The sequence below is a fragment of the Comamonas flocculans genome (genome assembly GCF_007954405.1).
Classification (GTDB): Bacteria; Pseudomonadota; Gammaproteobacteria; order Burkholderiales; family Burkholderiaceae_C; genus Comamonas_C; species Comamonas_C flocculans.
In genome coordinates this window covers 2786340-2844010 of record NZ_CP042344.1, presented here as the reverse complement: position 1 = coordinate 2844010, position 57671 = coordinate 2786340, and the positions used below count along the sequence as shown (strand labels likewise).

41 protein-coding genes and 1 pseudogene (1 of these 42 only partly in view) are annotated in these 57671 nt (G+C 65.8%); 17 read left to right on the top strand and 25 right to left on the bottom strand.

All coding sequences use genetic code 11. The features are described 5' to 3' along the window. From FOZ74_RS13575 to FOZ74_RS13525, 11 genes are all read left to right on the top strand, one after another. On the top strand, positions 1–1292 hold the 3' portion of the coding sequence (locus FOZ74_RS13575) for a flavin-containing monooxygenase (RefSeq protein WP_146913551.1). The gene continues 25 nt to the left of window position 1, outside the view; 1292 of the gene's 1317 nt are visible here — the last part of the coding sequence; its start codon lies beyond the left edge, outside the window; it ends in the stop codon at positions 1290–1292. A 20-nt stretch (positions 1293–1312) separates the two neighbouring features. Then, positions 1313–2239: a bile acid:sodium symporter family protein gene (locus FOZ74_RS13570; RefSeq protein ID WP_146913550.1), complete on the top strand. Its 927-nt coding sequence runs from the start codon at positions 1313–1315 to the stop codon at positions 2237–2239. Beyond that, positions 2236–3240 (top strand): SDR family oxidoreductase, encoded by a 1005-nt coding sequence (locus FOZ74_RS13565; RefSeq protein ID WP_146913549.1) that lies wholly within the window; start codon positions 2236–2238, stop codon positions 3238–3240. Before FOZ74_RS13570 ends, FOZ74_RS13565 begins: the two co-directional genes overlap by 4 nt. Beyond that, the gene (locus FOZ74_RS13560; protein ID WP_146913548.1) at positions 3237–4175 is read left to right on the top strand and encodes an EamA family transporter; all 939 of its coding nucleotides are present in this window, start codon (positions 3237–3239) and stop codon (positions 4173–4175) included. The genes FOZ74_RS13565 and FOZ74_RS13560 overlap by 4 nt, the downstream gene beginning before the upstream one ends. A 249-nt stretch (positions 4176–4424) precedes the next feature. Continuing rightward, positions 4425–5663 (top strand): efflux RND transporter periplasmic adaptor subunit, encoded by a 1239-nt coding sequence (locus FOZ74_RS13555; RefSeq protein WP_146913547.1) that lies wholly within the window; start codon positions 4425–4427, stop codon positions 5661–5663. Between the two features lie 14 nt (positions 5664–5677). Next, positions 5678–8839: an efflux RND transporter permease subunit gene (locus FOZ74_RS13550; protein ID WP_146913546.1), complete on the top strand. Its 3162-nt coding sequence runs from the start codon at positions 5678–5680 to the stop codon at positions 8837–8839. An 81-nt stretch (positions 8840–8920) separates the two neighbouring features. Further along, on the top strand, positions 8921–10180 hold the full coding sequence (locus FOZ74_RS13545) for a BaiN/RdsA family NAD(P)/FAD-dependent oxidoreductase (protein ID WP_146913545.1): 1260 nt from the start codon (positions 8921–8923) through the stop codon (positions 10178–10180). Positions 10181–10331: 151 nt separating this feature from the next. Next, positions 10332–10544, top strand: coding sequence for a 30S ribosomal protein S21 (rpsU, locus tag FOZ74_RS13540; protein ID WP_012346814.1), 213 nt, complete (start codon positions 10332–10334; stop codon positions 10542–10544). 94 nt (positions 10545–10638) lie between these two features. Then, on the top strand, positions 10639–11085 hold the full coding sequence (locus FOZ74_RS13535; RefSeq protein WP_146913544.1) for a GatB/YqeY domain-containing protein: 447 nt from the start codon (positions 10639–10641) through the stop codon (positions 11083–11085). Positions 11086–11130: 45 nt separating this feature from the next. Beyond that, positions 11131–12222, top strand: coding sequence for a tartrate dehydrogenase (locus FOZ74_RS13530; RefSeq protein WP_186764599.1), 1092 nt, complete (start codon positions 11131–11133; stop codon positions 12220–12222). Positions 12223–12509: 287 nt separating this feature from the next. After that, positions 12510–12707, top strand: coding sequence for a YMGG-like glycine zipper-containing protein (locus FOZ74_RS13525; protein WP_255437629.1), 198 nt, complete (start codon positions 12510–12512; stop codon positions 12705–12707). A 9-nt stretch (positions 12708–12716) separates the two neighbouring features. On the opposite strand, the gene pmbA is transcribed toward FOZ74_RS13525, so the two are convergent. Further along, positions 12717–14126, bottom strand: coding sequence for a metalloprotease PmbA (gene pmbA, locus FOZ74_RS13520; RefSeq protein ID WP_146913542.1), 1410 nt, complete (start codon positions 14124–14126; stop codon positions 12717–12719). 66 nt (positions 14127–14192) lie between these two features. Between pmbA and yjgA the strand changes: the two genes are divergently transcribed. Further along, positions 14193–14849, top strand: coding sequence for a ribosome biogenesis factor YjgA (gene yjgA, locus FOZ74_RS13515; RefSeq protein WP_146913541.1), 657 nt, complete (start codon positions 14193–14195; stop codon positions 14847–14849). Beyond that, on the top strand, positions 14842–15450 hold the full coding sequence (gene mog / locus FOZ74_RS13510) for a molybdopterin adenylyltransferase (RefSeq protein ID WP_146913540.1): 609 nt from the start codon (positions 14842–14844) through the stop codon (positions 15448–15450). Before yjgA ends, mog begins: the two co-directional genes overlap by 8 nt. 27 nt (positions 15451–15477) lie before the next feature. Here the strand turns inward: mog and FOZ74_RS13505 are convergent, their stop codons facing one another. The 17 genes from FOZ74_RS13505 to FOZ74_RS13425 all read right to left on the bottom strand — a co-directional run bounded on the left by FOZ74_RS13505 (position 15478) and on the right by FOZ74_RS13425 (position 44211). Then, positions 15478–17751 carry a RelA/SpoT family protein gene (locus tag FOZ74_RS13505; protein WP_255437628.1) on the bottom strand — a complete coding sequence of 758 codons (2274 nt, stop codon included), beginning with the start codon at positions 17749–17751 and terminating at the stop codon, positions 15478–15480. Positions 17752–17849: 98 nt separating this feature from the next. Next, the gene (rpoZ, locus tag FOZ74_RS13500; protein ID WP_024539647.1) at positions 17850–18053 is read right to left on the bottom strand and encodes a DNA-directed RNA polymerase subunit omega; all 204 of its coding nucleotides are present in this window, start codon (positions 18051–18053) and stop codon (positions 17850–17852) included. A 17-nt stretch (positions 18054–18070) separates the two neighbouring features. Further along, positions 18071–18700 (bottom strand): guanylate kinase, encoded by a 630-nt coding sequence (gmk, locus tag FOZ74_RS13495; RefSeq protein WP_146913539.1) that lies wholly within the window; start codon positions 18698–18700, stop codon positions 18071–18073. A 254-nt stretch (positions 18701–18954) separates the two neighbouring features. Then, entirely contained in the window at positions 18955–21168 is a 2214-nt protein-coding gene (locus tag FOZ74_RS13490; protein ID WP_146913538.1) for a hypothetical protein, read from the bottom strand. Continuing rightward, on the bottom strand, positions 21165–22430 hold the full coding sequence (locus FOZ74_RS13485; protein ID WP_146913537.1) for a hypothetical protein: 1266 nt from the start codon (positions 22428–22430) through the stop codon (positions 21165–21167). The genes FOZ74_RS13490 and FOZ74_RS13485 overlap by 4 nt, the downstream gene beginning before the upstream one ends. A gap of 2 nt (positions 22431–22432) precedes the next feature. Further along, the gene (locus tag FOZ74_RS13480; protein ID WP_146913536.1) at positions 22433–26137 is read right to left on the bottom strand and encodes an SbcC/MukB-like Walker B domain-containing protein; all 3705 of its coding nucleotides are present in this window, start codon (positions 26135–26137) and stop codon (positions 22433–22435) included. Then, the gene (locus tag FOZ74_RS13475) at positions 26134–26823 is read right to left on the bottom strand and encodes a DUF4194 domain-containing protein (RefSeq protein ID WP_146913535.1); all 690 of its coding nucleotides are present in this window, start codon (positions 26821–26823) and stop codon (positions 26134–26136) included. Before FOZ74_RS13475 ends, FOZ74_RS13480 begins: the two co-directional genes overlap by 4 nt. A gap of 7 nt (positions 26824–26830) precedes the next feature. Beyond that, entirely contained in the window at positions 26831–28291 is a 1461-nt protein-coding gene (locus FOZ74_RS13470) for a Wadjet anti-phage system protein JetA family protein (RefSeq protein ID WP_146913534.1), read from the bottom strand. Between the two features lie 111 nt (positions 28292–28402). Then, on the bottom strand, positions 28403–30517 hold the full coding sequence (locus tag FOZ74_RS13465) for a UvrD-helicase domain-containing protein (protein WP_146913533.1): 2115 nt from the start codon (positions 30515–30517) through the stop codon (positions 28403–28405). A gap of 1 nt (position 30518) precedes the next feature. Further along, positions 30519–36881 (bottom strand): DEAD/DEAH box helicase, encoded by a 6363-nt coding sequence (locus FOZ74_RS13460; protein ID WP_146913532.1) that lies wholly within the window; start codon positions 36879–36881, stop codon positions 30519–30521. Positions 36882–37088: 207 nt separating this feature from the next. Continuing rightward, positions 37089–38483 carry a DNA-processing protein DprA gene (locus FOZ74_RS13455; protein WP_146913531.1) on the bottom strand — a complete coding sequence of 465 codons (1395 nt, stop codon included), beginning with the start codon at positions 38481–38483 and terminating at the stop codon, positions 37089–37091. 1 nt (position 38484) lies between these two features. Beyond that, complete coding sequence (locus tag FOZ74_RS13450; RefSeq protein WP_146913530.1) at positions 38485–40587, bottom strand: RecQ family ATP-dependent DNA helicase; 2103 nt, start codon at positions 40585–40587, stop codon at positions 38485–38487. A gap of 70 nt (positions 40588–40657) precedes the next feature. Continuing rightward, positions 40658–40858 (bottom strand): hypothetical protein, encoded by a 201-nt coding sequence (locus FOZ74_RS13445; RefSeq protein ID WP_146913529.1) that lies wholly within the window; start codon positions 40856–40858, stop codon positions 40658–40660. Continuing rightward, positions 40846–41223 carry a hypothetical protein gene (locus FOZ74_RS13440; RefSeq protein WP_146913528.1) on the bottom strand — a complete coding sequence of 126 codons (378 nt, stop codon included), beginning with the start codon at positions 41221–41223 and terminating at the stop codon, positions 40846–40848. Before FOZ74_RS13440 ends, FOZ74_RS13445 begins: the two co-directional genes overlap by 13 nt. Continuing rightward, positions 41223–42341, bottom strand: coding sequence for a helix-turn-helix domain-containing protein (locus FOZ74_RS13435; RefSeq protein WP_146913527.1), 1119 nt, complete (start codon positions 42339–42341; stop codon positions 41223–41225). The genes FOZ74_RS13440 and FOZ74_RS13435 overlap by 1 nt, the downstream gene beginning before the upstream one ends. Then, on the bottom strand, positions 42334–42663 hold the full coding sequence (locus FOZ74_RS13430) for a type II toxin-antitoxin system RelE/ParE family toxin (protein ID WP_146913526.1): 330 nt from the start codon (positions 42661–42663) through the stop codon (positions 42334–42336). Before FOZ74_RS13430 ends, FOZ74_RS13435 begins: the two co-directional genes overlap by 8 nt. A 132-nt stretch (positions 42664–42795) precedes the next feature. Further along, positions 42796–44211, bottom strand: coding sequence for a hypothetical protein (locus tag FOZ74_RS13425; RefSeq protein ID WP_146913525.1), 1416 nt, complete (start codon positions 44209–44211; stop codon positions 42796–42798). Between the two features lie 37 nt (positions 44212–44248). Between FOZ74_RS13425 and FOZ74_RS13420 the strand changes: the two genes are divergently transcribed. Continuing rightward, positions 44249–45232: an IS5 family transposase gene (locus FOZ74_RS13420; protein WP_146911817.1), complete on the top strand. Its 984-nt coding sequence runs from the start codon at positions 44249–44251 to the stop codon at positions 45230–45232. 108 nt (positions 45233–45340) lie between these two features. On the opposite strand, the gene FOZ74_RS13415 is transcribed toward FOZ74_RS13420, so the two are convergent. The 3 genes and pseudogenes from FOZ74_RS13415 to FOZ74_RS16405 form a co-directional block, all read right to left on the bottom strand. Continuing rightward, positions 45341–49039: an Eco57I restriction-modification methylase domain-containing protein gene (locus FOZ74_RS13415; protein WP_222434171.1), complete on the bottom strand. Its 3699-nt coding sequence runs from the start codon at positions 49037–49039 to the stop codon at positions 45341–45343. Then, positions 49036–51954, bottom strand: a complete 2919-nt coding sequence (locus tag FOZ74_RS13410) for a DEAD/DEAH box helicase (RefSeq protein ID WP_146913524.1) — start codon at positions 51952–51954, stop codon at positions 49036–49038. Before FOZ74_RS13410 ends, FOZ74_RS13415 begins: the two co-directional genes overlap by 4 nt. A gap of 35 nt (positions 51955–51989) precedes the next feature. Next, a pseudogene (locus tag FOZ74_RS16405) lies at positions 51990–52112 on the bottom strand (DUF4172 domain-containing protein); the annotation flags it as partial. An 11-nt stretch (positions 52113–52123) separates the two neighbouring features. Here FOZ74_RS16405 and FOZ74_RS16085 point away from each other — a divergent pair. Continuing rightward, positions 52124–52528 carry a hypothetical protein gene (locus FOZ74_RS16085; RefSeq protein WP_186764598.1) on the top strand — a complete coding sequence of 135 codons (405 nt, stop codon included), beginning with the start codon at positions 52124–52126 and terminating at the stop codon, positions 52526–52528. A gap of 47 nt (positions 52529–52575) precedes the next feature. On the opposite strand, the gene FOZ74_RS13400 is transcribed toward FOZ74_RS16085, so the two are convergent. The 4 genes from FOZ74_RS13400 to FOZ74_RS13385 all read right to left on the bottom strand — a co-directional run bounded on the left by FOZ74_RS13400 (position 52576) and on the right by FOZ74_RS13385 (position 55613). Continuing rightward, positions 52576–53877 (bottom strand): type II toxin-antitoxin system HipA family toxin, encoded by a 1302-nt coding sequence (locus FOZ74_RS13400; RefSeq protein WP_146913523.1) that lies wholly within the window; start codon positions 53875–53877, stop codon positions 52576–52578. Positions 53878–53956: 79 nt separating this feature from the next. Next, on the bottom strand, positions 53957–54268 hold the full coding sequence (locus FOZ74_RS13395; RefSeq protein WP_146913522.1) for a helix-turn-helix domain-containing protein: 312 nt from the start codon (positions 54266–54268) through the stop codon (positions 53957–53959). An 11-nt stretch (positions 54269–54279) separates the two neighbouring features. Further along, a complete protein-coding gene (locus FOZ74_RS13390) occupies positions 54280–54516 on the bottom strand; it encodes a hypothetical protein (protein WP_146913521.1) in 237 nt (78 codons plus the stop codon). 209 nt (positions 54517–54725) lie between these two features. Beyond that, the gene (locus FOZ74_RS13385; protein ID WP_146914213.1) at positions 54726–55613 is read right to left on the bottom strand and encodes a YicC/YloC family endoribonuclease; all 888 of its coding nucleotides are present in this window, start codon (positions 55611–55613) and stop codon (positions 54726–54728) included. 105 nt (positions 55614–55718) lie between these two features. On the opposite strand from FOZ74_RS13385, the gene FOZ74_RS13380 reads away from it, so the two are divergent. Together FOZ74_RS13380 and FOZ74_RS13375 are read left to right on the top strand one after the other, a co-directional pair. Further along, positions 55719–56750, top strand: a complete 1032-nt coding sequence (locus FOZ74_RS13380; protein WP_146913520.1) for a serine/threonine protein kinase — start codon at positions 55719–55721, stop codon at positions 56748–56750. Beyond that, positions 56747–57652 (top strand): PP2C family protein-serine/threonine phosphatase, encoded by a 906-nt coding sequence (locus FOZ74_RS13375; RefSeq protein WP_146913519.1) that lies wholly within the window; start codon positions 56747–56749, stop codon positions 57650–57652. Before FOZ74_RS13380 ends, FOZ74_RS13375 begins: the two co-directional genes overlap by 4 nt. Positions 57653–57671 lie beyond the last annotated feature (19 nt).

Sequence of the window (57671 nt, the reverse complement as noted above, 5' to 3'; positions counted from 1 at the left end):
AGATCGCGCTGATCGGCGCCGGCCCCTCTGGCCTGGCGGGCGCCCGCGCACTGCAAAAGGCCGGCGTCGCCTTCCAGGGCTTCGAGGCCTGGAACGACGTCGGCGGGCTGTGGAACATCGAAAACCCGCGCTCCACGGTGTACGAATCGGCCCACCTGATCTCCAGCAAGAAGACCACGGAATTCACCGAATTCCCCATGCCCGAGGGCACGCCGGACTACCCCGGCCACGCGGAGCTGCTGCGCTACTTTCGCGCCTACGCCGAGCATTTCGACCTGAAGAAGCATTTCCGCTTCGGCACGCGCGTCTTGCGGGTCGAACCGGTCGGCGACGCGCCCGGCACGCCATGGCGCGTGACGGTGCAAGGCCAAGACGGCGCAGAGGAAACGGCCGAGTACAAGGGTGTGGTCATCGCCAACGGCACGCTGGCCGAACCCAAGCTGCCGAAGTTCGAAGGGCACTTCGACGGCGAGCTGCTGCACACCAGCGCCTACAAGTCGCCGGCGCAGCTTCACGGCAAGCGCGTGCTCATCGTCGGCGCGGGCAATTCGGGCTGCGACATCGCGGTGGACGCGGTGCACTACGCCCGCAGCATCGACATGTCGGTGCGCCGCGGCTACTACTTCGTGCCCAAGTATGTCTTCGGCATTCCGGCCGATACCGTCGGCGGCAAGCTGCGCCTGCCGCCCTGGCTCAAGCAGAAAATCGACGGCACCATCCTGAAGTGGTTCACGGGCGACCCGGTGCGCTTCGGCTTTCCCAGGCCCGACTACAAGATGTATGAGTCACACCCGGTGGTCAATTCGCTCATCCTCTACCACCTGGGCCATGGCGACGCGCGCATCCGCGCCGACGTGGCGCGCCTGCAGGGCCATACGGTGCACTTCAAGGACGGCAGCAGCGGCGAATACGACATGCTGCTGTGCGCCACCGGCTACAGGCTGCACTACCCCTTCATCGACGATGCGCTCTTGAACTGGCAGGGCATGGCGCCGCAGCTGTACCTGAACATCTTCTCGCCGCGCTTCGAGCGCCTGGCGGTGCTGGGCATGGTGGAAGCCAGCGGCCTGGGCTGGCAGGGCCGCTACGAACAGGCCGAGCTGGTGGCGCGCTACTTCAGGGCGCTGCAGGACGGCAGCGCCGCGGGCCGCGAGCTCACGCGGGCCAAGGCCGGGCCGGCACCCGACCTCTCGGGCGGCTACCGCTACCTCAAGCTCGAACGCATGGCCTACTACGTCAACAAGGACGTGTACCGCGACGCGGTGCGCAAGGCCGCGCAGGCGCTGGCCTGAACCCCCAGGGAAGAGCCGCCATGCTGCCCATCGACGAGATCCGGCTGAACTTCAACCCGGCCTCCATCGCGCTGCTCAACGTGGTGCTGGCCTTCCTGATGTTCGGCATCGCGCTGGACACGCGGGTGCAGGACTTTCGCCGCGTGCTCAAGATGCCGCTGGCCTTCGGCGTGGGCATTGCGGCGCAGTTCGTGCTGCTGCCGGCCATCACCTTCGTGCTCTCGCTGCTGCTGAAGGTGGGTCCGAGCATCGCGCTGGGCATGATCCTGGTGGCCTGCTGCCCGCCGGGCAACGTGAGCAACATCCTCACCCACCAGGCGCGCGGCAACGTGGCGCTGAGCGTGTCCATGACGGCGGTGTCCAACGCGCTGTCCATCGTGCTCATGCCGGTGAACTTCGCCTTCTGGGGCGGGCTGCACCCCAGCGGCTCCGCGCTGCTCAGGAGCATTGCGCTGGACCCGCTGTCGATGACGCTGCACATCATCGCCATCATCGGCATCCCCTTCGTGCTGGGCATCTTCATCGCCCACCGCTGGCCGCGGGTGACCGCGCGCGTCAAGCGGCCCGTGGGCATCGTGAGCTTTCTCGCGCTGATCGGCTTCATCGTCGGCGCGATCGCGGGCAACTGGCGCTTCTTCCTGGACTACACCGGCGTGGTGCTGCTGGCCGTGGCGCTGCACGACGCGCTGGCGCTGGCCACGGGCTACGGCTCGGCGCGGCTGTTTCGCGTGCCCGACTACGACCGGCGCGCGATCACCTTCGAGGTCGGCATCCGAAACGCGGGCCTGGGGCTGGTGCTGGTCTTCAGCTTCTTCGGCGGCCTGGGTGGCATGGCGGTGGTGGCCGGCGTCTGGGGCTTCTGGGACATCATCGCGGGCCTCGCTCTCGCCAGCCTCTGGGCGCGCCGGCCGGCGCAGCCCGGGCAGAGCGCCGGGGGCGGCGCATGAACACCACCAGCGCAGCAGCGCGCCGCGTGCTCGTCACCGGCGCAGACGGCTTCGTCGGCCGCGGCCTGGTCGGCGCGCTCGGCCGGCAGATGGAGCGCGCACGCCTGGACGCCGTGATCGCCTGCGACGTGCGCGCGGTGCCACCCGAGCGCCAGCGCCCCGGCGTGCACTACGCCATGATGGACGTGCGCGCCGCCGACCTGGCCGCGCAGTGGCAGCACCTGCGCCCCGACACCGTGGTGCACCTGGCCTCCATCGTCACGCCGGGCAAGGGCATGACGCGCGCGTTCGAGTATTCGGTCGACGTCGAGGGCACGCGCAACGTGCTCGCCGCCTGCCTGGCCAGCGGCGTGCGCCACATCGTGGTGTCTTCCAGCGGCGCGGCCTACGGCTACCACGCGGACAACCCGCCCTGGCTGAGCGAGGACATGCCCCTGCGCGGCAACGCGGTGTTTGCCTATGCCCACCACAAGCGGCTGGTGGAAGAGATGCTGGCCGAACACCGGCGCAGCCACCCGCAGCTTGCGCAGACCGTGCTGCGCATAGGCACCATTCTGGGCAAGCGGGTGGACAACCAGATCACCGCGCTGTTCGAAAAGCCGCGGCTGATCGCCATCCGCGGCAGCCGCAGCCCCTTCGTCTTCATCTGGGACGAGGACGTGCGCGGCGCCCTGCTGCATGCGCTGTCGGGCCGCGCGCCGCCCGGCTGCTACAACCTGGCGGGCGACGGCGCGCTCACCATCCAGGAGATCGCCGCGCGCCTGGGCAAGCGCACCACGGACTTTCCCGCCGGGCTGCTCAAGGCGCTGCTGGCCGTCGGCTCCGCGCTGGGCATCAGCCGCTACGGACCCGAGCAACTGGACTTCCTGCGCTACCGCCCGGTGCTGCTGAACACCGCGCTGAAAGAGCGCTTCGGCTACCTGCCCGCCAAGACCAGCGCCCAGGCCTTCGAGGCCTTCATCGCCGCGCGCGCCGCCCAGGGCCGGCCGATCACCGCATGAGCGACGCCCGCCACTTCACGCGCGGCGACTGGGCCCGCGCACTGGCCGTCGTCCTCATCTGGGGGCTGAACTTCGTGGTGATGAAGCTCGGCCTGCGCGAGCTGAGCCCCATGCTGCTAGGCGCCCTGCGCTTTTCGGCGGCATCGCTGCCGCTGCTCCTGTTCGTGCGCCCGCCGCGCGGGCTGCGCTGGCGCTTCGTGCTCGGCTACGGGCTGGCGCAGGGCGTGGGCCAGTTCGGCCTGCTCTTCCTCGGCCTGCGCCTCGGGATGACGGCGAGCATGGCCTCGGTGGTCATGCAGATGCAGGTCTTCTTCACCCTGCTGGCTGCGCCCTGGCTGCACGAACGCGTGCGCCCCGCGCAGTGGCTGGGGCTGGCGGTGGCCATGGCGGGGCTGCTGGCGATTGCCGCCGCGCACGGCAAGGGGCCGGGGCAGATGACGCTGATCGGCTTCATCCTGACCACCGGCGCCTCGGCCATGTGGGCAGCTTCCAACGTGATAGCGCGCCGCGCAAGCCAGGTCTGCGCCTACGAGCCTTTTCCCTTCATCGTCTGGAGCGGCGCCGTGGCCGTCCTGCCCTTCTTCGCGCTGGCCGTCTGGCTGGATGGCGCGCCCAGCGTGCTCGCCCAGTTGCGCGCGCTGACGCTGGCCAGCGCCGGCGTGGTGCTCTACCTTGCGCTGCTGGCCACGCTGCTGGCCTACAGCCTGTGGACGCGCCTGCTGCAGCGCCACCCCGCGGGCGAGGTGGCGCCGTTCGCGCTGATGGTGCCGGTGGTCGGCCTGTGGGCCGGCGTGGTGCTGCTGGGCGAAGCGCCCAGCGGCATGCAGTGGCTGGGAACGGTGGTGGTGCTGGCGGGGCTGATCGTCAACCAGCAGCCGGGCCTCGCCTGGGCGCGGCGCAGGCAGCGGCGGGCGGCGCCGCCAGAGTCCCGGTAATTTCAGCATCAAAAACGGCTCTGGCCCTTGCTGGAAAAGCGCTGACAGCTATCGATTTGAAGAATTTTCACGCTGGCGCATGTCCCGCCTGCAAGGCCTGCGCCGCCACGGGCGGGCGCCCTTGTGTCGCCTCTGTAAAGAAGCGTGAAGGCGGGCCGGCCGGCGCACCCGCGCATGGCGAATGTGCGACAGTTGCACATTTCGTTGCGACAATGCGCGCGCCCTTGTGCCGAGCCCACCCTTGCATCCATGAACCACGCGCCACGCCGCCACCCCGCCCGCTCCGATTTCCGCTCTCCCACGCCCTCACGCCGCCTGACCAAGGCGCCCGCGCTGTGCCTTGCGCTGGCGCTCGGGCTGGCGCTGTCGGGCTGTCAGGAGAACAAGGCGGCGTCCGGCCCGGCGGCGACGGGGCCGGCGCAAGTCGGCGTGGTCACGCTGCGGGCCGAGTCGCACACCTTCACCACCGAACTGCCGGGGCGCACCAGCGCCTTTCTGGTGGCCGAGGTGCGCCCGCAGGTGGGCGGCATCGTGCAAAAGCGCCTGTTCACCGAAGGCGCGCAGGTCAAGGCCGGGCAGCCGCTCTATCAGATCGACCCGGCCACCTTCGAGGTGGCCGTGGCCACGGCGCGGGCGCAGCTGTCCAAGGCCCAGGCCAATGAACGCGCCGCGCAGGTGAACGCCGCGCGCACGGCCGAGCTGATCAAGGCCCGCGCCATCAGCCAGCAGCAGTACGACGACAGCCAGACGCAGCTGGCGCAATCCGGGGCCGACCTGGCCGCAGCCCGCGCGGCGCTGCGCGCGGCCGAGCTGAACCTGGGCTACACGCAGATCAAGGCGCCGATAGCCGGGCGCACCAGCGCCTCCAGCGTCACGCCGGGCGCGCTGCTCACCGCCAACCAGGCGCAGCTGCTGACCACCATCACGCAGAGCGACCCGCTGTACGTGGACATCACCCAGTCCACCACCGAGCTGCTGCGCCTCAAGCGCCAGCTGGCCGAGGGGCAGCTCACGCAGGACGAAAAGGGCGCGGCGCGCATCACCCTGGTGCTGGACGACGGCAGCACCTATGCGCACGAGGGCACGCTGCAGTTCAGCGGCGTGCAGGTCAACCCCGCCAGCGGCGCGATCACGCTGCGCGCCACCGTGCCCAACCCCGAAGGCCTCTTGATGCCCGGCATGTACGTGCGCGCGCGGCTGCAGCAAGGCGTGAGCGAGCACGCGCTGCTCGCGCCCCAGCAGGCGGTCACGCGCGACCCGACGGGGGCGGCGCGCGTGCTGGTGGTCAAGGAGGACGACACGCTGGAGAGCCGGCGCATCGTCACCGGCAATGCGGTGGACAATCGCTGGGAGGTGCTCTCGGGCCTGGCGCCCGGCGAGCGCATCCTGGTCGATGGCTCGCAGCGCGTGAAGGCGGGCGACAAGGTCAGGCCGATCGCGCTGCAGCAGCATGCCGACGCGCCCCCCGCGGCCGACGGACAGCGCTGAGCGGGCGCGGCACCATGGCGCAGTTCTTCATCAACCGCCCGGTCTTTGCCTGGGTGATCGCCATCATGATCATGCTGGCGGGGGCGTTCTCCATCGTCACGCTGCCGCTGGAGATGTACCCCGAGATCGCGCCGCCGCGCGTGACCATCAACACCACCTACACCGGCGCCTCGGCCGAGACGGTGGAAAACTCGGTCACCCAGATCATCGAGCAGCAGCTCAAGGGACTGGACAACCTGCTGTACATGAGCTCGACGAGCGATTCGGCCGGGCGCTCGCGCACCACGCTCACCTTCGCGCCCGGCGCCAACATCGACGTGGCGCAGGTGCAGGCGCAAAACAAGATGCAGGGCGCGATGAACCGCCTGCCCGAATCGGTCAAGAGCCGCGGGCTGTTCATCAACAAGGGCGGGCAGGATTTTCTCGTCACCTACGTCTTCACCTCGCCCGACCCCAAGGTTTCGCAGGTCACCATAGGCGACTACCTCAACAGCAACGTGGTGGACGTGATCGCGCGCATCGACGGCGTGGGCGACGTCTTCGTCTTCGGCACGCCCTACGCCATGCGCATCTGGATGGACCCGGCGAAGATGGAGAAGTACGCGCTGATGCCGTCGGACCTGGTGAACGCGCTCAACGCCCAGAACGCCCAGGTCTCGGCCGGTCAGCTCGGGGCGCTGCCCGCCGTCAAGGGGCAGATGCTCAACGCCACGATCACCGCGCGCACCAAGCTGCAAACGGTGGAGGAGTTCAAGGCCATCGTGCTCAAGGCGCTGCCCGACGGCTCGGTGGTGACCATGAACGACATCGGCCGCGTGGCGCTGGAGGCGGACAACCTGACGGTGCGCTCCGAGCTGGACGGCAAACCCGGCGCGGGCCTGGGCATCATCCTGGCCGACGGCGCCAACGCCACCAAGGTGGCCGACGACGTGGCGCACAAGATCGCCGAGCTCGCGCCCTATTTCCCGGACGGCATCACCGGCTTCGTCAGCTCGGACTCCACCCCCTTCGTGCGCGCCTCGATCGACGAGGTCATCAAGACGCTGGTGGAAGCCATGCTGCTGGTGACGTTGGTAATGTTCATCTTCCTGCAGAACTGGCGCGCCACCTTCATCCCCATGATCTCGGTGCCGGTGGTGCTGCTGGGCACGCTGGGCGTGCTCAACGCCATGGGCTATTCGATCAACATGCTGACCATGTTCGCGCTGGTACTGGCCATCGGCCTGCTGGTGGACGACGCCATCGTGGTGATCGAGAACGTCGAGCGCGTGATGACCGAGCAGGGCCTGGCGCCCAGGGAGGCCACGCGCCACTCCATGGCCGAGATCACCCCGGCGCTGATCGGCATCGGCCTGACGCTGGCGGCGGTGTTCATCCCCATGGCCTTCTTCCCCGGCTCGGTGGGCGTGATCTACCGGCAGTTCTCGGTCACCATCGTGGCGGCCATGGCGCTGTCGGTGTTCGTCGCGCTCACGCTCACGCCGGCGCTGTGCGCCAGCCTGCTCAAGCCCACGGCGCACAACCAGCCGGGGCGCGCTCCGCGGCGCGGGCCGCTGGGCTGGCTGGACCGGTTCTTCCAGTGGTTCAACCGCCACTTCGACTCCGCCGCCAACCGCTACCAGGGGACGGTGGCGCGCCTGCTCAGGCGCACGCTGCGCATGGCGGTGCTGTTTGCCGTGGTGCTGGTGGCCATGGCCTGGATGTTCCACCGCCTGCCCACCTCCTTCCTGCCCAATGAGGACCAGGGCTTCGTGCGCGTGAACGTGACCCTGCCCTCGGGCGCCACCGACGAGCGCCTGCAACAGGTGATGGAGCAGATCCGCCTGTACTTCAAGGACCAGCCCGAGATCTTCAGCACCAACGCGATCTACGGCTTCAACGGCAACCAGAGCTCGGGCAGCGTCTTCGTGCGCCTGACCAGCTGGGCCGAGCGCCCGCTGCCCAGTCAGTCGGCCGAGGCGATCGCGCGCAAGGCCAACCGCGATCTGCGCACGATCCGCGACGCACGCATCTTCGTGGCCATGCCGCCGGTGGTGCGCGGGCTCGGTTCGAGCGCCGGCATCAATTTCGTGCTCAAGGACCTCAACGGCCTGGGCCACGCGGCGCTGATGCAGGCCAGGGACGACATGATCGCCGCCGCGCGCGACGAGCCCGCACTGGCCAACATGCGCACCACCGGCTTTGACGACACCTCCGAACTCGAGGTGGTGGTGGACGACCGCAAGGCCGCGGCGCTCGGCCTGTCGATCGCCGACATCAACAGCGTGCTGGCCAGCAGCCTGGGCGGCAGCTACGTGAACGACTTCGTGCACCAGGGCCGGGTCAAGCGTGTCTACATCCAGGGCGAAGCCGCCGCGCGCATGCTGCCGCAGGACATCGCCAAATGGTCGGTGCGCAATCGCGAAGGCGAGATGGTGCGCTTTGCCAGCTTCTCCAGCACGCGCTGGAGCAGCGGCTCGCCCCAGCTCATGCGCTACAACGGCAGCCCGGCCCTGGAGATGGAGGCCAACACCGCCGAGGGCGCCAGCTCCGGCGACGCCATGGCCGCGGTGGAGCGCATCATGCAGACCCTGCCGCCGGGCATGGGCATCGAGTGGACCGGCGCCTCGCTGCAGGAGCGCCAGTCCGGCTCGCAGGCGCCGCTCCTGTATGCCGTCTCCATCCTCTTCGTCTTCCTGTGCCTGGCCGCGCTGTACGAAAGCTGGAGCGTGCCCGCCTCGGTCATGCTGGCGGTGCCGCTGGGCGTGATCGGCGCGCTGATCGCCACCTGGGGGCGCGGGCTGGCCAACGACGTGTACTTCCAGGTGGGGCTGCTCACCACCGTGGGGCTGGCGTCCAAGAACGCCATCCTGATCGTGGAGTTCGCCATGCAGCTGCAGGAGCGCGGCGAGAAGCTGATGGAGGCCACGGTGCAGGCGGTGCGCCTGCGCCTGCGGCCCATCCTCATGACCTCGCTGGCCTTCGGCTTCGGCGTGCTGCCGCTGGCCGTCGGTACCGGCGCGGGCGCCGCGGGGCGCAACGCCATAGGCACGGCGGTACTGGGCGGCATGGTGTTCGCCACCATCCTGGGCATCTTCTTCGTGCCGGTGTTCTTTCTCGTGGTGCGCAAGCTCTTCGTGCGCGGACACGGGCGCGAGGCCGATGCCGGCCCGGCCGACGCCGCCAGCGCGGTGTGATGCCAACTATTCATTTGGTAGCTGCCAGCGATTGCCTGGCAAGCGTTTCAGCCACTTTCCATTGAAATTCTGGCAACGGCGATGGCGACACCCCACTTTGATGCGGCCATCGTCGGCGCGGGCGCGGCCGGCCTGCTGTGCGCGGCGCTGGCCGGGCAGCGCGGGCGCAGGGTGCTGTTGATCGACCACGCGCCCAAGGTGGCGGAAAAAATCCGCATCTCCGGCGGCGGGCGCTGCAACTTCACCAACCGCGACATCGACCCGCGCGCGCCAGAGCGCCACTACGTGGGCCACAACCCGCGCTTTGCCCGCTCCGCCCTGTCGCGCTACACGCCGCAGGATTTCATCCGCCTGGTGCAGCGCCACGGCATCGGCTTTCATGAAAAGCACAAGGGCCAGCTCTTTTGCGATGAAGGTAGCGAGCGGATCATCACCATGCTGCTGGACGAATGCGCCGATGGGCGGGTGGAGCGCTGGCAACCCTGCGCCGTGGATTCGGTGGCGTTTTCCGGCCCAAACGTCCAGCCAGCAAGCGCCAGCAGCCATCAAGACCATGGCTATCTGCTGCAAACCACGCGCGGCGCGGTCACGGCCAGCCGGCTCGTCATCGCCACCGGGGGCCTCTCCATTCCCAAGATCGGCGCGAGCGACTTCGGCTATCGGCTGGCGCGCCAGTTCGGTCTGCCGCTCGTCGCCCAGCGCCCCGGCCTGGTGCCGCTGACTTTTCAGGGCGAAGACTGGGCGCCCTGGGCGCCGCTGGCCGGCGTGGCCCTGCCGGTGCGCGTGCAAGTGGCTGGCCCCGGTGGCAGCGCCAAGGGCCGCATGGCGTTTGACGAAGACCTGCTGTTCACCCACCGCGGGCTGTCCGGCCCCGCCATCCTGCAGATTTCCAGCTACTGGCACGGTGGCGAGCCTTTGATCATCCATCTGGCGCCCGGCGTGGACTTGCGGGCCGGGCTAGTTGCCGCCAAGCGACAGTCGAGGAAACACATCGCCAACATCCTCGCCCAGTGGCTGCCCACGCGCCTGGCCGATGCCTGGGCCAGCCGGCGCGCCGACTGGCAGCGCCCGGTGAACGAAGCCGGCGACAAGGCCCTGGGCCAGCTGGCCGAGCAGCTCGCGCGCTGGCAGATCACGCCCAGCGGCAGCGAAGGCTACAAGAAGGCCGAGGTCACGCTGGGCGGCGTGGACACGCGCGCGCTGTCGCAGCAGAGCATGGAGGCCACCGGCCAGAGCGGCCTGCATTTCATCGGCGAGGTGGTGGACGTCACCGGCTGGTTGGGCGGCTACAACTTCCAGTGGGCCTGGGCCAGCGCCGCAGCCTGCGCGCTGGCCTTGTAGCGGCGCCGGATAGCTATAATGGCGGGCTTCATGGCATCAGCCCCGTCGGCCATACTAGTTACACAGACGGGGAATCCGCCGCACACGGCCAACCGGGCCCGATCTTCCCGGCACACCCTCTGGTGGCAAACATCTTGGAAAAAACTGGCTGATGACGACCATCCGTGTAAAAGAAAACGAACCCTTTGACGTGGCCCTGCGCCGCTTCAAGCGCACCATCGAAAAGCTCGGCTTGCTGACCGAACTGCGCGCCCGCGAGTTCTACGAAAAGCCCACCGCCGAGCGCAAGCGCAAGAAAGCCGCCGCGGTCAAGCGCCACTACAAGCGCGTGCGCAGCATGCAGCTGCCCAAGAAGCTGTACTGAAGCAGCTTGCGCGGCCGGCCGCAGCCGGCAGCACACGCCATCCAACCCGCGCCCGGGACGCCTGGCGCGGGTTTTTTGATTTCCGGAGCGAAAAATGACCCTGAAGGAACAGATCACCGAAGACATGAAGGCCGCCATGCGCGCCCACGAGGCCGAGCGCCTGGGCACCATCCGCATGCTGCTGGCCGCCTGCAAGCAAAAGGAAGTGGACGAGCGCGTGGTGCTCGATGACGCGGCCGTCGTCGCCATCGTGGACAAGCTCATCAAGCAGCGCAAGGACAGCGTCAGCGCCTACGAGGGCGCGGGCCGCCAGGACCTGGCGGACAAGGAAAAGGCCGAGATCGTGGTGCTTGAAGCCTACCTGCCCGCGCGCCTGTCCGAAGCCGAGGTGAAGGCCACCGTCACCGCCCTGGTGGCCGAGCTGGGCGCCAGCAGCCCCGGCGACATGGGCAAGGTCATGGGCGCGGCCAAGAAGCAGCTGGCCGGCAAGGCGGACATGGGCATGGTCTCGGCCGCGGTCAAGGCTGCACTCAAGCAGTAAAGATAGCTGTCAGCGCCCGCCCCATCTGCGTTGGAGGCATATTTCATGTTGAAGAATCCGTTCCACATCGCCGTGCTTGCCGGTGACGGCATAGGCCGCGAAGTCATGCCCGAAGGCCTGCGCGCCGTGCGGGCCGCGGCCGAGCGCTTCGGCATCGCGCTTGAGTTCCATACCTTCGACTGGGCGCACTGCGACTACTACGCCGCGCACGGGCAGATGATGCCGGACGACTGGAAGCAGCAACTGACCGGCATGGACGCGATCTATTTCGGCGCCGTCGGCTGGCCCGCCACGGTGGCGGACCACGTCTCGCTCTGGGGCAGCCTGCTCAAGTTCCGCCGCGAGTTCGACCAGTACATCAACCTGCGCCCGGTGCGCCTGTTCGAGGGCGTGCCCTGCCCGCTCGCGGGCAAGCAGCCCGGCGACATCGACTACCTGGTGGTGCGCGAGAACACCGAGGGCGAATACACCGCGCTGGGCGGCGTGATGTTCGAAGGCACCGAGCGCGAGATCGTCATCCAGGAGTCGGTCCATTCGCGCCACGGCGCCGAGCGGCTGCTGAAATACGCCTTCGAGCTGGCGCGAAGCCGGCCCAGGAAGCATTTGTCGCTGGCCACCAAGAGCAACGGCATCGCCATCAGCATGCCCTGGTGGGACCGGCAGGCCGAGGCCATGGCGGCGCGTCATCCGGATGTGGCCTGGGACAAGCACCACATCGACATCCTCACGGCGCGCTTCGTGCTGCAGCCCGAGCGCTTCGACGTGGTGGCGGCGACCAACCTGTTCGGCGACATCCTCTCGGACCTGGGCCCGGCGACGACCGGCACCATAGGCTTGGCACCGTCTGCCAACCTCAACCCCGAACGGCGCTTTCCCAGCCTGTTCGAGCCGGTGCACGGCTCTGCGCCGGACATCTGCGGCCAGGGCATCGCCAACCCCATCGCCATGGTGTGGTCCGGCGCGCTGATGCTGGACTTCCTCACCCGCGGCCAAGGCGCGGGCCGCGCGGCGCACGACGCCATCCTCGCCGCCATCGAGACGGTATTGCGCGAAGGTCCGCGCACCGCCGACCTTGGCGGCGCGGCCAGCACCACTGAAATTGGCCAGGCGATCGCGCGGCGCATTGCCCAGGCCTGAGGCCAAACCGCCGCCTGCCGAGCCCGGCCCATGTAAGCAGGGTTACAAATCGTGGCTGCGGCGCAACACTGCGCGCGCGCCGCCAGCAAAGCCCCGCCGCCCTAGGGAAAACCATGAGTTCGGGCATCGAACCGCCCGTCTGTCAGAGCAAAGCACGGTGCTGCGTTTGGACACACCGGCCCGGCCCGGTGCGGTCATGATGAAGTCTCCCGTATCTTTGGAGAACTCGAATGTTGACAACACCGAACAAACATCCCACCCGATTGGCGCGCCATCTGGCACTGAGCATGGCCCTCGCGGGCGCTCTGGCGGCCATGGGTTGCTCCAGCCCTCCGACCAACGCCCAGGTGGGCACGGGGGTGGGCGCGGTCGTGGGCGGCGCCGCCGGCAACGTGATTTTTGGCGGCCCGGTGGGCACCATCGGTGGCGCGGCCGCCGGCGCCCTGATCGGCCACGAAGTGGGCAAGAACCAGCCGCGCCGTTAAGCGGCGTCCTCAGTTGCCGGCCACGGTCATGCGCTCGATCAGCACCGAGCCGACCGTCTTGGCGCCATAGGCGTAGGCGTCCGCCCCGACGGCCGCGATGCCGCGAAACATCTGCTTGAGGTTGCCGGCGATGGTGATCTCGTGCACGGGAAAGGCGATCTCGCCGCCCTCCACCCAGAATCCGCTCGCGCCCCGCGAGTAGTCCCCGGTCACCGGGTTCACCCCCTGCCCCATGAGCTCGATGACGAAGAGGCCGGTGCCCAGCTTGCGCAGCATCTGCGCCAGGTCGTCGTCGGCGCGCGTGCGCCGCGACCGCAGCGTGAGGTTGTGCGAGCCCCCGGCGTTGCCCGTGGTGCGCATGCCGAGCTTGCGCGCCGAATAGCTCGACAAGAAGTACCCCGCCACGCGGCCCGCCTCCACCACCTTGCGCGGAGCCACCTGCACTCCCTCGTCGTCAAAGGGTGAGCTGCCCTTGCCGCCGATGACGAAGGGGTCTTCGATGATGTCCACATGGGTCGCAAACACCTTCTTGCCCAGCGAGTCGGGCAAAAAGCTGGCGCGCCGATACAGCGCGCCACCACTGACCGCATGCACGAAACTGCCCAGCAACCCGGCGGCCAAGGGTGCCTCGAACAGCACCGGACATTCGGTGGTGCGCAGCTTGCGCGCGCCCAGGCGCGAGAGCGCGCGCTCGGCCGCGTAGCGGCCCACCGCCTCGGGCGTGGCCAGGCGCGCCGCATCACGCTCCGAGCTGTACCAGGCATCGCGCTGCATCTGGCCGCCACGCCCGGGCAGCGCGGCAATGGGCGCCACCGACAGGCTGTGGCGTGAACTGGCATAGCCTCCGCGAAAGCCGTGCGTGTGGGCGCTGAAGAAATGGCTCTGCTGCGCCGAAACGCCCGCGCCTTCGCTGTTGCTCACGCGCCTGTCGGTGTCCAGCGCCGCCTGCTCGCAGCGCAGCGCGATCTCGGCGGCCTGTTCGCTGCTTATCTGCCACGGGTGAAACAAGTCCAGGTCACGCTGGCTGGCCGGCGCCGCGACGTCGGCTTCGTCAGGCAGGCCGGCTACCGGGTCTTCGGCAGTGAAGCGCGCGATGTCGTAGGCCGCCTGCACCGTCTGGCGCAGTGCCTGCGGTGAAAAGTCCGAGGTGCTGGCATTGCCGCGCCGGCGCCCCAGATAGACCGTCACGCCCAGGGACTTGTCGCGGTTGCGCTCCACGCTCTCCAGTTGCCCGCGGCGCACGCCCACCGACAGGCCGCAGCCCTCCGAAGCCTCGGCGCCCGCATCGCTTGCGCCGAGCTTCTTGGCATGCGCGAGCGCCTGGTCGACCAGATCTTCGAAGGCGCCGCGGGTGTAGCTGAAGCCCGCTTCGGGCACGGAATCGGCGCGCTGACGCCCTGCTGCATGGGGTGTTTTCATGTCGGCGGCTATGATACTTTGCAGCCGCGCGCCAGCCCTCCCCCTACCGGAATTTCCTGCAGATCCATGCCACGCAAACCCACCAAAGGCTATTACGTCAAGGGGCAATTCATTGCCGAAGGCAGCGAGCTGGACGAACACTACAAGGCCGAGCTGCGCGGCACCACCGGCCAGAGCAAGACCGAGCGCAAGCGCGAAAGCACCGAGCTGCAGGCGCTGGGCGAAGCCTTGCTCAAGCTGGGCGCCCAGCGCCTGGCCAACCTGCAGCTGCCCGACAGGCTGCTGGAAGCGCTGGCCGAGGCGCGGCGCATCACCGCGTTTGAAGGGCGTCGGCGCCAGATGCAACTGGTGGGCAAGCTGATGCGCAAGCTCGACGAAGAGCTGCTCGCCAGCGTGCGCGCCGCGCTGGACGCCGACGGCTCGGCGCAGCGCCAGGACACCCTGGTGCTGCACCAGGCGGAACAATGGCGCGATCGCCTTCTGGCGGACGACGAAGCGCTGGCCGAATGGCTGCAGCAGCACCCGGACAGCGACATCCAGCACCTGCGCGCGCTGATACGCCAGGCGCGCAAGGACAACCCCGAGGAGAGTGCCACCGAGACCTCGCAGGGCCAGGCGCCGCGCAAGAGCCGTGCCCACCGCGAGCTGTTTCAGGGGCTGCGCGCACAGTTGCTGGCGCAGGCCGCGCCAGTCAGCGAAAGCGAGGAGGAAGCCAATGACTGAAGCCGCTGCCCTGCCCGCACCCGAGCCGGTGCGCATCGGCATCGTCTCCATCAGCGACCGCGCCAGCCGCGGCGCCTATGAAGACCGGGGCCTGCCGGCGCTCAGGGACTGGCTCACGCGCGCGCTGCTCAACCCCCTGGACTTCCAGGCCCGGCTGATTGCCGACGAGCAGGAGCAGATCAGCACCACCCTGACCGAGCTGGCCGACGCGGGCTGCTCCCTCATCCTGACCACCGGCGGCACCGGCCCCGCGCCGCGCGACGTGACGCCCGAGGCAACGCTGGCCGTGGCCGACAAGGTGATGCCCGGTTTCGGCGAGCAGATGCGCCGCATTGGCCAGCACTTCGTGCCCACCGCCATCCTCTCGCGTCAGGTCGCCGTGGTGCGCGGCAAGAGCCTGATCATCAACCTGCCGGGCCAGCCCAAGGCCATCGCTGAAACGCTGGAAGGCCTGAGGGCCGACGACGGCGGCACCCTGGTGCCCGGCATCTTTGCCGCCGTGCCCTATTGCATCGACCTGATCGGCGGGCCCTACCTGGAAACCGTGGACGCCGTGTGCAAGGCCTTTCGCCCCAGGAACGCCATCCGCCACACGCGCTGACGGCGGCAAGCGGCGGGCCGGCACCGCTCAGCGCGGGCGAAATACCCGCTCGGCCTTGACCATCATGCTCAGGCGGCGCAGGTTGCGCAAAATGGCCTCGACGTGCGCGAGGTTGCGCACCGACACGATGAAGCGCAGCTCGGTCGTGCCGCCGACCGCGTCGTCCATGTCCATGTGCACGATGTCGGCCTCGCAGTTGGCCAGCTCGGCCGCGACGCGCGCGAGCACGCCCTTGTGGTTGTTCACCGTGACCGCAATCGCGACCTCGAAGTTGCGCGTGGGCTCGTCGGCCCAGTCCACTGAGATGAAGCGCTCGGCGTCCTTGCGCTGCAGCTCGCGCGCCACCTCGCACTGCGCGTGGTGCACCATCAGGCCTTCGCCGCGCCCCAGGTAGCCGACCACCGGATCGCCCGGCACCGGGTGGCAGCACTTGGCGTACTGCACCGTGGCGCGTTCGCTGCCGTCGAGCAGTACGCCCCCTTGCGAGAGGCTGTCCTCCGAGCCGTAGCGCTCGCGCGTGAGCAGCAGGATGTCGGGGCGCGTGCCTTCCTCGGCCAGCAGCGTGACGATGCGCCCGGCGACGATGCGCGCCACGCGCTTGCCCACGCCCACGTCCGAGAGCAGCTCCTCGCGCGTGCGGTGGCCGGTGAAGCGCAGCAGCTTTTCCCACAGCGGCGCCTGGCTTGCGGCGTCGGGCAGGCGCTGCACGCCTTCGGCACGCAGCGCCTGGGCCAGCAGCTTCTCACCGAGCGCCACCGACTCCTTTTGCGCCAGCGTCTTGAGGTAGAGACGGATCTTGGAGCGCGCGCGCCCCGACTTCACGAAGCCCAGCCAGGCCGGGTTGGGCGCGGCCTCGGGCGAGGTCATGATCTCCACCACGTCGCCGTTCTTCAGCTCGGTGCGCAGCGGCACCAGCTGGTGGTTCACCTGGGCCGCGACGGTATGGTCGCCCACGTCGCTGTGGATGGCGTAGGCGAAATCGACCACCGTGGTGCCGCTGGGCAGTGCCATGATCTGCCCACGCGGGGTGAAGACGTAGACCGCGTCCGGGAACAGGTCGACCTTGACGTGCTCCCAGAACTCGGTGGCGTCGCGCGTTTCATCCTGGATGTCGAGCAGCGACTGCAACCAGCGCGTGCCGAGCTTTTGCACATGCGCGCCGCCCTTGTGCTGGGCGTTGTAGAGCCAGTGCGCGGCAACGCCCGCTTCGGCAACGATGTGCATCTCTTCGGTGCGTACCTGGAACTCCACGTTCAGGCTGGCCGGCCCGACCAGCGTGGTGTGCAGCGACTGGTAGCCATTGGCCTTGGCGATCGCGATGTGGTCGGTGAACTTGCCCGGCACCGGCTTGTAGAGCTGGTGCAGCACGCCTATGGCGGTGTAGCAGTCAATCACGCTGGGCACGACCACGCGAAAGCCCGACAGATCCACCACCTTGGCAAAGCTCAGGTGGCGCTGCTGCATGCGCTCATAAATGCCGTAGAGCGTTTTCTCCCGCCCCGACAGGCGCGCGGCCAAACCCTGCTGGGCGAACGCGGCTTCAACCTCGGCCTGCGCCTTCTGGACCACCTCGCGGCGGCGGCTGCGCGAGCGCGAGATGGCTTTTTCCAGCGTCGCATAGCGCCAGGGGTGCAGGTGGCGAAACGACAGGTCCTGCAGCTCGCGGAAGGTCTGGTTCAGGCCCAGGCGGTGGGCAATCGGCGCGTAGATCTCCAGCGTTTCCGAGGCAATGCGCCCCCACTTGCTGCGCGGGGCGCTGCCCAGCGTGCGCATGTTGTGCGTGCGATCGGCCAGCTTGATGAGGATGACGCGCACGTCGCGCGCCATGGCCAGCAGCATCTTGCGAAACGATTCGGACTGGCCCTCTTCGCGGGTGTTGAACTTGAGCTTGTCCAGCTTGGTCAGCCCGTCCACGAGCTCGGCCACCGGACTGCCGAAATGCTCCACCAGGTCGGTCTTGCTCACGCCGCAGTCTTCCAGCGCGTCGTGCAGCAGCGCGGCCATCAGCGCCTCGGCGTCCAGCTTCCAGTCGGCGCACAGGCTTGCCACCGCAATCGGGTGGGTGATGTAGGGCTCGCCGCTGTTGCGCAGCTGCCCGAGGTGGGCGTGGTCGGCATAGCGGTAGGCCTGGCGCACACGCTCGCGCGAGGCCTCGTCAAGGTACTGCAGCTTGTCCAGCAGGGCCGAGAAGCCGGCCGCTGCAGCGTCTGCGGCCGCCTTGCCCGGATCGTGGGGCGGCGGCGCCACGTGTGTCGAAGCACGCACCGCGTCGCCCTGCTGCATAGACACACTCTCACCCATGCTTCGAATATAGCGGCACTGGGCGTAAATGGTTCTTGCTACAAACAAAAAAGCACCGCGAGGCGGTGCTTTCGGCGGGAAAAGCCCGGCTGGGGCGCTCAGCCCGGGACTTTTTTCAGCATCTCCAGGCCCACCTTGCCGGCAGCGATCTCGCGCAGCGCGGTCACGCCGGGCTTGTTGCGGCTTTCGATCTTGGGGGCGTGGCCCTGGCTGAGCATGCGCGCACGGTAGGTGGCGGCAAGCACAAGCTGGAAACGGTTGGGAATGTGCTCAAGGCAGTCTTCCACGGTAATGCGGGCCATGGTCTGGTGTTCTCCGGTTACTCTGGCAGGTTCAGGTGCAGGGATTTGAAAGTATCGGCCCGTGCGCGTCGCTGCGCGGCCACTTTCAGGCGCTGTGCGTGCACGATGGTCTTCAGGTCGAAAAGCGCACGCTCGAAAACCTCGTTGATTATAACGAAGTCGAATTTCTCGACCTGGGCCATCTCCTGCACCGCATTGGCCAGGCGCTGCTCTATGACGTCGGGGCTGTCCTCGCCGCGGCGCAGCAGGCGCGCATGCAGCTCCTGCAGGCTGGGCGGCAGCACGAAGACCAGCACCGCGTTGGCAAAGGCCCGCTTGATCTGCGCTGCGCCCTGGTAGTCGATCTCCAGCATCACGTCACCGCCGCGCGAGATGCGCTCTTCTATGCTGCGCCGCGAGGTGCCGTAGCGGTTGCCGTGCACGTTGGCCCACTCGACGAAAGCGTCCGCCTGCACCATGGCGTCGAACTGCTGCACCGACACGAAGTGGTATTCGCGCCCGTCCTTTTCCTGCCCGCGCGGCGTGCGCGTGGTGTGCGAGACGGAATGCGAGACCAGCGCGTCGAGTTCCATCAGCGCATTGACCAGACTCGACTTGCCCGCCCCGCTGGGGGCGGAGACGACAAACAAATTCCCGGGGTAATCCATGTTGTTCAAGCGCTGTCAGCTATTGTTTTTCATTCGATTTCCGCATCTGAAGCGTGAGTGAGCTCCAAATCGTTGATTTTCATGGCTTCTCAGGGATATCAGCCGGTATTTACCCCCCCCCGATTTACCCCACAAGATGCCTGAGCTGCGGTGCGGCGACATTCCTTCGCAGCAGATCTCCAGCGCGCGCATGGAGAGAAGTCTATCAGCCGACCTCCTTGGCCCAAGGCTGTCGCGTGCCGCAGTTTCTCTGCTCATGCCGCGGCCGCCCATACTGCAGCCGACTCGACAACCTCAATGAATTTCCTTGCCGAGAATCCGTCTGGATAGAGCGTGTCGATGGGCTTCGCGTCTGTGTCGGTACGCATCGCCACATCACCAGCGCCTGCCGTCCGGAACAATCCTTCGGGGTCGTTCAGCCAACGCCGGTCATCGCGCAGTGCAATCTGGATCTCTTCCAGCAAAATCTTGAGAAAGCCCCGGAACGCCTGGTGGTTCCACTCGATGGAGGTATCGACGATCCAGGCGGTGATCTGCGGCTCGGCTCCCGGCGGGAGGGCCAGCGCCTGGCGCAACGACGCATCGTGCTGGAGTGCATGGCGAACCGCAGGTACCTTCCTGTGCAACTGCCATCCTGCCTTGCGCAGGGTCGAGGTGCGGTGCATCCAGGCGTCTTTCATGGAGCGGCGCTGGTAGGTTGACTTCAGTTCGAGCACAAGCAAGTGCCCTTCCAGTGCGCACAGCAGGTCGATTTCGCCCGCGTCCTCTTCATCGCCCATGCCGGCGGCGAACTCGTGGCCGACCAGCACCCGAAAGCCTCGCTGCTCGAACAGCATGCCCAGCCGTGCTTCGATGCGTCGGGTTTCCTCCCGCGCTTCGTTCCGCCGGGCGCCCAGTCGACGCAGGTTGTTGACCGCCGCAGTGGCGTTGTTCTGCATGGCCATCATCCAAGGCAATTGGAACAGGTGCCGCCCCATCTTCAGCACGGGACGCTCCTGCCAGCGGGGGCGCAAGGCGGCATCACCCTCGCGCAAACGCTCGGCCAACGCGCTCCAGTCGCTGGTCCAGAAATCCAGGATGGCTTCCGCCGCTCGCGCCTGGCCTTGGGGGTGCTCCGCCGTGGCCGTCCAGGGGGTGATGCGGGCGATCTTGGCCGAGCGATCAGACCATGTGATCGGAAAGCGGTTCTGCATGTCGGACTGCAGCAGGCCACCGAACGCCAGGCGTCCCAGCGTCAGCCAGGGATGCCCCAACTGCTGCAAGTGCTGGTGGTACGGTCGCAGAAAGTCTTCGATGTAGAACGCCGTCATCAACTCGGTGGCCAGCAGGGCACGGAAGACATCGACGGCCGAGCCGGCCTCGGTACGCACCTGCTCTGCGATGCCATAGACCTCCTGCAAGCGCAGCCACGTGCCCATGGCCTTGGCGAAGGCCTGCAAATTGGCTTCCAGATGAGCGGGACTGACCAATGCCAACAAATCGTGGGACGCCATCAGCGCATCCATGCCGCGATACAGCCAATACTGGTGCAGGCGGTTGAGCTTGTCGCCATCGCTGCGCCATGCGGCCCGTGCCTGGGCATCTACTTCCATGATTTCCAGCCGTTCGCCCTGTCGCACGAAGCGGATGCCGCCGTCGTAGCTGAAGGCTTCCGCCGACCGGTTGATGAAGGCGTTCAATTCGATCTGCGCATCGAGCAGCGCGGTGAAGCCCGCGTACAAATCATGCCGGGGGCCAGGTGCCTCAAGGGATGGAAACAGGAAGGGGGTGAGGTGTTGCCGCAGCGAGGCCGCGATGGTCGTGTCGGTCAAGCGCAGGCTGGCGGCATCGCAGGTGGCGAGCTTCCAGGTCAGGATGTCTTCGACGGCATCCCAAGTTTCCTGAGTATCGGGCGCGGAGCCGCCCTCCAGCAGATCAGGCAACAGGTGCTCGAAGGCGTAAAGACTGGTGTAGGCCAACAGGTCCAGAGGCGTCAGCTTCGCCAGAGGCTCGCGCAGGTGTTCGACCTCGTCCAGGCGCAACTGATGCGCCTCCTTGAAGATGCGAAAGACCTGAACGAACTCAGAGAAGTCCCCGGGCTGGCTGTCGGCCAAGGCTTCAATCTCAAGCCAGCGTGGTGATGCCTGCCGCAGTACCAGCCCGGCGTGACGGGCGGCCTGCTGCAGCACGTCGGGTGCGAGCATGGCGACGTGGGCCACGATCTCGGGGCAAGCGACGCGATCCTGGCCCAGATAGCGCGCCAAGGCCAAGCTGAGCGACTCTTGTTGCCAGGCCTGCGCCGGCAGCGCGCGCAGGAAGTGGGATGACCAGAAGGCGGCATGGCGATCAGCAGCACTGCATTTGCGTTTGCCCTGGCCCGAAGGCTTGCCATCCAGGAATGACGTAGCTGCATGGTCCGCAGCTGTCTCAATGGACAGGCCCTGCCCTTGTGCGGCGTTGAACACCGTGTCGTAGTACGCGCCGATCATCGGCCCAGCCCATCGACATCGTGGAGATCGAAAGCCTCTTGGTCGATGAAACGCCCTCGGCTGCGCAGCAGCGGCAGCAACTCGTTGTCAGCATAGGCACAACCCGTGTGGCCGGGATCCGCTTGCTGGGCTTTGGCAGCCAGTTCCGGTGGGTGGCCCGCACCCGCCGCCAGCAAGCTCGCCAGTCGCTCGTAGCCGGGACGCCAGGCGCCGGCCTGGGGAAACACCTCACGCAGGCTCGCAAGGATCTGCATGCCGGCGTGATCGAGGTCGCCGAAGAAGCACACCGGCACTGGCGGCGCGCCATCACGATCGCCTTCCAGTGGTTGGAACAGCCAGCGCTCGATCGCCGGCAATGACGTGTTGGACACCGGTGCGCGCAGGTAGAGTCGACACCCGGCGCGGGAACGCAACCTGCGGGCGCTTCCCCGGAAACCCGCTGCATAGACCAGCAGGCTGCCCGCCCAGGCGGAGGCACGTGTGTCGGCCATGTGCTCGAAGGTGACCAGGTTCTCGATGAACAGCACGTCCTTGAAAGCACGGCCACCGCCACCGCCATCGCTACTGCCAGTGGGATTCCGGTGCGGCGGCGCCAGCAACAGCTGGATCGGCGCCTCGGTGAACTGGCCCGAAGTGGCGCCCAGCAGCTTCAGCAGTTCCTCGCGGTGATCCAGCACTTTGGAGCGGCCCTGGAAGGCGCGTGCGGAGGCTTCACGCAGGGCCATTGCTTGGCCCGACCGGCACAAGGCGGTCAAGGTGGCGAGGCTGCGGGTGGCCTCTTGCACAGGCAGTCCTTCCACAGGGATCAATGGGCTGCGGGCAAGGTGGTCGAGCACGGCGGCCGGATCGGCAGGAGCCTCCAGCGGATTCGCCGCCCAGTGTGCAGCCAGGTGCGCTCGCCATTGCTGCCGCCAGCATTGGGCCTGTGGGGTGTACCCGGCCCACGCCGCCAGGGCGTCGAAATCGCACAGCTCCAGCCGGGGTTTGCGGTCGCTGAAGCTGGCGAATGCGCGAGGCGCTTGCAGCAGCAAGATGACCCAGCCCGTGGCGCACAGGTCATCGAGTTGCATGCACAGCAACTGGATCTGGTCGGCATCCACGGCATCGTGCAACTCTGGCGCAGCCTTGCGGTCCAGCGGCAGGCGCACTGGCCCCTGGGCCGTGCTGCGCTCAGCCTTGGCGAGCAGCAACCGGGCCAGGCGCAGCAGGAAGGGATGCGGCGAGGACGGATCGGGCAGCGAGGACGATTCGGGCGTGTCCATGATCAGGGCGAGAGCCTGCGTTCAGCCAGGCTTGCGCGGGCATCTTCGGCCGTCGGACCTGGGATCTGTTCTTGGGCCTGTTGCGCGATCCACTGGGCGCGTGCGGCCTCGCGGGCCTGCTCGGCATGCGCGTCCCACAGCCGGGTCAGGGCCGGGCGGTTGAGCGTTTTCTCCTGCGCTTCGCTGATGAACAGTTCCTGACCATCGCGCCGGGCCATCACCTTGGAGAAAGTGAACTCCTTGTCGAACTCGGGTTTGACCGCGCCCGACTTGGACGTGGGCATGGCCACAATGAGTTGCAGCCCCAGCGTCTGCGACAGGAACTGCAGCACGTTGCGCGAGCGCGTTTCGTCCATCTTGGAGAACGCCTCGTCGCTGAGCATCAACCGCAGGGCGGGCGCCTCGCGGCGGTCGCGCCCGAAGTGCCCGAGCGCATGGGCCAGCACGGCCGAACGCACGACGTAGAACGGCGTTTCCAGTTCACCCCCAGAACCCGTGCCCCAGGTCGATAGCCGCGTGGTACCCACTGCGCTGGTGCGCAGGATGTCGTAGCGCCGGTAGTTGCGGTAGTCGGCCAGTTCGCGCAACGCGCGTTCGCTGGCACCCTGGTCGTTGGCCAGCAGCAGGCGGCGGATTTCTTCCGCGGTGGCACGCTGCTCGTCGGTGAGCCGAGGCGATGTGAAGATGGAGCCGCGGTCATGCTCCAGTCCTTCGACAGCGCTTTCCACCGCCTCGAAGAAATCCTGCACTTTCTGCATGCGCGGCACCCAGTCCCATTCCAGCCTGAAGGTGTCGCTGCCGAAGCGGATGTCTTGCAGGTGGCGGTTGAGCCGCTGTAGTGTCAGCGCGCCCTGCTTGACATCGTCGCGCACCTTGAAGCAGAAGCTGCTGGTGAAGACGTGGTTGAACTGGCCTTCTGCGTCGCGCAGGGCGCGCGCGTTGTCCGCCAGGCCGATGGCGCGCTGGCGCTGGGCCTGCTCGGCAATGGCGGTGCGGCTGCGTTCGACCAAGGGCAGCAGTTCTTCGAGGCAATCGACATTGCGGGGCGGGTCGATCCACGCGAAGCGCTCGCTGTCGTCGCGCGCGCCGGACAAGTAAGCGCCCACGGCCTGGGCCAGTTCGCGCAGGGTGCGGGGCAGGCCTTCGCGCAGGCTCTGCACGCGATGGCGCAGGGCGTCCAGGCTGGTTTCCGGCTCGGCCGCCAGGGCCTGGGCCTCGTCCAGCAATTGGGGCTCGGTGGTCAGGGTGGGCACGGCACCCGCGAAGCGCGAGGCCCAGACCGTGGCGTTGGTGCAGGCGATGTCGAGATCGGGCAGGCGCTCCGCGAGGGTTTTCTCGCGGCGGCGCAGCTCCACCAGTTCCTTGTCTGTGGCACCGACCTGCTTCAGCTCTTCGTCGCGCTGCCCTGTGACGCTGCTGATGCGAGCCTTCAAACCTTTCTGCTCGGCCAGCAACTCTTCGATGGCCGACAGGTCCAGCGCCTTGAAAGCTTGTTCGGCGTGGGCATGCTGGGACTGGCTTTCCAACACGGCGAGCAGCAAGGGCGTCAGCGGCGTGAACACGGGGCCGTTGAACATGCGGGTGATCGCGAGCAGCGACTGGCGCAGCGCTTGCAGTGCACTCGTCTCTTGTGCCAGACGTTTGAGTTCGTCCTCACACCATTGCCGGCGCCGCTGGCGCGCGCCTTCGCCAAAAGCCAGTTCGCCATCGGGTGCGCGGCAGGCAAACATGCCATAGCCCCGGCTGCCCAGACCTTCCTCCATCAGCCCCTGTGGGGTGCGCGCCAACTCTTCTTCGGTGTCCACCTTGCGCACGCGGCCGTACTGCGCCATCAGGAAGGCATGACCCACAGGGTGCTGGCAGATCAGTTCGTGCAGCACGGCCCGGGCCTCCAACTGGCGACCTTCGGTGTCCTCCATCGCCTTGCGGCCCTGCACGACCTTGGGCGAGCGCACGCGGTAGTGCTGTTTGACCAGCCGTGCGCAACGCGCCTCCATGCCTGCTTCCACGATGATGGCGAAGCGGTCGCCGCCCATGTATCCCTCGATGGCGTTTTGCCAGCGGGTGCCAGGGCGCGGCTCCACCAGTTGCGCCAGCAGGTGGGGACGGGCTGAAGGAATCTCACGCTCGATCAGAGCCACCGCATCATGTGCATCCTTCGGGCCTTGGGCTCGGCCGGACTGCAAGCGGCGCAGTTCGGCATCGCGCTGTTCGGTGTCATCCTTCAACTGGTTCAGCTGCACCCCCACGTCGGTCAAGGCCTGCAGCACCGCGCCTTGCACCGAGGCCTCGCCGTCGTGCAGGCCCTGGCGCAGGCTGGCCAGTTGCGTGTCAAAAGCTTCCAGCTCGAAGGCGGGCAGCACCACGTCCAGCCTCGCATCGCGCGCATAGGCCTGGGCCATGGCCGGCCAGGGCTTGAGCACATACTGCGCGGCGGGGCGCAAGGCTTGTACCGCAGCAGCCAGCGCCGGTACGGCCGACAGATCCAGTGCCAGCAGTTGTTCGAGTTGCGCGGCCATGCCACCAATGCCGCGCGCGGCCTCCTGCACGCGGCCCCAGTGCAGACGGAACTGGTCGGCCTGCAGCCGGATCTGGTTTTCCAGCGCCTGCTTCTCGCGTGCCACGTCGCTGTCGTCCAGGCGCTTGTCTACTCCGCGCAATTGTTCGCGCAACTGGGTCTCCTGCGCTTCGAGCGAGGCCAGCTTCTCCTGCAGCTGTGCCTGCTTCCTGTCCTGCGTGGCGATCTGGCGTTGCACCGAGGCCAGTTCATCGCGCGCCTCGCTGCGCGTGCGCAGGGCATGGGCGATGGTGGTGGTGACGAATCGCCGCGCCTCATCAATGACCTGGTCCGCACTGGCCTGCGCGGTGTCGAGCCGCTCCAGATTCAACGCCAGGCGCTCGGCCTCCAGCTTGAGGCTGGCGATGGAGCGCATCAGCTCACGCATCTTGTCGAGGTCTTTGCTGAAATCGTGCGGTTCCAGGATCTCGTTGCGCACCAGGTCGTTGACGTTGCCCAGTTCCTTGTAGGCCATGGCCTTGACGAGCGACTTGGCCGCGCGCGTGGCATCGTGTTCGCCTACCGCCGTCTTGCCCATCAACGCGCCATAGAGATGCTGCAGGTAGCCGCCCTTGTCGGGGAAGCGCTGCACCACAGCAGCGGCTTTGTCGGCATGGGCCTGCAAGCGGTGCTGAAGTTGCACATACAGTTCCTTCAGTGGCAATGGCGACGCGGTGAGCGCCTCGCCCGCCCGGCGTGCCAGATGGTCCAGGGACAGCGCCCGGCGCACGATGAAAAACTGTGGCGTGCCCTGGAGGACGGCGCGCCGGCCGTCCTCGAAAGCCTCCACGCCCACCAATGCCGTGAAAGGCTCGGCCTGCTCGCCTGCCTGTTCGGAAGCTTCGAAAACGATGCCTGCGTAGCTGGTCGATCGGCTGCGCAGGAACACACCGTCGGCCTGCTGGCCGAGGGCGTAGGCGGCCAAGGTGCGCGGCTCCTTGCCGCCACGCCGACTCTGCGTGGATTCGTCCTGGCCGATGTTGAACTGCACCACATGCTGGTGCGCGGCCGTCAACACGGTCTGGATGGCATCGAGCAGCGTGGATTTGCCCGAGCCCGATTCACCCGTCAGCAACACGGCGTCGGCGAAGGGCCATTCGCGGTCTTCCAGCGAACCCCAATGCCAGGTCAGCAGCTTGGCGATCTTCATGCGCCGCCCTCGGTGGCTGATTTGACGGCGGGCGCAGGGGGAGTCTGGCGGCCCACCATCCGCAAAGCCTCTTCCAGGGCCTCGTCGCTGACGAAGCTCATCACCGGCCGCAGCACGGCCAGGCCCATCTGCATGTCGCCCGCGTCATCACTCTCGACGAAATGCAGCACACGGTGTTTGCGCAGTTCGCGCAACAGGGCCATGCGCTCGCTGGCCGCATTGGGCAGCTTGTGCGCCAGCAGCGACACCACCGCTTGTGACAACTCTTCCAGGCTGATGGCCAGGCGTTCGTCCACCAGTGAGCGGCGCCCGGTGAGCGCCTCGGTGTAGAGAAAACGCAGGGCGATCACCGCGGCCACGAAGTCACGCGACAGTCGGGCGCGCAAGCGGCGCACACCGTCTTCCTCGCCGTCCCCCCCGCCCTCGCCGGGTGGGTACAGCCGCAGCAGGCGGGCATCGCTGTCGTGAACCAGCACGAAGCCGATGCAGGCGAACCATTCGCGCAGCAACTGCTCGCATTGGATGGCGTCGTCGTACAGCGCGGCCTCGGGGCGGGAATGCTCGCGCCACACCACACCGCTGGCCAGCAGCCGCCCGGCCAATTCGGCAAAGCGTGCGGGCTTGACGTTGGCGGCGCCTTCGGTCGCCAGCCGCTGTTCGATGTATTGAGCCAGGGATTGCAGCATGGTGTGTTCAGTGCCTCCTATCGGCGCCACCGGCCCTGCTGGACGGCATGTCCATCCCATCCTGTGGTTCGACGCGCAACTCGTAGTCGTCGGCTTGGAAGTAGGTCGTGCTCACCTGCCCTGCCATCTTGCGAGCCTGTATCAGGCGACGCCCTTCGGCAGAACGCGCCGCTCCCACGGCATGCAGCACGCGCACAGCGTCCTCGGCGGTGTCCACTGGCAATGCCGCCAGCGTGATGGGGCCACCCTGCAGGTGGGGCAAGAGGCCTTGCAGCACCTGCTGATCGCTGAAGGTGAAAGCCTCTGCTTCAGCCCGGCGCAGCAGCGCATTCAGGCGGCTGGTTTCGTCCACGACCAGCGGTGCCTGCGCTACGGCCTCTGATTCGCGATCGCGCACCGTCCAACGCAGCACGCCACCGGGCAGGCGAATCTCGGCGGTGGCCAGGCGGCGGGCCAAAACGTCGAGCAGTCCTTCACGGGCGGGATCTGGCTGCTCCTTCAGCCACGCCATGGTGCGGCCCAGCGGGGACTCGGCGCCATAGTCCAGGGACAGCGCCTGTCGCAGCAGGCTGGTGAAGCGGCGCACGTAGTTGTTCATCTCCGAACGCAGCATGGGCAGCTTCAGGCCGCAGGCAGCATCGACCATGCTCTCGATGCGGTCAGCGAGCCACAGCATCGGGCTGCGGCCCTGCGCCGTCTGTTCCAGCCAGGGTGCGCGCTGCAGCAGATGGGCATCTACGCCGGCGCGTTGCTCGCCGTCGAGTGCGCGCACATCTTCCAATGCTTCGTTGATCTGGCCGCGATGGCGCTCGGCCGAGTCGGCCACCAGGCGCACGGCGTACTCGCGCGCGAAGCGCTTCTCGATGAAATCATTGAACTCGTTCCAGGCCACCTTCTGCGCCAGCGCCTCGCGCGTCAGGCTCTGGATCAAGTGGCGGAAGTATTCGATGTCGTCCTGCAGATCCTGCACCACGCGGCTGGCGAACTCGTGGGCGTCCAACAGCTCGTCGGCATCTCGGGTGGCGATAAAGGCCGCCAGGGCCTTGCGGGCCGAGCGCATGTTGCGCTGGCGGGTCTTGGCGCGCGAGTCGTCGAGGTTGGCGAAGGTTTCGCTGAAGGCCTTGCCTGCGCGGCTGAGCTTGAGGGTGGGCCGCAGGTCAATGGGGTCGCGATAGTCTTCCAGCCAGCCATGCTCCTTGAGCTTGCGCAGCAGGTCGCTGGCGTACGCACGCTCTTCCTCGGCGCGCACGGTCTGCCCGGCCTCAAAGGCCAGACCCCGCAGCGCGGGGTTGGCCAGCGCATGCTGGATCACCTCCAGCACCAGCTCGCGGGTCAGCACCTCGGCATAGTCGGCGTTGGCTCCGTGCACGCGCTCGTGCAGAGCGCGCAATACAGCGGCGCACAACTCTCGGTTGTCATGCGTGAGAGGGCGAAAGAAGTGCTCGCGGGGCGGGGCAAAGAACATCATGTCTGGGCTCTCCCGGATGCTGGCAAACTCGCTATCAGCTCTGTCATCACGGCGCATGCCATGAACAGCGGATAGCGATTTGCGTCTATGCAATCATCCGGGATTCGAAAGCTATGCATCACCAACTATTGCATCCCGGGACAGTACGATCAGTTGCCGTTTAGCTCGCGTTGCTGCGACATGCAATAAACACCGCTCCACAGTTTCTGTTTCCCCAACAACGCCGATATCTTCATCGTGGCTGAACTGCTCGGCATAGTGTTCCGCACCGTGGTAGCCCGCCAAGATGACGATGTCGAACTCCAACCCCTTGACGCGATGCATGGTGGCCAGCCGGACACCAGCATCCGCAGGTTCATCCATCGTGCCGTGATCCAGTTTGAGACAGGCCACACCACGTTGCCGTAAAGCACGGGCCAGTTCGTCCAGATCGTCGTTGGTACGAACCGCAATGCAAATTCGCCTGGCCTCGACGCCGCCGGCTTCTCCCTCTGCAAGGACTGACAGTATGTGCTCCACATCTTGCTGCAAGGTTGAAGATGAAAGGACTTCTGGCAATTCACCGTGAGTTAGGGACCGATAGCCTCGCAAGGTATCGATGTTTCCGTCCAGGTCATCGATTTCGACACCTGCTAGCTGTGCACAGGCCCAACGTCGAATTTCATCCGTTGTACGGTAGTTGACCTTGAGAGAACGGCTGCGGCCGCGCACTTCGATCCCTACCCGTCCGAGCGCCACCTTGTGGCGATAGATGCGCTGGTGAGCGTCACCGGCAATGAACAAGTCGTTTTCGGCCACGGGCACAGCGGCGCGAATCAACGCATAAGCAGCGGCGCTGATGTCCTGCGCTTCATCCACCACCATGGCGCGGATGCCGAGCTGCGGTTTTTCCTGCGCAATCAACTGGCAGGCATCGCGGAAGGCTTCCTCGGGTTCGCGCAGATTGGCCGCGTGCAGTTGTGCCCGGTATTCGGCAAACACCGGCCACAAGGCCTTGCGCTGCAAGCGGCCTAATTGTCCGCCACGTCCGATGCGACGGGCGTGCATGTAATCCTCCGCCGTCTCGCAACCTTGGGGCAAAACCACGCGCTCATACTCCGCTTTCAAGAATGCGGCACTAGCAGTCGAACCAGCTGGAAGCGCGGACAAGGCGGCTTGCCAGAAACCACGGCGTTGTTTCCCGCCATAGAGCAGACTGTACGGATAACCGAAGCGGCGCAGCAGGCCTGAAGCCCATTGATCCAGGTTGACAACTTGAATCTTGGTCAATTCCTGTGGCGTGCACAGTAAGGCCAGGCTGTGGCGGATGTCCTCGGCCAGCGTGCGAGTGAAGGTCGTGAAGACGACCGGGTGTCCCGGGAGGTCCATGTACTGCTTGGCCAGCCAGCGTGCCCGGTGCATAGCCACCACCGTCTTGCCGGTGCCTGCGCCGCCGGTGACCTTGACGGGGCCGCTCTTGTTGCCCTCAACCAGCTTGCGTTGGCTCGGATGAAGGAACACGCGCCAGCGCTCCAGGGGGGCAGCCAACAAGGCCTCTAGGTCGCTGTCATCGGTGAGGACCACGAAGTGACGACGTGTGCCATCGCGCGCCAACGCCGCGCCAAAGTCTTGTGGATCAACAGCTTCGGCTGGCGCCCGCTCAGCCAATATCTTGTCCAGTGGTTCTCCGGCTGCGAACAGATAGAGGGCTTCGAAGGCTTCATCGGGCAACTGTGATTCAAGCGCTTCCAGGTCGGCCTCTGATGCCACTGCCCGAACGGCCGCCAGACGATCCTCCGGCACGCCCAACTTGCAAATTTCCTGGTCACCCAGGTCCGCAAACAACCCCTCGTTTGGCCATGCCTCGACAGAAGCTGCGCTCTCCTCGGCTTGGGACTGCACTTCCTGCACCGCATAGACCTGCAGGCTGCCCACGTCCGGATGGATTGCAACCCGATGTCGCCTGGCCCACTGATAGGCATCGTCGTGGCGATCCACCCACAACAGGCAATACACATCGCCCGTTTCCGGTTTGAGGATGATGCCGCGCAGGTTGTCGTTGATGCGCACTGAGCGCATGTTGGCATCGGCGGCATCGTTGATGCGCTCGTAGTTGATGCCTTTGGCCAGCGGATTCTGACGGAATTTGGCGACAAAGGTCAGCACCGCCTGCTGGTTTTGACGCGGTATCTTGGCGAACGATTTCAGAAAGTCGTCCGACATGGCGATTTTGGGTGAAATTGCCATTTCAATGCTCCTTCAAACTGGCCAGAAGTGCCTGTGTAGGTGCGTCCTCGATTGCGATGTAGACCGTCCAGCCCTGTGCCTCGAACCGGGGTGCATCGTCTTGGTAGTCGGTCAATAGCACGGCGATCCTCTGGCTGGCCCAAGCCAGTTCCGCTTGCGCCAGTACCCGCCCGCGCTCGTCGATCAATTCGAAGCCGACCTCCGGCAGCGGTGCTCCGGCATGCGCCAGCGCAAGCAGCCACGCCTGCACGTCGGGGCTGGCCAGCTCCAGTGCCGTGTGCCAACGGCTGTCGAACCGCTGCGTGGCCTGGCGCAGCACAGGGCTGGCCGGGAAACCCGACAGGCCCGCCATCTCCCCATGGCCTGCCCAAAGATGGCGCAAGGGCAACAGCAGGTTCAGGCATTGCCACAACTGGCGCCAGCGCCGTTGCAGATCGGCCTCCGGGACATCACCCGGTTGCCACTGCACCAGCACGACAGGCTCCGCGGATGCTGCTGCCTGGCCGGTCATCCATTGCTGCAGCTGCTCCGGAGACAGGCCGGCCAGCCATTGTGCGACCGCGCTCCAGGCGCGATGGCTCCAGCGGTGCGCGCGGGTGTCGGGCAACAAGCCATAGTCGTCGAGCCGCTGGCGAAAAACGCCTTGCTTGAAACCTTGCAAGGCAGCCTCATCGCCGCTGGGCTGCAGCATGGCAATGCCCAATATCCCCGCCAGAAGCCGCAAGTGACCCTGCTGCCCACTCGCCAACCGCCGGTGCAATTGCAGGAAGGGAGACAAGCGATGGAAGCGACCCAATGCCGTGATGTCCTGCGCCTCGCATAAACGTGTGATGACCTGATCGGAAGGCGCGAGCAGCAATTCTTCCCAAGGTCCCGGGCTTGTTTCAGCCTGCTTGCCCAGTGCCTGGTCGACGTCCTCCCAGGTCAACGTCCAGACCGAGAATCGCCCGCTCTTGGCCACTGCCATGCGCTTGGCCAGGTCTTCGGCCACGATGTGCTTGTGGTATTGCCAGCCATCGGTGAATACCGCCACGGGCAAATCGTCCACGCCATCGTCGGGCCAGAACACGAAATCCGGCTTGCATGGCACGACCACGCCCTCGCGCTCACCGAGCGCCACCTGCAACTCCAGACGCCAGCGGCGACTGCCGGCCTGAACCAGGTACCCATGCTTGCCGCCGACGAGCTTGTCCTTGAGCGTGAACGTGATGCCATCGTGCGCACGCCGCAGCGCCTCCAGAAAGCGCTTTTCCAGCGTGCTCTCCAGCAGACTGTTGCCTGATTGCTGGGACAGGTTGGCAATCGGTTTCAGGTTGGCGCGGTATTCCAGAATCTGTTTCAGCAGCTTCTGCGCCACCGTGCGTGATATGGCCTGGCGCTCGTGGCTGTTGCGGTAGCGGTACATGCAGCGATAGCAACCATCTGCGGTGTCGTCCTGATTGCAAGTGCAGGTATTCAACGCCTCTGCCGCCAGACTGAACACCTCGAACAAGGGAGCCGGATCGCGCATCAGCTCCTTCAGATAGCCGGTGCCGCCCGGCACGCTGTCGTAGATCACCAGGTAGGTGCGCGCCGACTCCGCATCCGCTGCCATGCGCACATCAGTCGCGATGCGCAGGTGGGCCACCGCACCCTTGAAGCGTTTGCTCAGCCCCAGTTCCAGTGCAGAGATGAAGCTCAGCAGGGCTTCTTTGGATTCGGCAAACCCCACTTCCGGCAAAAACAGTCGGATGCCTTCGCTGGCGAACTCCCGGTACAGGAAGATGCATTGTTGTGTGCTGGTCTCGGGCGTCTTGCGGCGTGAGCACCAGGGCGCATGGTTGCGATACAGCTCTTCGGCCTTGCGGCGGCGCTGTAGCGTGCCGCACTCCGGGCAAATGGCGAAGCCCGGCCGGTTGAGTTCTTCGCCCGCGATGGTCATCGGCGTGGCATCCACCGTCTGCTCGCCGAAGTTCACCTCGCGGAATGTCACCCGATCGAGGAATTCGAATCCGAACGGGAAGTCCGGGTTGTCGATGGCGAACGCCTGGCACACCGCTTCCGGCGGACTGTCCACCAGTGCCTGGCGCACGTAGAAACCGCGCGTGCGCTCGTCGGAGTCGTCGGCGATGAGGCTTTCGCGGTCCAGTGTGCGCGCAAACACCGTGCTCAGGCGCAGCATTTCATGAACCCGCCCGGTGTCGCGCCACTGGCCGTCGCCGCAGCGCGGGCACTGGAGGTGGTGGTCACCCGCCGACAAAGGCTCGGCGTAGGAGCACTGGCGGCACAGGCGCCAGGCTTCCGGTTTGACGCGGGAGACATCCACCTGGTTGATGACCACCCGGCGGCCTTCGGCATAGAAGGTGTTGTTGGGCGCCAGCTCGGTGATCGCGCTTGCGCCGGGGCGCTCGTATTCGAAGGTCAAAGGCTCGGCAGGCACGCCTTCCCGGCGGGTGTCGCGCACGACGATCGAGCGCAGCAGCACGCCTTGTTCGGGGAAGGCATAGTTGGGCAGCAGGCCTTCGTCGGTGAAGACGTTCAGGGTGGCCTTGCCCTCGATGCCTGCGATCAGTCGCGCCAGCGCCGCGCGTTCCTGGCGCAGGGATTTCAGCTCTTCCTCCTGCTGCTCGCCGCGCACCGCAAGCTGCTCCAGCTTCTCCATTTCCTTGGCGGCCTTCTCGCGCAAGCGCTTGATCTGCGCCACGTCCCGGGCAATGCCCTGCAGCTTGTTGATGATCTTGAAGCTCAGGGAGCTTTCTTCGTCCTGCCGCCCGTTGACGAACCGCGCCAGCCACTGTCGGGTGGCTTCGGTCAGGATCTGCTCGCCGCCTTGCTGGAACAGCGCCAGGAAGCGATCCAGCAGGCTGGCGCGGTTGGCCTCCACATACTCCAGCCAGGGGAAGGGAAAACGCGTCGTCGCGCCGTTGTCCACCGCGCTGAGCACCGTGCGGATTTCTGTCGGAATCGACGCACTCCGCCCCCGTTCGCGCACCCAGCCGTCCAGTGTGAACGCCGTCAACTGGCGCTCCAGCACCGCCGAGGCATTGAGGAACACGCCCGGCGCCGGCACGCTGCCGGCGATCATTTCCCTGGGATCGGCCCAGAAATACAGGTCGTGGGGCTTGCTGGCCGCCATGGTCAGCAACAAGGCATTGCCGGTGCTGCGTCCGGCGCGCCCTGCACGCTGGATGTAGTTGGCTTGCTGCGGCGGCACGGAACATTGCAGCACCGCCGACAGGTCGCCGATGTCGATCCCCATCTCCAGCGTCGGCGTGGCCGAGAGCACATTGACGCTGCCCGGCCCCTGGCTATCGGACTTGAAGCTGTGCTCCACCCACTCGCGCGTGCCGCGTGGCAGCAGGCCGGTGTGTTCGCGAGCGACCACGCGCTGGATGTCCGCATGCAGATACAGGCTGCGGTAATAGTCGGCAGCGTCTGGCGCCAGCGGGTGCAGATGCCCAGGGCAGCCGGGATGCCGGCAAGGCTGCCCGGCCAGCGCCACGTCAGCCCCGGTGCGCCACGTGCTGCGGCAGATGTCGCAACCCCAGGCGCGGCTGCCCAGGGAAACCAGAAAAGCGCCGGGTTCCAGCCCCCACACGCGAATCTCCGGCTTGCCGTCTGCCTGTTCGGCGCCAAGCAAACCCACCTCGGCCAGCGCCTCGAACGCCAACTGATACAGCCCCGGCAGCAAACTGTCGGCGCCCAGGGCCAGCGCATGCAGCGGCGCCAGCGCCTTGAAGGCCCAGGCGCGATACCACGTCGCATGGCTGCCCAACACCCCCACGCAGCGCTGGTAATCGACCAGGCTCACAAAGCGCGGCGGGCGCGGGCCGGACAACATCTGGAACTGCACCGGATTGCGCTTGTAGACCCACGGCCGGTTGCCGACTTGCGCATAGAAATGCAGGCCGGCGTCGCGCCAGGCGCCCAGCCGCTGCATGGATTGCACGATGCCCTGCAGGAATACCGCCAGGGCATCAGCCGACACATCCGCCAGTGGTTCCAACGTGGCCTGAAGGCGTGGCAGCAGCCACTGCGCAGCCGAAGCCAGCGCCTGCGATGGCGGCTCCACGCTGGCCGTCCCGGTGATCGTCAGGCTGCGGCCAATGTGGGCGTCCTGGCCGAATTCGGCATTCAGCACCCACGGCAGGATGCGGCGCAAATGCTGCAGCAACTCGCTCCCCGCCGGCAGCGCGCCTTCGCGCATCAGCGCTTCGAAATCCCGCAGCCAATGCAGTTGCGGCGGCAGGAAGTTGGCCAGGTAATGGCCCTGCCCCATTGCGGGCAGCCAGTGGTCCTCGAAGGCCTGCGGCAATTGCGCCAGCGTAAGCGGTTCGCCGGCCTGCTGCGCCGCAGCGATGACCTGGGCCACCGCCGGGCGCAAGTTCAAGCGCCAGGTGCGGGCCGCCAGGAACCCCGCACGGTGCGCCGCGTCCTGCACCGAATCGGAAAACGCGATCAGCTTCTTGTCCGGGTTGAAACGTGAACCGAACAGTTGCGCCAGCATCACCGCCGCCAGGCTGGCCGCTTGCGAGCCGACGATGGACAGCGTCTTGTGCCCGCCGCAGTACGGGCAGTCGTGATGGGAACGGGTATAGCGGGCGCCGTTGCGCGTGCCTTCGCGCAGGTTGGCCGTCACATCGACGTCCACCAGCGCGACCGGGTCTTCGGCGCAGTCGCAGTGCGTCTGCCCCAGCGCATGCAGCGTGCCGCAGCGCGGGCAGACCTTCTTGTGCTCGAACACCTTCGGGTCCGCGCTTTCGCCATGGGGAAACAGAAAGCGGGTGCTGACATCCTCGGCGAAGAAGGCGCTGTAGAACTGCTGGATGTCCTGGTTGAACTGGTTCGGGCTGGTCCTAGGCAAGGTGGCGCCCCAGCCGGTGGCGTGGCAGTCGCGGCAGTGGATCACCGGCAACCAGACCTGCGCCTGCTCGGCCTTGCCCAGGTCATCGTGATGGGTCAGCCGAGGCGGGTTGTCGAGCGAGGCCACCATGCGGCGCAGCTCGCGCAGCCACAGCTCCACCTTGAGTTGCAGGAAGAAGGCCGTGTCCTGTTCGCCGCGCACCGCGTCGAGCGACACGCCACGCGGTTGGCGCGCATGCGCCACCAGCGCCAGCAGGCTGCCCAGCCACAGCAGCGGGTAGCGCGCGTCGGCATGGGGCGGCAGGCGGCGCGCCAGTACCGCCAGCAGATCGTCCAGCGCCACGGCGCGCGGCCCCAGGCGTTCCATGTCGCGCAACAGGTTCTGGAAGGCGAAATGGCTTTTCAGCATTCCGCCCAGGCGACAGCGCCAGCCCGCATCAACCACCTGTTCGGCGCTGCACGGGGTGCCGAACCACAGTGGCACCTGGGCCGCCAGCCAGGACGGCAGGTCGGCATGGCCTGCCGGGTCCAGCATCGGCGCGGCATCCGGCGGCGGAGACTGGGTGAACTCCACCACGGCTTCGGCCAGATACTCCGCCACCGGCTCGCGGTCTTCAGCGATCACGGCCTGGTCATCCAGCGTCTCGCCGAAGACCTGGCCGGCAAACGCCAGCAAATCCTGTTCGGCATCGCTGCCCAGCGTGGCGGAGGTGCCCACGCACACCAGTTGCCCCGGCGGCGTCTCCAGCCGGCCCTTGAGACGGCGAATCAGGCAGGCCAGATCCGTGCCCTGGGCACCGTCGAAGGTATGCAGCTCATCGACCACCAGATAGCGCAGCGTATCCGGCCGCTGCCGCGCCCACAGCGGCGCATCGGCGGCACGGATCAGCAGGAAATCCAGCATCTTGTAGTTGGTCAGCAGGATGTCCGGCGGGTTTTCGCGCAGCGCGTTGCGGTCGGTGATGATCGAGAAGCTGCCATCGGCCAGAGGCTGCACGCGGGAGGACTCCTCGGCCGGGGCCTCGCCCACGTACAGGCCCGCGCGGATACCGGCCAGGGCGGGTGTGCGCAGAATCTCCCTGGCCAGGCGGCTGGCCTGGTCCGAGGCCAGCGCGTTCATCGGGTACAGGATGATGGCCTTGATGCCCGTCCGGCCCAGTTCCCGTTGTTCGCGGCAGTGCTCCAGGATCGGGTAGAGGAAGCACTCGGTCTTGCCCGAGCCGGTGCCGGTGGCCACCAGGGTCGAGCGGGCCTGCTCGCCCGTCAGGCGGGCGAAGGCCTGTCCCTGGTGGGCGTGCGGCACGAAACCGGGCGGCAGCCAGCCGAACGCGGGCAGCCCCCTGTCGGCCTGCTTGCGAAACGGCAACGGCAAGGTCAGGTACGGCCCCTGGAACACCCGCTTGCGCTCGGCCAGAAAGCGCTGGATCAGGCCATCGAAGCCCGGCGTGGTGGCCGGGAAGGCCGCGCGCAGGAAGTCTGCGACGCCTTGGGTGATCTGTTGGGAAACGATCAGGGGTTGCACGCAATCTCTCGCCCAAAGGTTGCAAGCTCATCCCAAAAGGTTGCAAGTCCAAGGTTGCAAGCTGCCTCACTCGCCGTCCGAGCATGGGGGGATTGCATAAATCCCCCCATGCTCAGACGGGAATCCCCCCATCCTCGACCTGACGGTTCCGTCAGCAAGCGGCACGATACTTTGATCCGCATGGCTCCCACTGCTCCTCAATCCAAATCAGAACTCGAAACCCGTTTGGGCACTTTCGCCTGTATCTAAACCAAGAGCGCTCTTTTCCTTCCCATCCGCCTTCTTCTCATCCTTATGGGCATCCGCCCCTCTTCTCAACCTGTATTTCACGGGCGATCGAGTTTTGACGACGACCCCGTCTGCGCCAGCCTGCTTCAACCATTCGGAAAGCTGCTTCGACTTAATTTCCATTTCACTTTGCAGTTCCTTTAAGCTCAACGCCTGCTCACGCAAGAGTGCATCGAGACGACGCAAGAAACTCTCATATGGGGTTTCTCCCGATTCCGGCTTGTTTGTCGTTGCCGAAGCAGTCACTGCCTGCTGATCGGAGCCTTCAGGGCACACTTCCTGCTTCGCATCCGAAGCCTGCGCAGTACTGGATGCTGCGCCATGCTCAACTGTTGGCCGCATTGCGTATGCCTCCATTCCCTCGGCAACATGAGGCGCAACTGAGGGAGCTGTGACCTGTGTATCGCTCAACTCCCGCACATCGAAATCCTCGGGCAGCCAGTTCGCCCCCTTATCCACCAGCGCCTTGTTGCCGGGAACATGACCTTGTCGAACCCATAGCGGCACCCAGCCTCGCTTAAGATCTTCGATGGCACCGGCCCAAGTGCCACCCTTGTTCTCGGTGGCAGCGATCACAATGGCGGCATCGGACAAGCAATAGATGTACTTGTTACGAGCCATCGCATTGCCCGCGTTGAATCCGGCTTCCGGATTGAACGGAGAAACCAGGGCCAGATCATTGCGCATTAGTGCCTTGCGATATTTTGCCGATGTGCTGGCGCGCAGCAAAGAATCGGCCAGCACGCCGACTGCCGTGCCATCGGATTCAAGCGCCCCCAACATGGCGGTTTCATCTGCACCACGCGCACCACCGGAAATCACGGCCTGCCCTTGATGGGCGATATTCCGGCCAAGCCTTCCCGTGAATGCCACTTGCGCATCATCCAGGTCACGCGATCCGACCACCGCAATTCCGCCCCGATTGAGCAGACCCCGGTTACCGGTACCGAACAGGACGGGCGGTGCGTCGTTCTTCAACCAATGTTTCCAACGCTTCGGGTAGTCCGCATCCGACCGGGTCAGAATCCACAGGCCCGCTCGCTGCCATTTCTCCAACGCGATACCCAAGGCCGCAGAGCGGCCCAGCAGCTTGCCGATGCGCTCAAGTGTCACCTTCTTGTCCTCGAACCCGGACAACAATGACGCCATATCCGACCCCCTCAACAGATCGGCTGGATTCCGGCCCGTGTCACGCAGGAACAGGGCAAAGCGCCCCCATTCTGTCGGCGTCAAGGGCGTCGCGCCCGACGGATCCTGTTTGCCCAGCCATGCCGTCAGCAGCAAGATCGCCTGGGCTTGTTCACTCAATTGCATCTCAATCTCCATCGCTGGTGGCCGCCAGCGCCACAGGAAGCACGGCCGGACAACCTGCCTGCCGCAGCAAAATAGCCGCCACGGTCAGCGTCCAGGCCGAATCCACCATGTCATCCACCAGAAGAACCGGACCGGCCGGCAACTGGCCTTCCACACCGAACACGCCGTCGAGGTTGCTGCACTGGTGGTATCGGTTCTGTTGGAACTTCTGTTGTTGGTTGTCGCGCCGCTTGGTGATCGTCGGATGAAACGGCAACCCCAGCCGTTGTGCCAACCGGCGGCTGAAATCCGGCACCAGTTCGGGGTGATTGCGCGAAGGAATGCACGCCACCCAGGTCGGCGCAGGCTCCGGACGCCAACGGTTCCGGATCATCTCTGCCACCGCCTCCACCAGCTCATCCCCAAAGTGGCTGGCTTGCTTGCCCGCTTCCACTACCGTACCCCAGCCCGCATCGCCCCAACGTGAAAGAACACGTCCGGTTTCCGCCCGCAGCTCTTGCGGGATGTTTCTGAAATTGAAGCCGTACAGGGGAAACGCACCGACCGCGATCTGCTTCTTGCATTCCAGCGGGAATTCCGAGTGCCTCAGGAACTGGGCAGCCTTCACGCCCAGCGCTTGCGGGAATGTCTCCGGCACGATCGATTGCCCCAGACACGATGCGCATTTGCCGCATGACCCGGGTGAAGGATCGTCCAGCACGCGGGCCAGGAATTCCATCTTGCAGGACGGGGTTGCCACGTACTCCTGCATTTCTTGCCATTCCTGCTCGCGGATACCAGTCAAGCGGCGGATGTTCTCCACATCCAGGCGATAGGGCACCGGCGTGCGCACCCAGTGACCATCCTGCTTGATGACCGGTGCCGGGTTCTCTACCGACAGGTACTTCAGTACTTGCGCAATCTGCCCGTGGCGAAGGTTGAGGGCCTGTTCCAGTTCACGCTCACTCAAGCCATCGGTGCTCTCCAACTCTTCCAGCAAGGCCGAAACATGCCGCTCATTCGGAAACGCATTACGGCGGAAGAACTCGTGGATGCGTGCATCTTCATCGCCAGCCAGCAGGATGCCCAGTGCACGGTTGATGCCACGGCCCGCGCGCCCCACTTGCTGGTAGTAGCCGACGATGGAACCCGGTGACTGGTAATGGATGACGAAGCCAAGATCCGGCTTGTCGTAGCCCATGCCGAGCGCCGTCGTTGCCACAAGTGCTTTCAACTGGTTGCGTTGCAAGCGGTCTTCCAGTTGCTCCCGCCAGACATTGGTCGCTTCACCATTGGGGCCGATTGCTCCGCTGAAATAGGCTTCGGCCAGGATGCCGTTTTCATTCAGCCATCGCGCAACCTGCCCGGCATCACGCTGGGTCAGCACATACACGATGCCCGAGCCTGGTATCTGCGGGATATGGTGGGCCAGCCACGCCAGACGCGCCGCCTGATCCCCCAGCCGCGTTGTCTGCAGTGCAAGCGACTCACGCATCAACGAGCCACGCTGCACGTGAATATTCCCAAGCTGCGCAACAATATCGTTAACCACCCGGTCATTGGCGGTGGCCGTGGTGCCCAGGATCGGCAGATTGGGTGGCATGCGGCGCAGCACGTTGACCAAACGCCGATAGTCCGGACGGAAGTCGTGGCCCCAGTCGGAAATGCAGTGCGCCTCATCCACCACGAACAACCCCAGGTTCTGCGCAATGGGTAGCAGCACGTCATCGCTGAACCTGTCGTTGGCGAAGCGTTCCGGCGACACCAGCAGCACGTCCACCCGGTTGGTCAGCACCTCCTGAATCACCTGCGGCCATTGATCGGTATTGGACGAATTGATCGTCGAGGCGCGCACGCCCAGCCGCTGCGCCGCATCGATCTGGTTGCGCATCAGCGCCAGCAGCGGCGAGACGATGATGGTCGGGCCGGCACCGGCATCGCGCAGCAAACGCGTGGCGATGAAGTACACCGACGACTTGCCCCAACCGGTACGCTGCACCACCAGCAGCTTGTGCCGGTGGTTGACCAGAGCGTCGATGGCCTCCCACTGGCCGTCGCGAAAACGCGCCTGCGGCTGGGCAAGGGCGCGTTGCAAATAGCTTTCTGCTTGTTCACGGGTAGCCATGTTTTCTCCCTTGGTCTTTCGTTTTTCCTGCTATCCCGCTCGCAATGCTTCGATCTGGCGCAGCCATGCGTCAAAGCGCGGGCAGCCCCCTGTCGGCCTGCTTGCGAAACGGCAACGGCAAGGTCAGGTACGGCCCCTGGAACACCCGCTTGCGCTCGGCCAGGAAGCGCTGGATCAGGCCATCGAAGCCCGGCGTGGTGGCCGGGAAGGCCGCGCGCAGGAAGTCTGCGACGCCTTGGGCGATTTGCTGGGAAACGATCAGGGGTTGCATGTCAAAGCTCCCCCGCCTTGGGCGTGACATAAGCCTGATGCGGGTGTTTGGCGCTTTCCGGGTAACGGAAGCGCGGATCGCCGTCGCGCACCGGAAGCGGCCAGCGTATCCCGTCCACAAAAATCCCGGCAGGCCGGGTTGCGCTGGCGTGGACCCGGTGCACCCCACTGTACGGGGTCCTTGAGCGAATAGCCGACGTTGCGGATTTCGATGCGGTTGCCGTAGCGGATGATCTGGGTCGGGCTGTGCACGGTGTAGCTGCGGTGCATCGCTGACTTGCCCAGCTTGCTGGCGCGCTTTGCCTCGATGCGGGTGGACTCATCGACCGAGTTGAGTTCTTCGAAGAGGTCGATGGCGTTACGCATCAAGATGCATCCCTGAAACGGAAGCTCTGTTTCAGACCGTTCATCCACGATGGATCGATGAACCCGTCATGCTGCAAGCGCCCGACCACGATGCCGGGATGCACATCGATCTGCCTGGCAAAATCGGCCACCGCATCCCTGCTGCGCAGGCTGGACAATCGTGCGGCTGCCTGCACCGGGATCAGCCAGTCCCCTGCCCATGCATTGGCCTCACGCTCACGGGGATCGGTCGCGTGCACGGCATTCGGATCATCGAGGAAGATGGACTTCTTGTCTTCCTTGCTGCTGGCATGCAGCAGAATGTGCGCTGCCTCGTGGAAGAAGGTGAACCAGAACTTGTCGTTGGTCTTGCCGTAGAGCGAAAGCTGGATGAGCGGCCGGGTCGGCCCCAGCCAGCGCGCCACACCGCTGACATGGGCGCGAGGAATGGCCGGCACCAGCACCAGCAACACACCGGCATCGTGAAGGAGCTTGCGCATTTTCGGCTCGAACACCTCCGGTGGCTCGCAGGTCAAGCTGCGGATCGTGCGCAAGGCATTCTCGAAGCGGGCCTTGTCGTATCCGGGGCCATCCAGCTTCTCGGCCTGCTGTTCCCCCAGGCGCAGCCAGGCCGAGATCGCGCCCACATCGCACTGTTCGGCGCGGCTGCGGCGAAAGGCCATCTGCATGCCACCATAGTGGGCACGCCAGTCATCGGGCGAGGCTACGCCGAAAAAGCGCAGGCAGGCCTCGACCAACCCCGGCTTGTGCTTGGCATCCACGCGCTGCTTGACAAGGGCACCAAAACTCATCAGCTCCTTGAGTGGCAACTCGTCCAGCCAAGGCACCCAGCCAGCATGGCGCTGCGCCGCCTCCAGGCGTGTCTTGTGCTTCTGGAAGTTGGCCTCCAGTGCCAGCCAGAAATCCATGGTGCTGCCGAGCACGCGCTCCAGCCGCTGGGCGGCATCCACCGTCACCGGTACCTTGCCGTTGATGAGCTGGCTGACGTGTTTTTCGCTGTAGCCCAGGCGTCGGGCCAGTTCCGTCTGGGTCCAGCCGCGTTCTTCAGCCAGATCGAGAATGGAGTCGCCAGGGGGCAAGACCCAGTCCGGCGCGAAAGGAGCACTGCGTTCAGTCATGGTAGTCCCCGATGAATTCGATATAAATGAGGGTGACGCGGGACCAGTCGATGCCGCCGTCCGGATGCGTGGGACAAGATTCATGGTCTGGGCTGAACACCAAACGCCAGCCGCCAGTCAGATCGAGTGCGAACTGGCCTGCGCGATCGCCCTTGAGCGGGTGTGGATTGCCAGCAACAAGCTCGGTAACGCACGTGACGGCCTCCAACGCTTGCAGACGCAGCGTCAGCTTGCGGGCGCAAGCCGCGCCAAGCTTCTTTTTAGCGACAACTTGCCGCTCGCATAGCTCGCGGAGCTTCTCGCCCCTGAACCGGATTTCCATTCGGACTCCCGGAATTCTATCGTTCTTTACCTGATTGGTAAAGAGTGAATATCGTGGTCAGCGTACGGCCTTTCGCCCGCTGCCACTGTTTCCGATTCATGTGTGTTTGCCAGCAAGATGACGGTGGATGCTTCATCTTCCTTCCTTGCCTCCAAAATGCGCCCACGCCAGGCGGTAATCCGCTTCTCGATCCGCCAGGGTGAAGGGCGCGGTGTAGCGGATGGTGCGGTCGATGGGGCCGCCGGGTTGGGTGGTGTCGGTGATGGGGCGTTCGATCACCGTGCCGTCGGGGACTTGGGGGCGCAGGGTGCCGTCGGGCTGGGGGTTGGGCTGGATGTCTTCCCAGCCGAGGCGGCGCGGCTGGCGGATGCCGTCGGGGGTGACGACGGTGCATTCGGGGTCGCGGCGGCCGGCCTTGCGCGGCAGGCCCACGCCGACCAGGCCCTTGCTGGCGGTGAAGACGATGCGGCCGTTGGCGTCATACCAGGTGTCGCGCTCGTACTGGCGCATGACGGGGAACTGCACGCGGTAGATGGTCAGCAGTTCGTCCAGCGTCAGGCCCAGGGCTTGGGCGGCGAGGACGTCGATTTCCACCAGCGCCTGGCGGCGAGCGTAGTCGCTGCGCAGGGCGTTGTGGCGCTGCCAGTCGGGGGTGAGATTGGCGAAGAAGTCCTGCGGCAGGCGCGGGTCGGTGCTGGCCCAGCGGTCCTGGGTGAATTCGGGTTGCCAGCAGGATTGCCAGAGGTCGGCGTAGTGGGTGGTGAGGCAGTTGAGGGCGAGCGTTCTTGCCAAAAATTGCGGAAGACGGTCTCCGAACTCCGGCAAGGTCATAGTTTCTGCCAACGAATTACGAAAATCGCCTTTACCAGAGCTTTTGATGAAGAAGTCGAATGGAACGGAAGCCCACAATCCAGCCAGTGTAGGCACCAGGCGTTGATCTCTAAGAGCAACAGAGAAAACACCGTCTATATGGCAAACATCACGGGTTGCAACAGACGCCAGTAATGTGCGCTCCCCCGAAATGCTCAACCCTCTTCGGCTGATCACCCGGTAATACGCCGTCACCGGCTTCGCCTCGGTTTCTCCTTCCTCCACCCAACTGACACGCGGCATGCGGCGCGCGTATTCGTCTGGGCTGCATGCCGGATGGTAGTTGCTGCGCGGCAGGTAGTGGTCGGGCAGATGTTCAAGATCGAGGGTGTCGTAGTGGCCTTTCTCGGTGCAGATGGCGCGTGGTGTTTTGCTGAGCGGGTTGCCGACGTAGAAGTGCGGGCCGGAGAGCACCAAGTCTTCGGGACGACTCACGAAGGCAGTTTCGCGGCGGATGGTGCCATCGGCCTGTGCGATGGATTCGTTCCAATGCTGGGTGCAGGAAATATCGTCACCCAGATCGCCGAGGCGACGCGGTGCGTGGGCGAATTTTTCCAACACCGAGACCAATTCGAGGCTATGCACTGCGGGCAGTCGTGCCTGCAAGAACGGCGTGCCGGGGGCGTCGTAGAGTTTGGCGAACGTGCCAAGCACCGCTTCACTAAGAAAGGTCTGCAAAAGTCCACCACCTGAGCCCCTCGGACGTTGAACACCCATGAAGCAAATGAGCCTTGCCACAAGCGGATTTGAACTTTCCCCCAAGAGGACGCGCAAGCGTGCATTCCTCGATGAGATGGATGCCGTCATCCCATGGCCTGATCTTCTGGCGCTGATTGCACCGCACGCGCCTGCAGGCAAGACGGGGCGCCCTCCCTTTGCGCTGGAGACGATGCTGCGCATTCACCTGCTGCAGCAATTCTTCGGGCACTCCGACCCGGCGATGGAAGAAGCCTTGCACGACGTTCCCCTGTACCGAGAGTTCGCCCACTTGGACGCGGGCATCACCCGCCTGCCCGACGAAAGCACCATCCTGCGCTTTCGACACCTCTTGGAGAGGAACGAGCTGGCAGCTCAAATCCTTGCCACCGTCAATGCCCAACTGGCCGCCCGTGGTCTGCTGCTCAAGAGCGGCACCGTGGTCGATGCCACCTTGATTGCCGCACCCAGTTCCACCAAGAACAAGGATGGGCAGCGCGACCCTGAGATGCACCAAACCAAGAAGGGCAACCAATGGCACTTCGGTATGAAGGCGCACATTGGCGTGGATGCCGATTCGGGCTTGGTGCACACCGTCACCACCACGGCCGCCAACGCCCACGACATCACGCAGGCAGCGGCGCTGTTGCACGGCGAGGAAACACAAGTCTTTGCAGATTCGGGCTACCGAGGTGTTGACAAGCGTGGCGAAGTACAGGATCAACACCCCGATACCCGTTGGCACATCGCCATGATGCCGGGCAAGCGCAAGAAGCTCGACAAGAACCGCCCCCTGGATGTGTTGCTCGATCAGATGGAGACCGTCAAGGCGCGTATCCGCGCCAAGGTCGAGCACCAGTTCCGAGTTCTCAAGTGCCAGTTTGGCCACCGCAAGGTGCGCTACAAGGGCCTGGCCAAGAACACCAGCCAGCTTCTGGTGCTGTTTGCGCTGTCCAATCTGTGGATGGTGCGCAAGCGCATTTTGCAGGGAGCGCGGGCATGAGTGCGCCTGCAGCACGGGCGAGAGCCCGCAATACGGCTGAAATTGGCCGAAAGAGCGGGAAATCTGACGCAAATTCGGCTTCGGTTTCACCATGTGAATGTTCACGCGTCAGCTTGCGCCATGAGGCGGGTTGTGCAGACCTTCCCTAACTTCAATAATGCGATGACTATGTCCTAAAACTTCCCACTTCCCCGCCTCAGACTTGATACCCACAACGGGGCCAAAACCCGAATGAGTCAGGCAGGCATTGATAGTCATTGGATGGAAAATATTTGAAATGTTCTTGAAGCCAATTTCTTGCCTAGATGGTCCATAGATATTGATGCTGTATCTCCGGGTCCCTCCAATATCGAAAAGCTGCAATTCATTCTCAAATTGATAATGTGCTCGCAGCCTCTGATACATCTCATTGCGTAACATCCCCGCTTTAGGGTCGTCATATGGACTTTCTTGATGCAGCAGTGCCTGCGTACCACTTCCCACGCGCCACACCAGCGGCAGAAAGCACTTGTACAAGTTGGCCTTCTGCCCCGCGAGCAACGGATAGTTCTGCACCGCATTGAGAAACTCGCCCATGCCCTCGGTAGCCACGCATTCGGCCAGATAGTCGGCGCGGGTCTGCGGCATGGCGGCAAACACGGCGTCGCGCCGGTCGGCGGTCTGCTTGGCGCTGAGCTTGCGGATGGCAAAGCGCGGATCGAAGTCCGATAGCAGGCTTTGCTCGTTCCATTCCACTTTGATCCAGGGCGGATTGCCCAGCACCACGTCGAAACCGCCGCGCGCCTTGAAGATATCGGCAAATTCCAGTTCCCAGTGCAAAAAACGCTGCTGCGCCGCCACCTGCGCGGCCACCTGCAATTGCGGCAGGGCGTCGATGAGCGCTTCGATGTCCACATGGCCGTAGCGGTCGCGCTCGGGGGTAAGGTCCAGCGTCAACTGCGGCACGGTTTCCGGGAACAGATCGGTGCCACCCATGGGCGCTGCCAGGCTGGCATTACCCAGCAGCACGGTTTCCAGCACGAACCACCATTCCTCGCGGCTGGGCAAATCATCTGCCTTGTCCAGCGGCCAGAACCAGAGCGCGCACCAGGTGTCCATCACCAGCTTCAGGCGGCGGTAGGGGCTGGCGTTCTTCTGCGCCTCGCTGAGCATTTCGCGCTGGAAGGTGGCGTCTTTTTGCGCGGTGGTGGTGGGCGCATGGTTGGCGGCGGTACTGGGCCAGACGTGCAGTTCGTCGCTGGTGGCGCGGCGCACGCGGGCCAGTTCCTGGGCGTGCTGCTGCCAGAGGGCTTCGGCGGCCTGGGCGATGGCTTGCACGCGGGTGATTTCGCTGCGTTCCAGCGGGGCGGTGAAGGTCTTGCGCCATTGCTTGAAGCGTTCGAAGGCGGCCGGCTCCAGCGCCTTGACCACTTTGTCGGTGACGGCGCCCATGCCGTCGGCGGGGAGGAGGAAGTGAAATATTTGCTCTTGGTTTAATAGCTGTTTACCCTTACCAGATAAGCGCAAAGTGCCAATTTCATCATTATTTTCTGCCGCCACCCAAGGCAGCGGCTGCGGCACGGCGCAGCGCCAGTCGCGCTCGGGCATGCCGTTTTCGCCCCGGCCGGGCGACAGTTGTGCGGTGCTGAATACCTGGCGCCGGGCGCCGACCAGGGAATTGCCGGCCACCAGTTGCAGGCCGAACCAGGGCACGTGGCTGCCCTTGAAGATGGCGTTGAGCCAGAGCGAGACTTCGGCCAGTTCCACCGCCACGGGGTTGAGATCGACGCCGAACACGTTGGTGTCGGCGATATACATCTTGACCCGCTGTTTTTCCGCCGCGTAGTCGTCGTGGGCGATGCTGCGGCCCAGTTCCTTTTGTTTGGCCTGCAAATAGGCTTCGGCCAACTGGCTGACGGCTTCGTTCAGGAAGGCCGCGCTGCCCATGGCGGGTTCGCAGACGGTCAGGTGCAGGATGTCGTCGGCGGATTTGCCGGGCAGGATTTCACGCAGGGCGTGTTCCACCAGGCAGCGGGTGAGCACTTCCGGGGTGTAGTAGCTGGCGGACTTTTCGCGCTCGCGCCCGGCCAGGCGGTAGATGAAGCGGCCCTTGGGGTACAGGCGTGGTTCGCCGCCGAACAGGCGTTCAGCGTCGCTGTACTGGCTGATGGCGCTGGCAGGCACGAAATAGGCCGCTTCCAGCGGGTCAAGTTCGGCGTCCTTGCGTTTTTCGCGGGCGCTGGGGGGCGCGGTGGCGTCGTCATCCGTGGCGTCGCTGTCATCGGGGAGCCCGGCTTCGTCGTCGTCTTCGGTGCGGCTGGCCTTTGGGGCCTTGGGGTCGCGGCGCACTTCGTACAGGTCTTCTTCGGCAAAGAAGCCACGAAAGGAAAGCAGCGCCTCGTACACGGCGCCGAGCTGGTTGATGCCCAGGGTGGCGTAGCTGATGCGGCCACGGCGGCTGCTTTTGGAAGAACTGTTGCCGCGGCCGCCACGCGAGAGCGACATCAGCTCGATCACGCGTTGCAGGACGTGGTTGCGCAGCTTGACGCTGTTGAGCAGCCGGGTGCGCGCCGGGTCGAACAGGTGGCCTTGCAGCGGGGCGATGGTGAAGCCGCTGCCTTGCGCGATGTCGCCTGATGCGGCGTCAAGTGTGGCATCGGGGGCGGTGCCGAGTTCCTGTTGCGGGCTGTCGGCATCGCGGCGCGGGAAGCCCTGCCAGATCAGGCCAAACAGTTGTTGCAGGCTGTCGTGGAAGTAGAAGCCGTTGCGGGCTTGGTCGGTGGTGAGCGGGGTCTGCTCCAGCTCGCGCAGGTGCTCGACGCTGTAGCCCTTCAGATAGGCCTCGGCCTGGATCGGGGCGTAGCCCAGTTCGGGGCGGGCCTCGATGTAGAACAAGAACAGCAGCCGGTACATGTAGCGCAGGCTTTCGCGGCTGAGCTGGTCGGCCAGGTCGGTGTCGGTGCGCTCGAAGAGCTTTTCCTTGCTGACTTCGCGCTTGTAACGGATGGCCTCGTTGGCGATCAGTTCGATGCACTCGCGCAGGGCGTACTTGAGGTCGGTGGAGACTTCGAAGGCGTGCTTGTGGGAACTGTCGTCCAGGCTGTCGAGCAGGGCCGCGCCGCCTTCGGCGGGCAGCACGGACTGCTTGCCCAGCAAGGCGCAGAAGGCGCGCAGACTGTGCTCGTCGCGGGGGCCGAACAGTTCCGGCAAGTCGAAGCGCAGCAGGGCCTTGCGGCCCCATTTGGCGCGCTCGATCAGCAGCCATTGTTCGTGGTGAACCAGCAGCACCCAGCGTGGCGGGGCGTCGGCGGCGAACAGGCGGCGGGAGAGGGTTTCTTCCCAATCGACCGGGGCGTGGGCGGCGTGGTGGTGGCTGGCTTTGGCGCCCGTGGCATCGCGCGGGGGCAGTTGCAGCGGCGCGGTGTCTTCGTCGCCCGGCAGGGCCAGCGCGGCGGCGATGGCCAGCAGCGGGTGGCCCTTGGCGTCGCGGTACAGGGCCAGCAGAGGCAAGTCGCCTGCGCGGCCGGAGTCGGCCAGGGGCAGGGCTTGAGGCTGCAATGCGTAATCGAGCGCGGCCAGCAGCGGCTGGGCCAGTTCATGCAGCAGGCGCGCGCGGGCCTTGGGGCGTTTTTCGGCCAGGAAGCGCTCGCGCTCGCGGAAATAGCCATTGGCGCCGCTGGCGCTTCTGAGGCGGGCGACGGGGCTTTTGCTGCCCTGCTCCTTCCACTGCTCGAACAGCGGCTTGAGGTCCTTGACCAGGATGTCGTCCAGGTAGTGCTGGCTGTAGAACGCGTTGGCGTTGGAGAGGCCGTGGATGGTGAAGCTCATGGGGCCACTCCCTGCGCCACGTCTTGTCGTGCTGCGTCCTGTTGGGAAACCAGGGCGGCCACGACGGTGAACTGGGCGCGGTCGTCCAGTTGCAGGGTATCGCGCGCCCATTGCTGGTATTGGCCGAACAGGTCGGCGGTGGCGCTTTCGCGCTGCTGGCGCTGGGCGGCGCGGACGGGTTCGATGCCGCCCTGGGCCAGCTCCAGCTCCATTTGCGCCAGATGTTTGCCTTGCAGGGTGGCCAGCCGGGCCAGCTCCCGCTCCAGGCGCCGGCGGCAGTCGGCATCGAATGCCTGCTTGATCGGGCGCAGATGCGCCTCGGCGGCGCGGATCGCGGCCGGCAGGGCTTGCTGCCAGCAGCGACTGTCGGGGGCACGGCCATCGTTGGCCGGGGCCGGGTTCTGGCGGCCGTCCAGCCCGGTGCGTTGCAGGGTATCGGACAGGCTCAGCACGGCCTGCACCTGGCCGCGCGCATCGAGTGGCACGCCCAGCCATTCGGCCAGCATGGCCTGGCCGCGCCGGTTGGGCACCTGCGCCAGCACCAGGATGATGGCTTCGCCCGCTTGCAGGCCTTGCGGTACGCGCAGCAATGGAGCGCGCTGGCGGCCGAAGGTGGCCATCAGCTTGTAGTCCAGCCACTGGGCGATGGGGTGCAGCGGCCAGAGGTAGTGCAGTTGCGGCCAGTCGCTGCCGTCGCGGGACTGGGCGATGGCGGCCTCGACCGTGCGCTTGTCGGCGCAGAGGGCAAAGCTGTTGTCGCCGGGCCACATTTCGGGGGCAAGATCGCGTTCCAGAATCTGCGCCAGGTCACGCCCGGGCTGAAAGCTGAGGGTACGGGTGGCGTCGTCGGCCTGTACGGCGGGTTGCTGCTCGGGTTGGTGCTGGCGCAACCAGCGCAGGCCGTCGCGAGCGTAGTGGTAGTGGCTGGCGAACAGGCTGGGCAGCGTGGCGGTGGGGGATGGCGCGATGGACGGCGCAGGTTCGCCCACAGGTGGCGTCGCGTTGCTGGCGGCATCGCCCCAGAGCAGTTCAAAGGGATCGACGTCGCCCCCCGCCAGTTGCTGGGCGAAAGCTTCGGCTGTGGTGCTGCCTTCGATGGCCTTGGCCACCTCCAGTGTTTCGGCGTCTTCGTCGTACAGGCCCATGAAGGCGGAAGGGTCGCCGATGTTCCTGGCGGCCTGTTCGTCCTTTTCGATGAGGATTTCCAGATAGCGCAGGTCGCCGCGGACACGCTCGTTGTGCGGCTGGGTGTAGAGGTAGCCGATCTTGGGCGGCTGCGTCTGGCCGTAGCGGTCCACACGACCGTTGCGCTGCTGGAAAACCATGAGTGACCAGGGGATGTCGAAGTGAATGAGGCGGTGCGACTGGTAGTGCAGGTTCAGCCCTTCGGAGGCCACATCGGAGGCGATGAGCAGGCGCAGTGGCGAATGGCTGCGGCCGAAATCCTCGACCGTCTGCTGGATGTCCTGATCGGGCAACTGGCCGTGCAGAATGGCGACGGCGTCGTCTTGCAGGCCCAGGGCGGCGGGCAGGTGCTGTTGCAGGAATTTCAGCGTTTCGATGCGCTCGGTGAACAGCACCAGGCGGTCGTTGGCGGCACGGCCGTCCCAGCGCCAATGTGGATCGTGCTTGAGTTCGGCGATGAGATGTTGCAGTTTGCTGAACTGTGTGGGTTCGATCTGTTGCACAAGTGCTTGCAGGTCACGCAGCGAAGCGAGGTCGGGATGCGTTGCATCACGGGCTTCCAGGCGGCGGATGCGCTCCTTGAGCGTTTGCAGGCAGGCGGCCGGCGAAGAGAACAACGCCTTTTCCAGCACGGTGCGAAACAGCATGGCGCCATCGCGCGCACCACTGCCGTCGCTGGCCAGCTTGAGTTCGGCAAGCGCGTCGAAAGCCAGGTTTTCGGCAGGGCTGCCTTGTGCCGATAGCCTGAAGACCTGGCGCTCTGGGAAGTCCTGCTTCATCTGCTCGCGCACGTCGCTCTTGAAGCGGCGGATGAACAGGTGGGCCACATCGTCGCGCGTGTAGTCGGCCTTGGGTGGCAGCACCGTGGGGTCGAGCATGCGCACCAGGCTGGCAAAGCTCTCCTTCTTGCCGTTGTGCGGCGTGGCGGTAAGCAGGATGAGCGCGTCGGAGCGCTGGGCCAGCAGATCGGCCAGGCGGTTGCTTTGGGTGCGGTTGCCTTTGTAGGAGACGTTGTGGGCCTCGTCGATGATGATGAGATCCCACCAGGCACTTTCGAGGTAGTGGCGGTATTCGCTGTCGCGCTTGAGCGTATCGACCGAGATGATGGTGCGGTCGTAGTAGCTGAAGGGGTTGTGGTTGGCTGGTATCTGCCGGCGGATGCGCTGGATGCCTGCCGAGTCCAGGCGCGTCAGAGCGATGGTGAAGCGGTTCCAGAGCTCCTGCTGGAACTGGCGCATCATGCTTTTGGTGGTGACCACGAGGATGCGCCGGGCACGGCCACGGCGGATCAGTTCGGCGGTGAGGATGCCGGCTTCCAGCGTCTTGCCCAGGCCGACGGTATCGGCGATGAGCAGGCGTGGGCGCAGTTGCTGCAACACCCGGTGGGCCGGGTCGAGCTGGAAGGGCAAGGTGTCCATCACGGCCTGCTGGCCCAGCACCAGGGCATCGCCCTGCACGGCAGACTGGCGCAGGCGCGCTTCGATGGACAGACGGGCAGCGACGAAGCCGGGAGAGTCGTCGAACACCAGCGCGGTCTGTGCCGGGTCGATCAGGGTGACGTCATCGAGTGCGGTCAGGAACAGGGCGTGGCGGTTGCGTACGGTTTCCGACACACCGATACAGGACAACTGCCAGCCGCCCTGGGCGCATTGGTCGGCGTGCTGGACGAGCCATTCTTCGTCGCGGATCAGGGCGCGGGAACCGGGTGCGGGAGGCTGGGCGAGGGGCATAAATCGACAGTGTGGAGATGATCAGAACGGCAATCTCAGTAGTCTGCCAGTTGGTAGCCTGTACTACGCCCGCCCCCTGGCGATTTCTGCAGTACGCCCAGTGTCAGCAATTGGGTGATGTCCCTCAGTGCCGTATCCGGCGAGCACTTGCCGATGGCGACCACGCTTCGTGCCGCTGGATTCGCTGCAGCGTATCGAAGCGCTGCAGTTTGCGCAAAGCGTCGCACAGGGGCCGAAGGCTCACATGGGTAACCCAGACCGTGGTCTCGTGGAGAACCTGCGGCGCTTCGGCTATGTGACCGCGCGCTTCGGCACCACGAGCAAAGAGCTGGGGGTGACGGCACATGGCCTGCGCCACCAGGCCTTGATCGAGCACTACATCGAACAAACCGGCGCGGTGGCGCCACCCGTGCGCGGTGGTGAAGCAGGGATGGAACTGGACGCCGTGGCGAGGCAATCGACAGCGCACCTGGCAGGGCACCATCGCACTCGCGCCTGCGGCGCGTACCTTGGGGCCGTCCTGCATCGCCGCCAGCATGACGAGCAAGCAGCGCTGCCGCACGAGGATGCTTGACCTGCAGGTGCTTGACGACGCTGTGTCCGGGCTGCTGTCGACCTTCATCAATCGCGCATGAGTTGCTCTTGGCAGTTGTGGATCGATGCTTTCATCCGCTGCACCGTCGTTCGGCGGATCGGATACGCTGCCGCCCGTTGAGAGAAGGTCGCCACCTGCGCCAGCATCCGATCGATGGTGACCTCGGCCGCCTTCGCTGCCACGCCGCCCTCCGAAGCCAGACGCAGCAGATGACTTCGTTGCACGGCGTTGCCTTCGCCGCAGACGTCCATGTGGTGCTGGCCCATGGGGCCTTCGCTGAACGTCAGGTCGAATGCCGGGGCCAGCCGCCAGCGCCGGTCCCGTCCGAGGCGCCAGGCGAAGTTCTTTGGGTGGTCGTCGCGGTTGTGGAACAGTACGTTGAAGACAGCGCGGGCGTAGGCCTTTTCCACCTCGCGCTCGTCGCGGGTCAGCAGGCGTGTGGCGCGCAGCAGGGCGGTGTAGTCCGCGCTGCCGGGCAGGCGAAAGTCCACCTGCAGCAGGCCCGCCAGGCTGTGAACCGGTACGCGCAGGCCCTGTTCGCGATCGAAGCGCGCCACGCCGAAGGCTGCCAGCCTGGACGACAGATCGAACCATGCGCTGGCTGGCACCTCCAGTCCGCAATCGCGGGCCAGTTCGGCATACATCTGCTCGATGGCGCAGACCTCCTTGTGCTCACCCTGGGCGGGGAACTTCACCAGCCAGGGGGAGCCTGGTGCGTCGCCGCGCGTGCTGATACGAGCCCCCACGTCGCTGCGCTCCTGCCCCCCGAGGGGGCGCTGAGCCCCTTGGGGCGGCCCGGCGGGGCTGACGTGGCCCGACCCTGCGTCGTACTGCACCAGCGCCTTGGGTCGTGCGCCTTGCGGGGAGCCTCCCGTCAACGCCAGTTCGCGCAAGGCGACACCAGCTTCGCCGGTCAGGGCGCGCTCGCTTTCTTTGGCCAAGGCCAGCAGATTCCAGTCTGGCTCCTCGGCATCGGGCTCCGTGGCCGGCACGAAGCGCAGGGCGCCCATGGCGCGATCCCCGATGAAGGCCAGGCGATCCAGTGGCCCGGGATGGCGCAGGCCCTGCTGACGGAACAACCGGTCCATGAGCAGCAGGCCCCAGCCATCGGGCAGGCTGTCGGCGATCAGGCCAGGCAGGCGCAGCAGGTGCGGTGGAAAGCTGCCATAGGCGGTGGCACGCAGCTTGAGGTGTAGCGGCGACAGCTCCAGCCCTTGCGCCAGTGCTTCGGGCGCGTATTCGAACAGCAGCGTGGTGCCATCGTCGGCGAGCAAGCCCAGCGGCCAGTCCTCACCCCAGCCGCAGTAGTGGACTGCAAGCCTTTTCATCGCCGGGCCGCCCCAAGATGAAAAGCGCCCCCCTGGGGGGCAGCGACCCGCGTAGCGGCGGAGCGTGGGGGCGCATTCTTCATGTGCTGCTCCGGCGGCGGGCTCGCTGCCGTTGGGTAGCCGCTTCGGCTTTTTCCATCTGAGCGATGGACTGGCGCTTGAGCACGAACAGATCCTCCAGCTCATTGACCAGCCCGAGCGCCTGCACTGCGCGAACCAGTGTTTCCAGTGAAGACTGGCCGCTGCTTTCCAGCTTGCGCAGTGCGCCCAACGAGAGGCCAGCCATCTGCGCCAGCTCGCGCTGGGGCAAGCTCTGGGCCAAGCGCTGCGCACGCACGCGTTGGCCAAGTACCTGGAGGATTTCGCCAGGCGGCGCTAGGTTTAATGTCATTATTTTGTCTTTTATATCACAAAATTCTTTGTAAAAGTCATTTTTATGGTCTTTATATGGCTCCGCCACCAAGCGGCATGTTGCGCAGTGATTTTCCACAGGGCGGCGGGCTGAAGCAGCCGCACCTCATGGGGAGTGCGTGTCATCTGCGCACGAGCGGCGACCGCCTTGCTCATGGCCCATGCCCAGTTCCTGGGCCTGCTTGGCTGGTGCAGTGCCGCCGCGGTGACGCGCTCAGTCTCGGTCATGGCGCGATCTCCACAGCGATTCACGAGGAACCTGTGGGGTAAATGTTCGGGCGCTGTTCCCGAGATCGCGGAGGACTGGACTTCCCACACGATTTACCCCCAGGAATCGTGCGCCACGCTCAAACCGCTTGCTACCTCATGGCATCAATCGCCACACCAACCAGCTGATTTTCAAGGGGTTTTCGGATGGCACGTGCCGCCCTGAAACCTCACTCGATGTTCTGCACCTGCTCGCGCATCTGCTCGATCAGCACCTTCATGTCCACGCTGATGCGCGTGAGCTCCATGCTGGCCGATTTGGAGCCCAGCGTATTGGCCTCGCGGTGCAGCTCCTGGATCAGGAAGTCCAGGCGCTTCCCGATTTCGCCGCCGCGCGTGAGCAGGCGCGCGATTTCATCCAGGTGTGAATCCAGGCGGGTGATTTCCTCGGCCACGTCGATGCGCATGGCGTAGGCGGTGGCTTCGGCCAGCGCACGTTCCTGCACCGCCTCGGGGGTGGCGCTGGACGCACCCAGCTGCATGGCCTGCTCCCAGCGCTGCAGAAAGCGCTCGCGCTGCTGGCGCACCAGTTCGGGCACCATGGGCTCGGCGCGGCGCGCCAGCGCGCGCAGCTGCTGCACGCGATCCTGCAGCATGGCGGCAAGCCGCTCACCCTCGCTGGCACGCGCCTGCTTGAGCGCATCGAGCGCCTGCGCCAAGGCCTGCTGCAGCGGAGCGGCCCAGTCCTGGCGCGGGGCGGACACCTGGCCGCCCAGGCGCAGCGCGTCGGCCACGCTGAGCGCGGCGGCTTCGGGCAGCCAGGCGCGCACGCCGGCCTGCAGGCTGGCCAGGCGTTGCAGCGCGCTGCTTGCGGGCAGCTGCAGCGCGCCCTGCTCGCCCAGGTCGACGAAGGCGCGCACTTCGACCTTGCCACGCTGCAGCGCCGACCCCACCATGGAGCGCACCATGGCCTCGTGCGTGCGCAATTCGTCGGCCAGGCGCAGCGACAGATCAAGGAAGCGGCTGTTGACCGAACGCAGCTCCAGACCCAGGCGCACGCCGCTGTCTTTGCCTGCCGGATCGTCGGGTTGCAGCTGGATGCTGGCGTAACCCGTCATGCTATAAACTGCCATGGGCCTTCTCGTGATTGAACCGTTGCGACATCGCACCAGCGGGAAGAATTATCCCGTCTGCGCCGTGCGCCCGCTCTGAGCAGCCCCACCATGTCCACGCCCTCGCCCAAGGTCAAGCCGGCAGCGCTGCCGGAAAACACCATGATCGGCGGCTACCGCATCGTGCGCAAGCTCGCTGCCGGCGGCTTCGGCGTGGTCTACCTGGCGCTGGACCGCGAAGGCCAGCAGGTGGCGATCAAGGAGTACCTGCCCGCCTCGCTCGCCACCCGCTCGCCGGGCGAGCTGCAGCCCCAGGTGGCGACCGAGAAGCTCTCGCTGTACCGGCTGGGCCTGAAGAGTTTTTTCGAAGAGGGGCGCGCACTCGCGCAGATCGCCCACTCGTCGGTGGTGACGGTGCTCAACTTCTTTCGCGAGAACGAGACCGTCTACATGGTCATGAACTACCTGGAGGGCGCATCGCTGCAGGAGTTCATCATCACCGCGCGCTCGCTCAAGCAGGAGAAGGTGTTTCGCGAGTCCACCATCCGCTCGCTGTTCGACGAGGTGCTGCGCGGCCTGCGCGTGGTGCACCAGCACCGCATGCTGCACCTGGACATCAAGCCGGCCAACGTCTTCATCACCGACGACAACCGCTCGGTGATGATCGACTTCGGCGCCGCGCGCGAGGTGCTGTCCAAGGAAGGCAACTTCGTGCGCCCGATGTACACGCCCGGCTTTGCCGCGCCCGAGATGTACCGGCGCGACTCGGCGCTGGGCCCCTGGACCGACATCTACGCGATCGGCGCCTGCATGTACGCCTGCATGCACGGCTACCCGCCGCCGGAGGCGCCGCAGCGCCAGAGCAAGGACAAGCTGACGAGTTCGCTGCAGAAGCTGCGCGGCGTGTATTCGGACAACCTGATCGAGCTCGTCGAATGGTGCATGGCGCTGGGGCCGCTGGAGCGGCCGCAGTCGGTGTTCACGCTGCAAAAAGAGCTTTCGCGCGAGGGCGAGCGCCGCTACACGCGCCTGTCCATGGCCGAGAAGATGCGCATGCAGCTCGACTCCTTCGTCTCCGACGTCAAGAAGCCCAATTCACCCAAACCCAGCATCGCTTCGGCAACGGGGATGCGCCCGAAATGAAATTTTCCGTCTTTCAACTCAGCCGCCAGGGCGGCCGCGCCACCAACGAGGACCGCATGGGCTACGCCTACACGCGCGATGCCTGCCTGTTCGTGCTGGCCGACGGCATGGGAGGCCACCCGCAAGGCGAGGTGGCCGCGCAGATCGCCATCCAGACCGCCGCGGTCAAGTTCCAGAACGAAGCCAGGCCCATGCTGCCCGACGTCGGCGCCTTCCTCACCAGCGTGGTGATGGTGGCGCACGAGCAGATCCTGCGCTACGCCGCCGCGCGCGGCATGGCCGACGCGCCACGCACCACGCTGGCCGTGGCCGTGGTGCAGGACGGACAGGTGCGCTGGGTGCACTGCGGTGATTCGCGCGTCTACCTGGTGCGCAACAGCAAGCTGCTGGCGCGTACGCGCGACCATTCCTACCGTGAGCTGCGCGACGCCATGGGCACGGCAGACGCGGTCAACCGCAACGTGCTGTTCACCTGCCTGGGCTCGCCCGCGCGGCCGATGTACGACGTCTCCAACGCCATGACGCTCGACAGCGGCGACCGCGTCATGCTGTGCTCCGACGGCCTGTGGGATGCGCTCGACGACAAGGCCATCGTGCGGGTGCTGTCGCACCAGCGCGTGAGCCAGGCGGTGCCAACGCTGGTGGACATGGCGCTGCGCAAGGCCGGCGGCAACAGCGACAACGTCACCGCCGTGGCCATGCAGTGGGAGACCCCGGGCATCCCTGACGCCACCGAGGGCGAAGCGGTGGACACCGGCATCGACGACACCTTTGCCTCTACCATCCAGACCGACGAATTCGAGACCGGCGACAACTTCCTCGACGAGGAAGCGATCGAGCGCTCGATCGCCGAAATCAACGAAACCATACGGCGCACCGCCGCACGCAAGGCCCAGGGCTGAAGCGCCGGCGCGCCCCACC

Coding starts and splice junctions, on each gene's coding strand:
- FOZ74_RS13570 (WP_146913550.1), top strand. CDS start 1,313: ATGCTGCCCATCGACGAGATCCGGCTGAACTTCAACCCGGCCTCCATC.
- FOZ74_RS13565 (WP_146913549.1), top strand. CDS start 2,236: ATGAACACCACCAGCGCAGCAGCGCGCCGCGTGCTCGTCACCGGCGCA.
- FOZ74_RS13560 (WP_146913548.1), top strand. CDS start 3,237: ATGAGCGACGCCCGCCACTTCACGCGCGGCGACTGGGCCCGCGCACTG.
- FOZ74_RS13555 (WP_146913547.1), top strand. CDS start 4,425: ATGAACCACGCGCCACGCCGCCACCCCGCCCGCTCCGATTTCCGCTCT.
- FOZ74_RS13550 (WP_146913546.1), top strand. CDS start 5,678: ATGGCGCAGTTCTTCATCAACCGCCCGGTCTTTGCCTGGGTGATCGCC.
- FOZ74_RS13545 (WP_146913545.1), top strand. CDS start 8,921: ATGGCGACACCCCACTTTGATGCGGCCATCGTCGGCGCGGGCGCGGCC.
- rpsU (WP_012346814.1), top strand. CDS start 10,332: ATGACGACCATCCGTGTAAAAGAAAACGAACCCTTTGACGTGGCCCTG.
- FOZ74_RS13535 (WP_146913544.1), top strand. CDS start 10,639: ATGACCCTGAAGGAACAGATCACCGAAGACATGAAGGCCGCCATGCGC.
- FOZ74_RS13530 (WP_186764599.1), top strand. CDS start 11,131: ATGTTGAAGAATCCGTTCCACATCGCCGTGCTTGCCGGTGACGGCATA.
- FOZ74_RS13525 (WP_255437629.1), top strand. CDS start 12,510: ATGGCCCTCGCGGGCGCTCTGGCGGCCATGGGTTGCTCCAGCCCTCCG.
- pmbA (WP_146913542.1), bottom strand. CDS start 14,126: ATGAAAACACCCCATGCAGCAGGGCGTCAGCGCGCCGATTCCGTGCCC.
- yjgA (WP_146913541.1), top strand. CDS start 14,193: ATGCCACGCAAACCCACCAAAGGCTATTACGTCAAGGGGCAATTCATT.
- mog (WP_146913540.1), top strand. CDS start 14,842: ATGACTGAAGCCGCTGCCCTGCCCGCACCCGAGCCGGTGCGCATCGGC.
- FOZ74_RS13505 (WP_255437628.1), bottom strand. CDS start 17,751: ATGGGTGAGAGTGTGTCTATGCAGCAGGGCGACGCGGTGCGTGCTTCG.
- rpoZ (WP_024539647.1), bottom strand. CDS start 18,053: ATGGCCCGCATTACCGTGGAAGACTGCCTTGAGCACATTCCCAACCGT.
- gmk (WP_146913539.1), bottom strand. CDS start 18,700: ATGGATTACCCCGGGAATTTGTTTGTCGTCTCCGCCCCCAGCGGGGCG.
- FOZ74_RS13490 (WP_146913538.1), bottom strand. CDS start 21,168: ATGATCGGCGCGTACTACGACACGGTGTTCAACGCCGCACAAGGGCAG.
- FOZ74_RS13485 (WP_146913537.1), bottom strand. CDS start 22,430: ATGGACACGCCCGAATCGTCCTCGCTGCCCGATCCGTCCTCGCCGCAT.
- FOZ74_RS13480 (WP_146913536.1), bottom strand. CDS start 26,137: ATGAAGATCGCCAAGCTGCTGACCTGGCATTGGGGTTCGCTGGAAGAC.
- FOZ74_RS13475 (WP_146913535.1), bottom strand. CDS start 26,823: ATGCTGCAATCCCTGGCTCAATACATCGAACAGCGGCTGGCGACCGAA.
- FOZ74_RS13470 (WP_146913534.1), bottom strand. CDS start 28,291: ATGATGTTCTTTGCCCCGCCCCGCGAGCACTTCTTTCGCCCTCTCACG.
- FOZ74_RS13465 (WP_146913533.1), bottom strand. CDS start 30,517: ATGGCAATTTCACCCAAAATCGCCATGTCGGACGACTTTCTGAAATCG.
- FOZ74_RS13455 (WP_146913531.1), bottom strand. CDS start 38,483: ATGCAATTGAGTGAACAAGCCCAGGCGATCTTGCTGCTGACGGCATGG.
- FOZ74_RS13450 (WP_146913530.1), bottom strand. CDS start 40,587: ATGGCTACCCGTGAACAAGCAGAAAGCTATTTGCAACGCGCCCTTGCC.
- FOZ74_RS13445 (WP_146913529.1), bottom strand. CDS start 40,858: ATGCAACCCCTGATCGTTTCCCAGCAAATCGCCCAAGGCGTCGCAGAC.
- FOZ74_RS13440 (WP_146913528.1), bottom strand. CDS start 41,223: ATGCGTAACGCCATCGACCTCTTCGAAGAACTCAACTCGGTCGATGAG.
- FOZ74_RS13435 (WP_146913527.1), bottom strand. CDS start 42,341: ATGACTGAACGCAGTGCTCCTTTCGCGCCGGACTGGGTCTTGCCCCCT.
- FOZ74_RS13430 (WP_146913526.1), bottom strand. CDS start 42,663: ATGGAAATCCGGTTCAGGGGCGAGAAGCTCCGCGAGCTATGCGAGCGG.
- FOZ74_RS13420 (WP_146911817.1), top strand. CDS start 44,249: ATGAAGCAAATGAGCCTTGCCACAAGCGGATTTGAACTTTCCCCCAAG.
- FOZ74_RS13415 (WP_222434171.1), bottom strand. CDS start 49,039: ATGAGCTTCACCATCCACGGCCTCTCCAACGCCAACGCGTTCTACAGC.
- FOZ74_RS13410 (WP_146913524.1), bottom strand. CDS start 51,954: ATGCCCCTCGCCCAGCCTCCCGCACCCGGTTCCCGCGCCCTGATCCGC.
- FOZ74_RS13400 (WP_146913523.1), bottom strand. CDS start 53,877: ATGAAAAGGCTTGCAGTCCACTACTGCGGCTGGGGTGAGGACTGGCCG.
- FOZ74_RS13395 (WP_146913522.1), bottom strand. CDS start 54,268: ATGACATTAAACCTAGCGCCGCCTGGCGAAATCCTCCAGGTACTTGGC.
- FOZ74_RS13390 (WP_146913521.1), bottom strand. CDS start 54,516: ATGACCGAGACTGAGCGCGTCACCGCGGCGGCACTGCACCAGCCAAGC.
- FOZ74_RS13385 (WP_146914213.1), bottom strand. CDS start 55,613: ATGACGGGTTACGCCAGCATCCAGCTGCAACCCGACGATCCGGCAGGC.
- FOZ74_RS13380 (WP_146913520.1), top strand. CDS start 55,719: ATGTCCACGCCCTCGCCCAAGGTCAAGCCGGCAGCGCTGCCGGAAAAC.
- FOZ74_RS13375 (WP_146913519.1), top strand. CDS start 56,747: ATGAAATTTTCCGTCTTTCAACTCAGCCGCCAGGGCGGCCGCGCCACC.